Raw genomic sequence first — 57,289 nt, forward strand, 5'->3', positions numbered from 1 at the left:
AAGGTTGATTGATGTGATGTTATTATCGCCGTTCAGCGCATCAATACTCGCGGCCACATTTGCTGCGGTATCGGAAATGCTGAAACCACCAGGCAAGGCATCGAGGCTTGCTTGATCCGTCAAGAACGTCGCGACAGAAACCGTAGTAGTCATGGCGCCCTCCCGGGAATGCTCTTATGAAGAAGGAGGTCGAGACCTTTTAGGGGGGACCTCTTCATTATCGCGTTTGGAAAGCCCCACACCTCTCGCTGCCCCCCGGGGGGCGCTCGTTGATCGGCGTATATGGTTCCGTCCAGTTCGGGTGACTACTGTCTAGAGAGCCCTGAGGCGGAATACTCGCCTTGTCGACTAGCAGCACTTGGACGCGGGGGACCAAAGCCCACAACTACGAAGTTGATACGCATGTTGGACAGCAGTCAAATAACTTTGCCGTGCGTGAACCCGAAAAGGCGGACTCAGAGTCACATACTTAAGAGCATATCGCAAAAAAAACTGTGGAATAAACTTAAGTTTAAAACACAATATATATATTATATTCGCAAGCATACCTGAATCATACAGTAAAAGTAAAGACTCCTTAAATTACACTACCTAAATATAGCTTAAGCATTGCGCCGCCTATTCGTAAAGATAGATTTCAATACTTCTGCCTTTCGGGGATTACACCGCACACCCCTCCCCGCGGATCATTCATATCCCCGTCTCGCCGCGGGATGAGGTGGATGACCGCGCCGCCATCGTCAAGGCGACCGGCGGCGTCGATCTGCCGGGCCTCGCCGCAAGACTGCTCGACGCCGTAGATCCCGACGCCCTTGCCGCCCGCATCCCGCCCGAGGCGCCGGACAAGGACAGGGACGCCGCGCGCGAGACCCTCAAGGACGAAGCCGCCAGAGCCTTCGACGATCCGGCCCTGCGGCGGCTGCTCAAGGACATCAAGGCCGCCGCCGACATCCGCATCGACACCATTTCGACCGACGCGGTGGTCTCCTCCGGCTGGGATGAGAAAAAGGCGCAGGACGCCGTCGCCAAATTCCAGCGCTTCCTCGATGAGCGCCGTGATGTGCTCGTCGCGCTGCAAATCCTCTATTCCCGGCCTTACGCCGGCCGCCATCCGACCCATGCGGCGGTCGAGGACCTGCGCGACGCCCTCAAGCGCCCGCCGTGGCTGCTGGAGCCGGTCGACCTCTGGCGCGCCTACAAGCGTCTCGCCAGCGACAAGGTGCGCGCCAATACGGCCGGAACCCTGGCTGACATCGGCATGCTGGTGCGCTACGCCCTGCGGCAGTCGGAGACGCTGGAGCCGTTGTCGTCACTGGCCGCCGGCCGCTTCAATCTCTGGCTCTGCCGCGCGGAAAAGGCCGGCCGGGCCTATTCGGACGAGCAAAGGGCCTGGCTCGCCGCCATTCGCGATCATCTCGCCGTCAATGTCGAAATTACGACCCGGGACCTGATAGACGCGCCGGAATTCGCCGCCAAGGGCGGGATTCTCAAGGCCCGCACGCTGTTCGGCGACAGGCTGCCGAACATGCTGGACGATTTGACCGAGGCTTTGGTTGCGTGAACCGCACCAGCCAGCCGGGGCGCGCCGGAGCGCGCCATTTCTTGATGAATCATGATATTTCATGATAGCATGCGCAATCAAAGGATATCGCCATGGCCGCTCAAAACCACGAGAAATTCGCCACGCAGGTTGATTCCGAAATCCTTCGCTCCGTGCGCGAGATCGCCCGCAGCGAAGGCCGCCAGATTCAGACCCTGGTGAACGAAGCTCTGTCCGACCTGATCGAGAAGAGAAGGCAGGCGCATCCGCGCGCCCATGTCATGGCGGCCTATCAGGCCAGCCATGACAAATTTGCGCCGCTGTACAAGAAACTCGCCGAATGACGGACTTCTTGACCGTTCTCGAAGTCCTGGCGATTCATGACGATCAGATTGCGCGTTATGGCGGCGCGCCGGGCCTGCGCGATCCCGGCCTGCTGGAAGCCGCTCTGTTCCGTCCGCAAACCGGCTATTACGCCGATCTGGTCGAGCAGGCCGCGGCGCTCTGGGAGAGCCTGTCGCAAAACCATCCCTTCATCGACGGCAACAAGCGCACCGCCTTCGCCGTCATGTACACCTTTGTCGTCATCAATGGCGCGCGGCTGACGGCGGGCGCGGGCGAGACCGAGGATTTCGTGCTGGACTTGTACCGGTCGGGAAATTTCGCCTTCGCGCCCCTGACATCATGGCTGCGCGACAATCTGGAATTTTCAGAAGCGCCGTTCGAGCAAGGCGACGGGATATTGTGATCGGGATCGATTGGGCCGCGTCATGAGGGATCTTGCGAAAAATCAGGACGCAGCGCGTGCGCCGGAGCCGAGTCTTCGATCGGACAGAGTGAGTCGCGACTACTTCAACTGGTTCGCGAGATAACGTATGGCACCGTCGAGAGTGAAGAGTTCGGGATAATCGAGCTCCGGAATATTGACGCCGACGCGACGGTGAATGGCCGTCATGAGATTGAGAAAATCCATTGAATCGAGATCGAGGGCCTCGCGCAAATCAGCGGCAGGGTCGAGTTTCCGAGAGTCCGATTCAGGCGCAATATTTCCGATTTCCTCCAGAAAGATCGTGCGAATTTCAGTATCGTTCATAAGCTTTCGGGCTCCTGCAGAAGTTTGCCGATCTCCGCGAGAAACAAAGCGCCAGCATGGCCGTCGCTGACGCGGTGATCGGCCGCCAGCGTGACAGTGAGGACGGATCGCGCCTGGACATCCTCCCCGACCAGCCACGGCCTCCGCAAAATCGTCCCGAACCCGACCAATGCGACCTGTGGAGGATAGATGATCCCGAACAAGGCCTCGACGCCTCGCTCGCCGAGGCTCGATACGGTGATAGTCGCATAGGCGATTTCAGAGCTGCGGATCCGCCCGGCCCGCATCCGCTGCACGAGGTCGCGCAATCGGGCCATCAGCTCGTCGAGGGAAAGCCGATCGACGTCGTGAAGCGCAGGGGCCGCCAATCCGCCGCCGCGAATGGCGATCGCGGTCCCGACGTGGATGGCGGCGGAAGGCTCGAACCGTCCCTCCCGCCAGAAGCCGTTGAATTGCGGAAATCGTTTCACGGCGAGCGCGACCGCCTTGATCGCCAAGGCGGCGAACAACAGACGTTCGGCGGGCGGACGGTCGCCATTCGTGCGCGCGAGCCAGGTTTCAATCGCGGTGACGTCGAATTGGTGCTGCAAGTAATAGTGCGGAATTTCCCGTTTGGATCGCGCCATGGCGGCCGCGATCGCCTCGCGCATGACGCCGAGGTCAAGGCCGAGCGGTTTCTTCACTTCGCTCGTGGCGCGGCTTCGCAAGACATCCTCGCGGACGATCGCGCCGTCGGGACCGCTGCCGACGACCGCGGCAAGATCTACGCCGACGGAACGCGCGAGTTCCCGCGCGGCTGGCGACGCAAGCACGCGGCCGCCTTCACGACGGGGAACGCCCGCCGGCGCAGCCGATAGCGACTGCGGCCGGGATAACGCGCCCGGCGGTGCGGCGACAATTTCGGGCGACGCGCGCGGCCTTTCGCCCGCGGCCTCGGCCATAGTGGACGTACGAATGCGCGCCAGCGGCGTTCCCACTGGAACACGCGCTCCCGGCTCTACCAGGATTTCCGCTACCTCGCCGGCTTCGAAAACTTCAACTTCAATGGCGCCCTTCTGCGTTTCGACAACAGCGACAATGTCGCCGCGCTTGACCTTGTCGGCGGGTTTCACCAGCCACTCGACAAGCGTTCCAGCCTCCATGTCGGCGCCGAGCGACGGCATCCGGAAATCGACGACGTCGGCGCTCATTACGACCTGCCGAAAACAGTTTTTACCGCCGCAACGATCTTCGACGTCTGCGGGATCGCCGCCTCTTCGAGATGCCGGGCGTAGGGAATGGGGACTTCCTCGCTGCAGACGCGGCGAACCGGAGCGTCCAGTTCGAAAAAGGCTCCCTCGACGATCCTTGCGCAGATCTCCGCCGCAAGGCTACCCGAGCGCCAGCCTTCATCGACAATCAACGCGCGGCGCGTCTTGCGCACCGACCGCAAGATCGTGTCGTCGTCGAGCGGCCTAAGGCTGCGCAGGTCGATGACTTCGGCGCGAATGTTCTCGCTCTCCAGCGCTGTGGCGGCGGCGAGCGTCTTCCACAAAGATCCGCCATAGGTAATGAGGGTAATATCCTCGCCGGCGCGCCGCACCGCCGCCTTGTCTATGTCAACGGCGCCCGCCGCCGCAGAGAGTTGTCCCGTCATGTTGTACAGCATGACATTTTCGAAAATCAGCACGGGATCGGGATCGAGCAACGCCGTCCAGAGCATGCCGCGCGCGTCTTCAAGCGTCGCGGGCGCCAGAACCTTGATGCCCGGAATATGCGCATACCACCCTTCAAGGCTGTGCGAATGCTGGGCCGCGAGCTGCCGGCCGGCGCCGGTGGCCATGCGGATCACCAGCGGAACGCCGAACTGGTTGCCCGACATGTGGCGGATGGTCGCCGCCGTGTTGAGGATCTGATCGAGGGCGAGCAGGCTGAAATTGACCGTCATCAATTCGACGATCGGCCGCAGGCCCGCCATGGCCGCGCCTATTCCGGCGCCGGTGAAGCCCGATTCCGAAAGCGGCGTATCGCGGATGCGGTCTGGACCGAATTCGGCCAAAAGGCCTTTGCTGACGGCGTAGCAGCCTCCGTAACGGCCGACATCCTCGCCCATCATGAAGACGCGCTCGTCCCGGAGCATGGCCTCGCGGATCGCCTCCCGCACGGCCTCGCGATAGGTCGTCTCGATGAGGCCACCGCCACCAGCCGGGGCCTTGAGAGCGTCAGGTGCCAGGTTCATGCCCCACCTCCGCGCAGACGAAACGCTTCAGATTCTCGACCGGCTCCCATTGTCCCGCCTCGGCAAAGGCGACCGCCTGTTCGATTTCGGCAGCGACCGCGCTCTCGATGCGTGCGATGTCTTCGGGGTGGACAATGTTATTGGATTGCAGCCATTCGCTGAAACGCAAAATCGGCTCCCTATGCCGCCAGGACTCGACTTCGGCCTTGTCGCGATAGAGCTGCGCGTCGAACATGGAATGAGCCCGCAGCCGGTAGGTTCGGCATTCAAGAAAATAGGGCTTTCCTGTTTCGCGCACCGCGCGCACGGCGCGTCGGGCCGCCGCTTCGACGGCGACGACGTCCATCCCATCCAGCGCTTCGGATTGAATGCGATAACAGGTCGACTTGCGCTGAATGTCCGTTTCCGATTCCGTGAGCGCCAGCGCGGTGCCCATCGCATAGAGATTGTTCTCGCAGACGAACAGGATCGGTAGAGACCACAGCGCGGCGAGATTGAGGCTCTCGTGAAATTCGCCCTCGGCGACCGCCCCGTCGCCGAAAAAACAGGCGGTGACATTGCTTTCGCGTCGCATGTGGTCCGCGAGGCCGAGCCCCACCGCGAGCGGCAGGCCGCCGCCTACAATGGCATTGCCGCCGTAAAAATTCCTGGCGCTGTCGAACAGGTGCATCGAGCCGCCGCGTCCCAGGCAACAGCCTTCCTGCTTGCCATACATTTCCGCAAGCGCTGCGCCCATCGGCACCCCACGCACCAATGCGTGGCCGTGCTCGCGATAGGTCGAAACGACGCGGTCGCGCTCCTCCAGCACGGAAATGACGCCGACGGCGATGGCCTCCTCACCGTCGTAAAGATGCAGGAAGCCGCGGATTTTTTCCTGCGTGTAAAGCTCCGCGCATTTATCCTCGAAGCGCCGGATGCGGACCATCTGCCCAAGCAGATCCAACGCATGCGCGCGCGTCAGGTGCGGCTTGTCCTTCGTCTCGGTCATCGTTCCTCGCTTTCTAGCGTCGAAAGATCGCCTTCCGGCAAGCCCAATTCGCGCGCCTTGAGCAGGCGGCGCATGATCTTGCCACTTCGCGTCTTGGGCAGGTTTTGGCGGAACGCGATGTCCTTCGGGGCAACGGCCGGCCCAAGGCGCTGGCGCGCATGGCCCAGCAATTCCTTGCGCAGCGCCTCGCTCGGCTCGAAGCCGTTCCTCAAGGCCACGAAGGCTTTCACGACTTCGCCCATCGTCGGCTCGGGCACGCCGATCACGCCTGCCTCGGCGACCGCCGGATGCTCCATGAGCGCGCTCTCGACCTCGAAGGGACCGATGAGATGGCCCGCGCTCTTGATGACGTCGTCCGCCCGCCCGACGAACCAGTAATAGCCTTCGTCATCCCGCATTGCGAGATCGCCAGTGAGGTACCAGCCGCCGGCAAAGCATTTCCGGTAGCGCTCCTCCTCGTGGAGATAGCCGCGCATCATGGAGGGCCAGCCCGGACGCAAGGCCAGTTCACCCTTGGTCATCGGCGTTTCAATTTCGCGCACGGAACCGTCTCCGTGGCGCTCGACGATTCCGGCCGCGACGCCGGGCAGCGGGCGGCCCATCGATCCCGGCTTGACGTCCATCGAACGGAAATTGGAGATCATGATGCCGCCGGTCTCGGTTTGCCACCAATTGTCGTGGATCGGCTTGCCGAAGGCCTCGACGCCCCAGGCGACGGCCTCGGGGTTGAGAGGCTCGCCGACGCTCGCGATAAGGCGCAGACGCGACAGGTCGAACCGTCGTGCGATCTCGACTCCCGCCTTCATCAACATGCGGATTGCCGTCGGGGCCGTGTACCACACGGTCACCCTCTCCCTCTCGAGGATGCGATACCAGCGCTCCACGTCGAACTCCGCCTGATCGACGATCAGGGAGCATCCATTGGTGAGCGGTGAAATGACGCCATAGGAGACGCCCGTCACCCAGCCGGGGTCCGCCGTACACCAGAAGGTGTCGTCCGGCTTCAGGTCGAGGGCGAGTCGGCCGGTGACATGGTGGGACACGACCGCCTCATGAACATGGACGGCGCCCTTGGGCCGGCCTGTCGTGCCGCTGGTGAAATGCACCAGCGCGATGTCCTCTGGCGCCGTCCAGACCGTTTCGAACATCGCCGGGCTCGACTCCATGGCCGCAGCCAGGTCGATCGTTCCCTCCGGGGGACTGCCGGAACATTCGGTCAGGAAAACATGCTCCAGCGCCGCGAGCTCCTTGCGCCAAGGCTCAACCTTGCGGCGATAGAAGGCCTCGGACGTGACAAGAACGCGTGCCTCTCCAATGGTCATGCGGGCCTTGATCGGCTCCGGCCCGAAGGCGGAAAACAGCGGCGAGAAAACACCTCCGCTTTTGAGCGTCCCCAGTAAAACCGCATAGAGCTCCGGCGCGCGTCCAAGCAGCGTGAAGACATGATCGCCCTTTGATACGCCCCGACTGGCCAAAACATAGGCGAACCGGTTTGCGGCGGCGCCAAGCGCGGCATAGGTCCAGTCCCGGAACTGATCGTCGCGCCCGATCCAGCGCAAGGCGCGGCGCTCGCCGCGGCCGCCGGCGATATGCCGGTCGATGGCCTCATGCGTGATGTTCAGACCGCCGCCCGGAAGCCCATCGAGCAGCGCGTGCGCCTCGGCCCAAGAAAACTTGTGAACGCCTTCCTCGTAGTCAACGAGATTGGCATCCTGGCATTCCCCCGGAGGCTTGCGTATTCGCCGCCCGTGCATCGAGGTCCACCATCATTTTATAAGCCATGATCTGCGCGGAGCGATCAGAAAGCAATGACGTTCGTCAATTTGCGCGCCGCGCTTGGATGCTGCCGCGCGAACCCATCGACCGTTTCGAGTTCATCCGTCGTGGAAAAGGCAAGCCGCGAAAGGTTGGAATGGCGATAAAGCTGGCCGGCGCGAAGCGCCTCGGCCCTGAGCGATCCGTTTCGTCCAAATGCTTTTTTGTGCGAGGCTGAGCGCAATACAGCGCCGAAACGCACCGTGGTCGAAAGACCTTGAAAAAATCATACGGGATCGGCGTTTAATAACAAACCCTCGAAGCTTTCGACGCTACCGCGCCGGCGACTTGGATCCGAGAGCCATGATGACGAGCAACGCTTCCCCGGCGCTCGGCTTTGCTTCATGCTTTGAGGGAACCGGGAACGTCGAACGGCTTGCCGGCGAGCGCGAGCCGATGGTTTGTTTTGGAGAGAAGCGACATGCGGATCGGCGTGCCAAAGGAGACCAAGGACAATGAATATCGCGTGGGGCTCACGCCGTCGTCGGTCTCCGAACTCATCCGGAGCGGGCACGAACTAGTGGTGGAACGAGGCGCGGGACTCGGCGCCGGCTTCACCGACAGCGCCTATGAGGCGGCAGGCGCCGCCATCGTCGATGGGCCGGACGCAATATTTGAAAACGCCGAACTCATTGTCAAGGTCAAGGAGCCTCTCCCTGTCGAGAGGTGGAAACTCAGACCAGATCAAATCCTTTTCACCTATTTGCACCTCGCTCCCGATCCGGAGTTGACCCACGATCTCGTTGGCAGCGGAGCCATTTGCATCGCCTATGAAACCGTGACCTCGCCAAGCGGCGGACTTCCGCTCCTGACGCCGATGTCCGAAGTCGCTGGACGGCTTGCTCCCCAGATCGGCGCGCATTTTCTTGAAAAGCAGACAGGAGGCCGCGGGGTTCTTCTCGCGGGCGTTCCCGGCGTCCCCGCAGCGGAGGTCGTCATTCTGGGAGCGGGCGTGGTTGGAAGCCATGCGGCGGCCATTGCGCTCGGGATGGGAGCCAATGTCGTCGTCGCAGATCGCAACCCGGAAGCGCTTCGCAGGCTGGATTCCAAATTCGGCGGCGCCGTACGGACGGTCTTTTCCACCGAAACGGTGATCCGGGAAATCGTGAAGCGAGCCGATCTTCTGATCGGCGCCGTCCTCCTGGCGGGGGCGCGGACGCCGACCATCGTAAGCATGGACATGGTGCCGACGATGAAGCCGGGCGCCGTGATCGTGGATGTCGCCATCGACCAGGGCGGCTGCTGCGAAAGCTCGCGTCCCACGTCGCACTCGGATCCCGTCTATGTCCGCGAAGGGATCATCCATTATTGCGTAACCAACATGCCGGGCGCGGTCCCCCGCACCTCAACCTTTGCGCTGAACAACGCCACGCTGCCCTTCGTCCAAGCGATCGCGGACAAGGGCTGGCGTCGGGCTCTGCGCGAGGACGAGCATCTGCGCGCCGGGCTCCAGATTTTTCGAGGAAAGGTGACCTCCGCACCGGTCGCGAAGGCGCAGCGGATCGCCCACCTGCCCGTTGAGTCTGCGCTGGGGCCGTTGAGCTGAAAATCCGGCGAGACGAGGTCAGCTCTTCACGGCAATGTCAGCTCACCGCCGAAGGCTTTGACGGGACGTCAATCGTCCCGAACAGTCGGTCTTAGCGCAATTTCAGAATTGGCATGGATCCATCGCATCGCGCGGCGACGCCGGCGGGCCGAGATTAAAGCGCTGGGCCTGCAAACCGCGCGAGGCCGTTGCTCGGATGCCGGCGCTCATCCAGCGGCGCAGAGCGTCGCTACCGTCTGCGACCGTATCCATGAATCCGTAAACCGTGATCCGGGAATTGATGCGGAAAAACCGGCGCACGCGGTTTTCGCGCTTCTGGCGGCGCGCAATCCGCCCAGCGAGATCGAGGATGCGATCGCCGCAACGCCAAAACCGCTTCACGTCCTCTGGCCGTCCTGACCGCCAGCGTTTCGGGGGGGGGGGGGCCGACCATGAAGGTCTTTCTTTGCGGCGACGTGTGACGGGACGGGGTGTCGACCAGATCCCGCCCTATCCGTGCCCGCCTCGCTTGCATGAAGCCTTTATGGACTCCTCCTGGGGTTACGTCATACTCGCCGAGGATGAGCACGGCCCGATCCCTCGGCCCGTGGGTTCCGACTACATCGGGGGGGCGGCGATGGGCGAATGGGATCGCGCGCAGCCCCACGCCTGCAACGTCAATCTCAAAACGAGCATCACCTGCAGTGATGATTATCTGCCGAAAGGCGTCAACTGCCGCACGGGCCCGAGAACGCTGCTTGTCTGAAGCGGGCAGCGATCGATTGCTGCGCTTTCGCAAACAACCACGTGCTCGACTGGGGGCGCGGCCGGGCTCCTCGACACCCTTGGCGCCTTGGGCCGCATGGGCGTCAAGACCCTGGGAGCCGGCCGCAATTTGTCCGAGGCCATGACGCCCGCCGTGCTGGACATCCCAGGCCGTGGCCGTCTGCCCGTCCTTTCAATAGCGGCCGCCACCAGCGGCGTCCCCGAGGACTCGGCCGCGAAGGTCGACGCCCCCGGCGTCAATCTCCTGCCATCGCTGAGCGAGGCCGTCGCCAAGGCGATGGGGCAACAACTCGCCCGGATCTGGCGCCCCGGGCGACCTCGTCGTCGCCTCGATCCATTGCGGACCAAATTGGGGCTACGAAGTCGCAAAGGAAGAAAGACGTTTCGCACATGCGCTGATCGAGCGTGTGGGCGTCTCCATCGTCCACGGCCACTCTTCTCATTATCCCAAACCGATCGAAAGCCTTCAATTACCGGTTCGCCCTCTATGGCTGCGGCAACTTCCTGAATGATTACGAAGGCATCAGCGGCGAAGATGCCTATCGAGGCGACCTTGCGCTGATGTGTTTCGTCGACCTGAACACAAAGAGCGGTGCGCTTCGAGCGTTGGACATGGCTCCGCTTGCGATCCGACGATTGCAGCTGGCGGGGCCGTCCGACGCGGACGTCGATTGGCTTCAGGCGACCCTCGATCGGGCGAGCGCACCCTATGGCGCCCGCGTCGCCCGGGCGCAAAGCGGGCGCCTCGTCGCGTCTTGGCCGGGGAAGGAACGCCAAACAACCGCCATTCACAAGGAGTAGGCCCGTGCGAACCGCACTGCGCGACCACGCGGAAATCGCCCCCCCGAAAGCCGAAGCGCCGCCATTCGTATGACGAGAACCTGGACGAGCCGGTGAAGCTGATCGAGAGCGAGCCCGTGGACGCCGAGACCGAAGCACCCGAGGAAGAAAATATCCCGATCGAGAACGTCGAGAGCGACGAAGACGATGGCCCGCCGGCCTTCGAGGAAGACGATCCCGGAAGCCCTTGAACTGCCGATCAGGCGGCGTCAAACGGAGGGGCGGCGAGACCTAATTTATGCTCAGCGGGCGGAATTCTCTTTTCCCGCCCCGGCTGACGATGGGAAATGCGCCAGCGTCTCGATGACTTCCTCATCGGCGATTTGGCGGAAATCGGAATAGTAAAGGCCGATCGCACCCAGAAAATCGTAATCCTCGAGGCAGACGACCTCGTCCGCATCTTCCTCCATCTCGCTCAGCGTCTCCATGGCAGCGACAGGAACGGCGAGAACGAGTTGCTTCGGCTCGCGCATCCGGATTGCGCGCAGAGCCGCCCTTGTGGTCGCGCCCGTGGCGATCCCATCGTCGATGACGATTGCAACGCGGTTCTTCACGTCGGCGCGCCAGCGATCGCCAAGATAGGGGCGACGACGGCGGGCGATCTCCGCGAGTTCCAGATCGAGGAAATTTGATCAGGATCATCGAGAATTCACATCCATGAGTTAGCTTCAGGGCGTGGAGCCAAGCGCCAACAAAGACGTCCTGCAAGCGGTGCCGGACGATCGCGGATCGTCCGAGAGGGCGCTTATTGCGGTCGTAAGCGAACTCGTCCGCGAACTTCACCCTCAGCGCGCGAAATCCTGCGCCTACGCCTCGTCGAGCCGACTTGAGCAGGATCTCGGCATCGACAGTCTCGGCCGGACGGAGCTGATCTTACGCATCGAACGCGCCTTTCGCCTTCGCCTGCCTGTCAACACCGTAGCTGCAGCCGAGACGATCGGCGATCTTCTTCGCGAGCTCGAGCAGGCCGCGCAAGGAGCGCCGCCCGGCGCGGGCGCGGCGGTTTCTTCTGCGCCTCCCGCCCTGCCGCAAGTTTCCGCCGCGCAGGACGCGAAAACATTGGTCGACGTCCTCGACTGGCATGTGGCGCAGCATCCGGATAGACCGCACCTGACCTTGTTACAGGACGACGTCACCGTGCTCGCCGCCTTGACCTATGGCGAGTTGGCCGCCTCGGCAAAGCGCTTAGCCTTTGGTCTGATCGAACGGGACATCGGCGTCGGCGACCGCGTCGGCATCATGCTGCCGACCAGCATCGAGTTCTTCAGCGTTTTCTTCGGCATTCTCTATGCCGGGGCGGTTCCCGTCCCGATTTATCCGCCGATGCGGCTTTCGCAGATCGAAGATCACTTGTGCCGACAGGCCGCCATTTTGCGCAACGCCGGTGCCTGTATTCTGGTGACCGTTCCTGAGGCGCAGAATCTGGGCGTCTTTTTGCAATCGCTGGTCGATGGCCTCACGTCGATCGAAAGCTTTGCCAGCCTGACCGCCGATGCAGCCGAAGCCTCGCCACCGTCGCTCCGCGACGACGCGTCGACGGCTTTGCTTCAGTACACCTCAGGGAGCACGGGAGATCCCAAGGGCGTCGTGCTCAGCCACGCCAACCTCCTCGCCAACATTCGCGCGCTGGGACTCGCCATGGAGGCGAGCTCAGCCGATATTTTCGTGAGCTGGCTACCGCTTTACCACGATATGGGATTGATCGGCGCCTGGCTCGGCTGTCTCTATTTTGCGGCCCCGCTTTATGTCATGTCGCCCATGAGCTTCCTCGCGCGGCCGCAATGCTGGCTGTGGGCGATTCACCGCTTTCGCGCCACCTTGTCGGCTTCGCCCAATTTCGGCTTTGAACTCTGTCTCGACAAGATCGAAGAATCCGATCTGCGCGGACTCGATCTCGGCTCGCTACGCATGGTCGCGAACGGCGCCGAACCTGTCAGCGCCGCGACGGTGCGACGCTTCATCGACACGTTTTCTCATTACGGATTTCGGCCTGGCGCCATGGCACCCGTCTATGGGCTTGCCGAAAATGCCGTAGGCCTCGCTTTCCCGCCTCCCGGGCGAACGCCGATCATCGATCGCGTGGATCGCGAATCGCTCGGCCGGCGCGGAATCGCCGAGCCGGCGCTACCGGACGATCCCCATCCCCTGGAGATCGTCGCCTGCGGCCGCCCCCTGCCCGGTCATGAAATTCGCGTCGTCGACGACCTCGGTCTCGAACTCGCCGATAGATGCGAGGGTCGCATCGAGTTCTGCGGTCCATCCGCGACTTCGGGCTATTTTCGCAATGAGGCGAAGACGCGCGATCTCATACGCGGCGACTGGCTCGACACCGGCGACCACGGTTACATGGCCAACGGCGACATTTACGTCACCGGCCGCATCAAGGACATCATCATCCGCGCCGGCCGCCATATCTTCCCGCAGGAAATCGAGGAAGCCATCGCCGGGATCGCAGGAATCCGCAAGGGCTGCGTTGCAGCGTTCGGCGTCGCCGATCCCGCATCGGGCACGGAACGGGTCGTCGTTCTGGCCGAGACGCGCGAAACGGATTCCTCAGCGCGCGCGGCCCTCGAGGCTCGCGCGCAGCAAGTCGTCGCCACCATCGCGGGCGCGCCGGCCGATGAGATCGTTCTCGCTCCAACGCATACGACGCCGAAGACGTCGAGCGGCAAAATCCGACGCATCGCCGCCAAGGAGTTCTATCTGGCAGGGCGCATCGGCGCTCACCCGCGCGCTGTATGGCTTCAGATCCTGCGCCTTTCATTCGCAGGCGCATGGCCATCGATGCGAAGATCCGCCAGGATGCTCCGGGAATTCCTCTATGCGGCCTGGTGGTGGGTCGTCATTGCGGTCTGCTATGTACTCGCCTGGTTCGCCGTCATGGCGCTGCCTCGCCTCGCATGGCGATGGAGCGCGGTGCGCGCCATCGCGCGCAGCGCTCTACGGGCGCTTGCGACGCCTGTCTCCGTCATCGGCGTCGAGCGCATTCCGAAAAACAATGCGATGCTCGTCTTCAACCATTCGAGCTATACGGATGTGGTCCTTCTCGCGGCCGTACTGCCTGCGGAGCCGGCCTTCGTCGCCAAGAAAGAGCTGGCCGCGCAGCTCTTCGCAGGCCCGTTCACGCGCCGGCTGGGCACCCTCTTCGTTGAACGGCACAATATAGGCGAGAGCTTGGCCGACGCAAAGGCCGTGACCGTCGCAGCGCGACAAGGCCACAACGTCGTCTTCTTTCCGGAAGGGGGGTTTACCCGCAGAGCAGCGCTTTCCGAGTTCCATCTAGGCGCCTTCAAGGTTGCGGCGGAGGCCGGCATGCCGATCCTACCGGGAGTTTTGCGCGGAACGCGGTCCATGCTGCGCGGCGAGCACTGGTTTCCGCGACGGTCGTCGCTCAGCGTCGAAATTGGGGAGCCGATCCAACCGGCGGGCGCCGATTTCGCCGCCGTGGTCGCATTGCGCGACAGAGTGCGGCAAGTGATTCTGGCGAAATGCGGAGAGCCCAACCTCGGCGAACTCGAGAGAACTTCCTGACCGCTGAAACGTCGCGTCCGGATCAACCCTTGATGTAGATCACTGTCCTGAGACGCGCCACACGCCGCGCAAGGCCGGCCTGCTCCGCCGCCGCCAGGAAGAAGTTGGCGGCGAAGGGGAGCGGAGTCGCGAAGCAAGAAATGGCGTCATGAAGGTCATGATGTGTCGATCCTGATCCGACAGGGCGACGCCGGGCGCGTGGGGCGCACGCCTTCGAAGATCTCGATGATGATCATCCGGCCGCCGCAACAGGGGTATTTATGCGCGCCGTCAACAGGATCGGCGCCGCCATCCGGCTTGGGCCGTTGCTTCGGCGAGGCCTCGGCGACCGGCAGCAACGCACGGACGCGCTCGATGTTGCAGGCGCGCACCGCGCTGGCGAACAGGCCGTAATGGCGGATGCGGTGGAACCCGGTTGGCAGCACGTGCATGAGGAACCGGCGGATAAACTCGGCGGCGTCGAGCGTTGACGTGCCCCCGAAAATTCGACCAGTCATGACTGGAATTTTCGGGGGCACGTCATCAACTGTCAGAGCGAACTCCGAACCGGATAAAAGTTGGGGGCAACGTCACCGACCTTAAAAACGTTTTCCATGCGATTGAATCGGGAGTGGTTTCCGACTCAAACACGATTTGCGGACGCTGCGGTGACCGGGCCCCCGTGGAGCCGCGTCACACCGTCAGCAGTCCCCAGCGTCCAGCTTCCGACAACATGTTGGACAGGCCGGAACTGACGTGCGAACCGGCGCCGTCGGCAAGGAGGATGTTTGATGTAATCAGATAGGGCGTGTTGGGATCGGTGGACGCCGAACTGACTTGTAATTCGAGCCGATCGATCCCGGAGACGGTTAGGCCGTCGACTTGGAAACTCCCGGGGTGATTGGTCTTGGCGGCCTGATCAAATGCGCTTTCGATTTTTAGGAACTCGGCGATGAAGCCTTTTTCGTCGACCGGATTTTGGTCGTTGATGACGATCCTGAGCGTGTCGTCTCCAATTCCGCCACTAATATGCTGCTGGCCGAACGAAAAGGTTCCATCCGCGTTCACCAGACCATCGCCTTCTTTCAGGATAAACAGATCGCTGCCGGCGCCCCCGCGCAAACTGTTCGTACCGCCGCGGTTGACGATCAACGCGTCATCGCCGATTCCCGCGGTCAAGGCATTGACGCCCAGCGAATTGGTGGCGATCACGTCAGTGCCCAGGCCGCCATGCAAAGCGGCGTTTCCCGAACCGGCGGCGATCAAATCGTTGCCGACGCCGCCCCAGACGGTCACATTTCCCGAACCGGCGATGATGGTGTCATCGCCTACTCCGCCATAAATTGTATCATTGCCATTCAGCGTCGTGTTGCCGGGATCAAGCGCCTTGGCGAATATAAACGTCGAACCGCTTTGGGCATGGACGACTCTCTGCGTCCCATCGAGAAAATCGACGTGATCCGAGGCAATCACGGCGTCAGCGAAAGCCGCAATAATCCCGTGCGCCACATAGGTCGGGTGCAAGGCGTCAAAGAACGCGATTTCGTTCGAAGCAAATTGTTGCGAACCGGAGGCCAGTTGGCCGGACCATGTTGTCGTGATCGGCGCGGTGAAGCCGAAACTGGTGGGGTCGGCCGCCAGCGCATCGCTGAGGGCAAAAAGGTCGACCAGCTTGACGTTCGGCGAGGCGGCGGCGATCTGCGCCAGCGCAGTATTGTTCGCAACGTCGATCGCGTGAACGAGCGCCTGGAACGCCGGGCTGTTCGCCATTACGCCGGCAGGCGTAATGGCGATATCGGGTAATGCGAATAGCAGGATTTTCTTGGCGCCAGCCTGCGTAAGTTCTGCCACCGCCTGCCCGACAGCGCCAACGACATCCGACACCATCGCCTGAACAGCGGCCGGGGTTTGAGGCGGGTTCGTTTCCAAATAGCCGAGATAGTCATCACTTCCAATATTGATCATTACGGTTGCGTTGCTTGGAATTTGTCCGCCGGAAAGCGATGATAAATAGCTCTTGATCTGGTTCGAAAGATCGATTGGCAGTCGCGCCCCCGTCACAGGGTTGGCGATCACAGGTGGGGAGTTGTCGCTGGCCTGCCCGCCGTAATAGGCGAAATCATTAAGGCTCAAACCAAGAAGCGGCGCGAGCTGTTCGGCGTAGGTTGGCCCATTCGAGCCGCGCCCTTGCCATGCTGGCGGCGGAGGATAGCCGCCGTTGGTCAGCGAAAATAGATTTCCATTGTCGGAAAGACTGTCGCCGAAAACCACGAGCGACCCGGATTTGGTCTGGATTGACATGGGTGTCCTCCCTGACGAACTCGTCCCATTTATCGACAAGAGCTGCGGAAAAATCCGTCTTAGGATTATCTGAGCCATTTGCGAGCGTCGGCTCGAGGCTGAGATCCAGACTACTGCTCGCTCACTTACCGATAGCCAACGGATTCGCGGTCGCTAAATTTTCAGCGCAGGAGTCCGCTGTGGAGATCGCTGGTGGAAACGGGAGTTTCGGAAATAAAAAACGAGTTTCTCGTGGCCTGGACTTATCTTGTGGCCTGGGTCTCAGTCGCCTTAAGAAACTTTTCGCGCAAATATTTCCGCCGGGGGGCGGCCCACGGCAAATCCTCGTCGTCGGCGAGAAAATCGCCAGCGTAAAGCGCAAGCGTTCCGGCAACGTCCGCGTGCGTCGCGCCCCGCGCGGAAAGGCCCGCTTCGAAGGCCCATGTGTCGAGCCAGCATCGCGCGGGATCGAACCCGACGCGCCCACCTTTCACGACGATAGTATGGTTGTCGCCAATCAACTTGCGCAGCCGATGGACGGCAACGTCGAAGGACTGGCGAGCACAGTCGCCGTCCTCGTCCGGCCAAACCGCATCAATGATTTTTTCCTGCGTAATGTCCTTCCCGCCGAAAGCAGCGATCGCTTTGAGCACATTGAACAGCCGACGTGGCGTCTTTCGCGACACCGGTAAGGGATTTCCATCTTTGAACAACTGCAAACCGCCGAACGTGACGATCTTAAGCGGCCAGGGCCACTCTGGTCCGCAGTCCTCCGGCGGCTGCAGGTCCATCACGCTGATCAGCCTTCGCACCAGCTCAGGCGAAAAGCCGTGCTTAAGCGCTCGGGCGAAAATCCGCGCGGCGATGGGGCGATGAAGGTGGATAATCCTCTCGTCCTTACTTTCGCCGAAAGCCAGCCCCGCGCGGAGGATTTCGAGTCCCTGCGCTTCGTGGCCGGTAAGTTGCAAAATTTCAGCGTGAAGCAATTCGCGGCGGTATCGCATGCTGTCGATTGCGGCATTGTCGCCGGCGATCTTCATCGCGTCCAGCTCACGCTCGGCGTCTCGCAGTTCGCCCGCGGCGGTCAGCGCCTGCGCGAGAACGAAGCGAGCGAGCGCCTCGTTATACAAATAATTGTCGCCGGCCGCTATCTCGACCGCCCGCCGCGCCGCGGCGACGGCGGCCCCCAAATGACCGCTGGCAAGTTCGATCCGGGCCACGCAACAAAAATAAGTCGAGGGGCGACGCTGATAGAAGCGATCCATATATTCGCCACAGCGTTGAAGCCAGATCCGCGCCGAATCAACATCGCCCCGGATGATGCAGTCGGAAATGGCAAATGAGCAGTGACTGTGCGAATAGGCGTAGACCCCAGCGCGATCATTGTCAGCAAGGGCGCGGGTTGCGGTCTCGACGCAGGAGCCGGGTGTCTGGCTCCAAATCTGGGCAAAACCGGTGGCGAAAGAAACCATGGCGCGCTCGTATGGCGCTTCGCCCAGCGATTCCGGCGTCGGCAAGCGTGCAATTTGTTCGCGAACGCGGGCATGCTCGCCGTCGATCAACGCAAGGGCGATGTCGACGAAACGGAAATAGGCCAATAATTTGGGCTTGCCGGAGCGTTCCGCCGCGTCGAAGGCGGTCTGCCTCCAGCGCGCGATTTCAACGCGATCGGCAGTGCGCCGGGCGAGAGCCCCAAACATGACGGTCGCGACATAGGCTTCGACTTCCGCAGAAGGGTATTGCCGATAGCGCTTTTTCAAATCGTGCAAGATGGAAATCAGCTCGTCCAATTGGGTCTGATCGGCGATTTCGTCATGCAGAATCGACATGCCGAGGCGTGACCAGGCAAGGAAAGCGCCGGCGGCATCACCCGCTTCCATGAAAATAGGTAAGGATTGGCGAAACAGGGGACGCCCTTCCCTTGGCGCAAACGGCTGCCGTGCAACGCCCGACCAATAAAGTAGCCATGGGCTGGCCTCGATGCGGCCGGCCGGCATATTGTCAATCCAGGACGCCAGCACCATTTGGCGGCCGGTCGCTTCCAATTCATCAGCCCGGGACAAGATCAACCGGGTCATTTCCTCCCAAGCCGAAGCATCGCGCAATAGGGCAGCGGCGGCTTCCAGTTGGCCGGAGCCTTCGAGCGCTTGCGCTGCCGCGAGATTCAGGCGGCGCCGTTCTACGCTGTCGAACGCCTTTCGCGCGTTGTCGGCGAGGAAGCTTTGGAAAAGGGGATGGAATCGGTAGTTTGGATGAGCTTGGGCGTCGCGCGTAGTAAAATAGCCGCGCCGAGCAAGTCTTTCCAGCAGTTCTCCAGCGTCCGGGTCATCAGCAAGCGCAGCGGCCGCCTCAGCGGTCATGCTCGGCATGGTTGCCAAGCGCATGAGCGTCCGTCGTTCCTTTTCGTCCAACAGGCCAAGCACTTCGCCGGCGAAATAGTCGAACAGAAGCTCCGGCGGCTTGTCGACGCCGTTTGCCCGAATGGCGACGCCACCGCGCGCCGCTTCCAACATCAGGATCAGCCCGGCGATCCAGCCCTGCGCCAGATTCAGCGCCTGTTCGAACTGGCCGGCGTCGAAGCTCGCGCCGTCGCGCGCTCGGGCGATCGCCGCAGCCTCCTCGGCGCGCAGGACCAAATTTTCGGGCGCAATAACCTCCATTAGGCCGTTCACCCTAAGTCGCGCAAATTCTTTCGGCGGCGGAAAACGGCTGAGGACAATGAGACGGGCCCCTCTTGGGATTTCCTGCAGGCCGCTCGCGAGAAGCTCATGAACCGGCGAGGATGGGCCCAGCTCATGGTAATCGTCAAAAACCACGATCGGCGGCTTAGCCCCCTCGAATAATTTTCGGAAAAAATTGCGGCTGAAGGCAGCCGTTCCGAACTGATATTCCGGCGTCAGCAGGGGCAGTCGCCGTGCGTCTGCGCCGCGCACGCGCATATCCGCCATGCCGAGATAATAGAAAAAAGTCGAAGGGTCAGAATCCTCGGCGTCGAGCCTTTGCCAGACCGCTTCGGCCGGCCTTGCGGCGAGCCAATCAGCGATCAATGTGGTCTTGCCGGCGCCCGGCGGGCCTTGCAGCCAGACGATCGGGCTCGTCATCGCGGCGTCGATCAACGCGAACAGGCGCGCGTTCGGCGACACTGCGGCCAGACTCGGCGGCGTGATCTTGCCCAGACTCCAGGCGACGGTCGCTGCCGGAGGCTGCTTCCGTCGTCCTTCCGCAATATTGGCGACTTCTGCGCTCAAGCGGCGGTCCCGACCGTTCGGTCTATTGTCGAGACGATCGTAACCCAGGCCGGTCTGGCGCAAAAGACCGTTTCGGGGCGCGTTCATCTACGCCGTTTGGGCGGTTTGGCGAAAAACCCGGCTCTGCGCAATCGGTTGCCTATCGGTAAGCGCCTCGGCGCCATTCTCCTTCCAATGCAGGAATGGTCCTGCATCATTCGGGAGGCAAAAATGCGCAATTGGATTTACTTGGCGGCCGGCGCCGCAGTTCTGCCTCTTTGCCTTGCAGGCGCGGCGAAGGCCGCTGGCGGTTCCGACTATGGTGGCAAATTGTCACTGACGATCGTCCATCAGGAAGCGAAGCCGCTCGACGACAAGGGGCATGTCGTGATGGCGACGACCTACAAAGGAAAGAATGTCAGCACCGGCCGGCAGTCATGGCAAGACGGTGCGGAGGTTGTCATGGTCGACTATGCCGACCTCGTCCAGGGCAATGGCGCCTCGCGCGGCTTCGGCGTCGACATGAAAGACGGCGTGGCGAAGCCCTGGAGTTACGTCAATAAGGTCAAAACCGTTATGGTCAACGGACTCCCGCGCACCACGACCGAGGGCGAGGTCACGAAACTCATACCGGCGCCGATGAGGGGCATCCGTTCGCATTGCGTCTTTACCTCGCAAACCACGTTGGAGTGCGAGTGGTCGGCCCAGGCGATCAAGGCCGCGGCGCGTTGATCGCCTGTCGAACTTGCCGGATGGCGCTCTGCATATAGCGCAGCACTCGCCGAAGCGTCCCCACGCGAACTGGATGGAGGTTCCCATGCCAAAACGTCATCTCAGTCTTTTCTTCGCGGCGTCCAGCCTGGTTTTCGGGCTCACCATCGCGGCGCCTGCCTTGCAGGCCAACCGACCCCACGGTTTCGGCCCGAATATCGTCAGCGACCGGACACTAAACAAAAATATCGGTGTTCTTTCCGAGCAGATCGCCTGGCTCAACACGCCCGAAAGCGACGCTTATCAATTGGCTCAAGCCAAGAAGAGCAACCCCGATTTCGGGGAACTGGCGCAAGCGTCGACTGGCAGCGCGGCACAGGGCTATTTCCCGGGCGTCTCTGACGATGCCACCCTCAATGGGGGCGTGAGCGTCATCTCACGCTTGGTCGCCTGGCAGAATTCCTTGCAAGGCGACGCCTTTATGATCGCGCAGGCGGAGCCGTCGATCACCGGGGAAGATTTCCGGCGCGTTGCTCTGGCTTCGCTTCGCTAGAACGGCGATCGAAATGGCAGCGTGGTCACAATCGACCGCCGCCGGTGGACGACAATGGAGCCGGCGGCCCATCAAAAACTTGTGAAAATACGACGGCTCGAGCTCTGTTAAGCTGAGTCCATTTTCCTCGTTCCGAAACTTTTCGGCTGGGACGTTTGTAACGTCATGGAGAGGGCGATGACCGATCAATTTTCTTATGATGTAGCCATTGTCGGCGCCTCGATCGCGGGGAGTGCGGCGGCGATCCTGTTTGCCCGCAAGGGGGCAAAAGTGGCGCTGATCGAGCGCGACGCCGATCCCGCCGCTTATAAGAAGGTATGCACCCACTACATCCAAGCCAGCGCCACGCCAACTCTCGAGCGACTTGGCCTCGCCGAAAAGATTGAAGCGGCGGGCGGCGTCCGGAACGAATTGGATTTTTATACGCGTTGGGGACGTATTCGCGCTCCCAGCCAGCAAACCATCAAGCGCCCGGCCTTTGGTTACAACATCCGACGCGAGAAACTCGACCCGATGCTGCGCCAAATGGCGGCCGAGACGCCGGGAGTCGATTTCATCTCCGGCTTTTCCGCGCACGAATTGCTTCTGGTCAAAAATCGCATCTGCGGCGTCATCATTCACGGTTGTGGCGGCGTGACGCGCCGGATAGAGGCGCGACTGACCGTCGGCGCCGACGGGCGCAATTCGCGGGTGGCGGAGTTGGCGGGCTTCTTCGCCAAAGAGAAGCCCCAGGGGCGCATCGGCTATTTCGCCCATTACCGCGATATTCCCCTGAAAAGCGGCAATCGCTCCCAGATGTGGTTCCTGGAGCCGGACATCGCCTATACCTTTCCCAATGACGACGGCGTAACGCTGGTCGCCGCCCAGCCGACGCGCGCCAAGCTCGAGCAGTGGAAAAGAGATCCGGAAGCGGCAATGAAAGGGCTTTTCGCTCAATTGCCCGATGGGCCCAACCTGGAAAGGGCCACGCGACTTACGCCGTTTTTCGGCACGATCGAATATCCCAACTTGATCCGCAAAACCTCGCGGCCTGGCTTGGCGCTGATAGGCGATGCGGCCATGAGCATCGATCCCCTATGGGGCGTCGGCTGCGGATGGGCCTTTCAATCGGCGGAATGGCTGGCGGATATCGCCGGCGCCTCCTGTCAGGCCGTCGATGAGGCGCGTCTTGATCGAGACCTCTCGACTTACGCACGGACGCATCGATCAAAGCTCGCCGCCCACGAATTTCTGATCTGCGATTATTCGACGGGCCGTGATTATAATTTTGTCGAGCGACTGATGTATTCCGCTGCGGCGCGCGATTCCGTTTGTGCCGATCAACTTCTGGCTTTCGGCGCGCGTTGCATAACCGTCGGCCAATTCCTCAGTCCCAAGGCTTTGGCGCGTGCGGCGTGGGTCAATATTCGTCACGCCGTTGGTTCAACGGGACCGAACACAATGCCGTCGCCGGCGGAATAGCCGGCTTCTCAAATTGTTCGGAGCAAACCATGTTGCGGTTGTCCCAAGTCATGGTCGCAAATGTGCGCACGTCCGTTTGCGAGAGCGGGCCAGCGGAGAATTCGGAAGCGGTGGTCTTCGTTCACGGCAATCCGGGCTTTTCCGCGGACTGGCAGGATCTGATGAAGCGCATTGCGCCTTTCTGCCGCTGTGTCGCGCCGGACATGCCGGGTTTCGGCCGTTCTGCGCGGCCCGCCGATTTCGATTACACCGTCGCGGGCTACGCCAACCATCTCAATGCCGTGCTGAAAAAACTCGGCGTCGCCAGGGCGCATCTAGTGCTGCATGATTTCGGCGGACCATGGGGCCTCGCCTGGGCGCTGGCCAATTCGCGGTCTTTGGCGAGCCTGACGCTGATCAATATCGGCCTGCTGCCGGATTATCACTGGCACTATCTGGCCAAAATCTGGCGTACGCCAGTCGTAGGCGAGATCTTCATGGCCACAACGACGCGTTTCGGCTTCCACATGTTGCTGAAGCACGGCAATCCGCGCGGCCTGCCGAAAGAATTCATCGACGGCATGTACGATCATTTTGACGCCGGAACGAGAAAAGCAGTGTTGAGACTCTATCGCGCCACCGACAAGCCGGGAGAAATGGCAGTAAAATTCGGCGACGCCTTCCGCTCTTGGACTTGTCCCGTGCTCGTTGTCTGGGGGCGGCGCGATCCTTATCTTCCCGTTCGCTATGCGGAACGCCAGCGCGAATTCTTCCGGCAAGCCCAAGTTCACGTTCTCGACGACAGCGGCCATTGGCCGCACGCCGACGATCCGGATCGGGTTGCGCAACTCGTCGTCCCATTCCTACAACACGCAACCTCCGGACGGGCAGCGAGCATGGGACGATCTGAAGTGGTGTGACAATGCCGTATCATGTTGTGGGATTTGCAACTTGGCGCACTTAAAAACATCGATAATTAAACCGGTTGGGATCCAGCGATCGACCTACTTTCTTGGGAGCGCGGTGAGGTCCTCGGCACCCTTGGTTCCAGTGCGGGTGATGGAAACCTTGCCGGCGGCTTTCTGGTGATTGGTCGCACGGCTGCTGCCTCTGTCGCAGGCCCCATTGGCGAGCGGATTCGGCCAAATCGGGGAAGCTGCACCGATGGCCAAGCCTCATGGCCAGCGTCGCCGGACCTCGCCGGTTCGCGGATTACGGGTTCAAATCTTGAACCCGTGAACCGCGCCGATGAAAAACGTCACTTCGAAATGCACCTTTACGTCGCAGACGACGCTAGAGTGCGAATGGCGCGCCGACGCCATCAAGAGCGCCGCCAGGTGACTCGATTTGAGTCTCATTACCAAAGTCGGATCGCCCGCGGCTGGCGGTGCGTCACCGCCTGAACTGGCAGGAATGCCAAGATGCGTTCAACGGGGACGACTGGCCTCGACGAAGGCCGAGGCCATCTTTCATCCAACAGCGCCATTGCCAAGGTCGCCGGTCGCCAAGCCGTCGGTAATTGGAGGCGCCGATACCGTGAGAGTTGGTGTGATGAACGATATTGCTGAGAGCCCGCGCAATGGATGCAAGCTGACCACAAACCGGACCATGCTCGAAAGAGCGACGACGACGATCTTGGATCTGCTCGACCCTGTCGTGGAGCCGCGGAGCATGACCGACGCAATCACTCTGTTGAGCGACATCGACCGGGCGGTTGCGACCGTGCGCCTATGGCCCGAGTTTTCCGGCTTGACCGTCGAGGACCTTTTGTCAGTCGAGGACGAAGTCCTGAGACGAATTCATCAGCGAGCTCCGCTATTTCGATGCTCGCGAATTTCCTGGACCTCGGTCGCTGACGATGACTTCGGATCCCCTTGACTTGAGACCCAAACTTTGACCCATTGTCGGAAATCAGGCTAAAAAATCGCTGTAAAATCAACAGTTACGAGGCAAATTCGGAGAATCCCTCCCTCTCCGCCAACTATTTTCATAACTAATTGAAAATTTGTCGTTTTATCGGCTGATTGATTTTCAGCCCCGCTGTCGGCCCGACTTTTGGCGCGAGATCGGGTGCGATGGCATGGGGGAGCGACACTTCGTCTGTGGGCCGTCGTTTTTCGTCCCGCCCAGCCCCTTCAGTCCATTCCCCTCGGCACATGAAAAGAAGATTCGGCTGTTGTCGCAGGCGCCTTTGGCTCGCGCCACTGGATCCGCGCCCGCGGGATTTCGTCGAGCCCTACCTGCGTCAAATCCTCGGCTTCATCGGCGTCACGGATGTGCAGACCGTTCGCGTCGAGGGGATGAACATCCCTGAACTGGCGATCGGCGCCGCGCCGAAGGCGAACAAGGCCGTCGCGGAGCTTGCTTTGTAAGGACCGCGCTCAACCGGACAGCGCGGCCTGGGCGGCTTCGCGCCACTTTGCAAACCTTGGCCGCCGAGCTATGTTCAGTCTATGTTCTGGATAGGCAATCTATCTCCGAGCGGCCAGTGGCGTCTCGTTCTGACCGGACCGCCTTCATGAGCGCGACCCATTCGGAGAATTACGAAATCGCGCGGGAGCAGGCCGTCGAACCGGCGGCCGCCCCCGAGCGGGTGCGCAAAATCATCCATATCGACATGGACGCCTTTTTCGCCTCGGTCGAGCAGCGCGACGACCCGGCCTTGCGCGGCAGGCCCGTGGCGGTCGGCTTTGGCCGCGAACGCGGCGTGGTGGCGGCCGCCAGCTATGAGGCGCGCCAGTTTGGCGTTCGTTCCGCCATGCCCTCCGTGACCGCCTTGCGCAAATGCCCGGATCTCATTTTCACGCCGCCGCGCTTCGAGATCTATAAATCGGTCTCGATGCAGATCCGCGCCATTTTCGCCCGCTTCACGCCCTTGATCGAACCGCTGTCGCTCGACGAAGCCTATCTTGATGTCTCGGACCATTTGCCAGCAGGCGCGACAGCCACCGGAACCGCCGAGGCGATAAGAGCGCAAATCCGCGCCGAAACCGGGCTCACCGCCTCAGCCGGCGTGTCCTACAACAAATTCCTCGCCAAGCTGGCGTCCGATCAAAACAAGCCCGACGGCCTGTTTGTGATCACGCCGAAACAAGGGCCAGCCTTTGTGGAGCGTTTGCCGGTCGCCAAATTCCACGGCGTCGGCCCGGCGACCGCCAGGAAAATGCGGAGCCTCGGCATAGAGAACGGCGGCGATCTGAAAGTCTGCGCGCAGGATTTCCTGCAGCAGCATTTCGGCAAGGCGGCCCGCTATTATTTCGACATCGCCCGCGGCGTCGACGACCGTCCGGTGCGCCCCGATCGGCAACGCAAGTCGATCGGCGCCGAAACGACCTTCCTGCAAGATCTCCATTCCTTTGGCGACGCTGCGGCGGCCATGCCTGCGATCATCGACAAGGTCTGGCGACACTGCGAAAAGACGCGGCTGCGCGGGCGCACCGTCACCCTGAAAGTGAAATTTGCCGACTTTCGGCAGATCACCCGCAGCCAGACCCTTGCGGCGCCCATCGTCGCCCGCGACGACTTCGAGCGGCGCGCGCTGGCGCTGCTCGCCGCAATCTTTCCGTCGCCCAGGGGCGTCCGGCTGCTCGGCCTCACCCTGTCGGGCTTCGACGCGCCTTCGGGGCAAGGCGACGAGCAGCTGAGCCTGGCGCTGCATGAACCGCGAGATCCTTGAACGCTTGCGCTCTTGAATTCCGTCAAGATTAACGTTCGATAGACCTTGAATTGATGTTCAGCCAACCCGTGCTTTCAGCACGCGCATCCAGCAGCTAGAACTTGGCCTGTAGCAGAGCGTCCCGAAAATTCTGGAAAGTCTCAAATGGAAATTATGAGGTCTGAAACCGATAGCCTAGGCGCGGTGGACGTTCCTGCGGACAAGCTCTGGGGCGCGCAAACGCAAAGGTCTCTCGAGCATTTTTCGATCGGCGCCGAGCTTATGCCGCGCGAGATGATCGGGGCCTACGCCTTCCTGAAAAAGGGCGCGGCGATTGCAAATCACAAAGATGGGCGTTTGCCCGATCAGCAATATGAATTGATCGTCGCCGTGTGCGACGAAATACTCGCGGGCCAGCATCATGACATGTTTCCCCTGCATGTCTGGATGACGGGCAGCGGCACCCAGTTCAACATGAACGTCAACGAGGTCATTTCGAACCGTTGTTGCCAACTCGCGGGCAAGCCTCTGGCCAGCAAGGCGCCGGTTCATCCCAATGATCACGTGAACATGGCGCAGTCGTCCAACGACTCCTTCCCCTCGGCCATGTATATCGCCGCGGCTCTCGCCGTCTCGAACAGCCTTTTGCCGGCCGTCACGGCGTTGCGCGACTCGATCGCCTCCAAGGCCGACGAATGGAAAGACATCGTCAAGATCGGCCGGACGCACATGCAGGACGCGACGCCGCTCACCCTCGGCCAGGAATGGTCGGGATATGCCGGAATGCTGTCCGACGATCTCGACAATATCGACGCCGCGTTGAAGGGCGTTTATCGCCTGGCGCTTGGCGGAACGGCGGTCGGCACCGGCTTGAATTCGGCCCCGGGCTTCGCGGAGGCGGCCGCGGCGGAAATCGCAGCCTTGACGGGCTTGCCCTTCGTCACCGCGCCGAACAAATTCACAGTCCAGGGCGCGCATAACGCCCTCGTCAATCTGTCCGGCGCCTTGAAGACGCTGGCGGTCTCGCTGTTCAAGATCGCGAATGATATCCGGCTGATGTCCTGCGGGCCGCGCGCCGGCTTTGCAGAGCTCATGATTCCCGAAAACGAGCCGGGCTCCTCGATCATGCCCGGCAAGGTCAATCCCACGCAATGCGAGGCGATCACAATGGTCGCCGCACAGGTCATGGCGAATGACGTCGCCATCAATTTCGGCGGCGCCAGCGGCTATCTCGAGATGAATGTCTACAAGCCGCTGATGATCCACAATCTGACGCAATCGATCCGCCTGCTGACGGATAGCTGCGTCAATTTCAATCGCTTCCTTGTCGCCGGGACGAGGCCCAACCTGCAGCGAATCAAGGCCTATGTCGATCAGTCGCTGATGCTGGTGACGGCGCTCGCGCCCGTGATCGGCTATGACCAGGCGTCCAAAATCGCGCATTTCGCGGCCGACAACGACCTCACCTTGAAAGCCGCGGCGCTTCAGCTCGGCATCGTCTCTGAAGCGGAATTCGATCGCATCGTCGATCCCGCGAAGATGGTGAGCCCTTATGTCGCCGCTGAATAGCGCCGTTATTTCACAGCCAAAGCGTGTGGTGAAGAATATGTCCAATCCGACTACGAAAAAACGTGGCGTCGAAGTTCTGCTGGACCCGGCCCTCAATAAATCGACGGCCTTCACGGAAGCGGAACGCGAGGCCCTGGGGATTGTCGGCCTCGTGCCCGACGTCACCGAGTCCGAAGATCTCCAGTTGCGCCGCGTCTTGCAGCAACTCGGTCACAAGTCGACCGATCTCGACCGCTACATCTACCTGGTCAATCTGCTCGATCACGACGAAACCCTGTTCTACCGGACGATCATGTCCGATCCAGCGCGGTTCCTGCCGATCGTCTACGATCCGACGATCGGCGAAGTCTGCCTCAAGTTCGGCCACATCTTCCGCGCGCCGCGCGGCATGTATCTTTCCATCGAGCGGCGCGGGCATGTCCGCGACGTCCTTCGCAACTGGCCGGTCGAGGACGTCAGGTTCATTTGCGTGACAGACGGCGGCCGCATTCTGGGGCTTGGAGACCTCGGCGCGAACGGAATGGGAATCCCGATCGGCAAGCTGCAATTATATACCGCGGCGGCTGGCGTTCCGCCGCGCGGACTGATGCCGATGTATCTCGACGCCGGCACGAACAACGAACAATATCTTCAGGATCCCCTGTATCTCGGCCTGCGTCGCAAGCGGCCTCCGACGGAAGAATTGTTTTCCTTCGTCGACGAATTCATGGAGGCCGTCCAAGAGGTCTTCCCGAAATGCTGCGTTCACTTCGAAGACTGGACCGGCGCTGACGCCGTGCATCTCCTGCAGCGTTATCGCGACAAATATTGCGTCTATAATGACGACGTGCAGGGAACCGCCGGCATCACGCTCGCCGGGATGATCAACGCCTGCAAGCTCAAGGGAACGCGACTGGCGGACGAGCGCTATCTGTTCCTCGGCGCGGGATCGGCGGGCGTCGGTCTGGCGAACCTCCTGTGCTCGGCGCTGGTGGAGCAAGGCCTGACCCTGGCTCAGGCTCAAGCCAACGTCCACATGTTCGACGTCAACGGCCTGCTGGAATCTACCAGGACGGATCTGTTCGATTTCCAGCGTCCCTATGCGCATCCACATGCGCCCACCCGGGATTTCCTCGCGGCGATCAAGAGCATCAAGCCGACGACGATCATCGGCGTCAGCACGATTGGCGGCGCGTTCTCCAGGGATGTGGTCGAGACGCTGAGCGCCATCGACGAGCGCCCGATCATCCTGGCCTTGTCCAACCCGACAGAGCACGCCGAATGCACGGCGGAGCAGGCCTATCGCTGGTCGAACGGCAAGGCCATTTTCGCGGCGGGCGTGCAGTTCCCGCCCGTCCAATACAACGGAACGACTTTTCTGCCGGGCCAGGCCAATAATTTCTACATCTTCCCGGCCATCGGCATGGCGGTCTATGCGACGGAGGCCAAGCGCGTCCCCGACGAACTATTCATCGAAGCGGCGAAAGCCGTCGCCGATCAGGTGCCCGAAAATCTATTGAAGCAGGGGATGCTCTACCCGCCGCAGTCGAACATTCTGGAGACCGAAATCAAGACCGCAACGCGAGTCGCGACTCGTATTTTCGATCTGGGACTGGCGGGCGTAGCGCGCCCACAGGACGTCGAGGCCCTGATTCGGAGCCATGTCTACAACCCGCAATACCAGTCCTTCGCTTAGGAAGCGGGGTTCGACCGCGGAGGCGGGAGCTATTTTCTTCAGTTCCCGCCGGCCGCGACCAGTCCCAGCGCATGGAGCGCGACGCCCGCCGCCGCCGAGGCGGCAAGAGTTTGCAACAGGCTCGCCCTGAAGCGGAATATGGCGACGACCGCGCCGACGGATAGAAGCAGGGCCCAAGGATCCATGCTGGCGATGACCGGAACGTCGAACGAGAAGCCGAATCCCTGCGCCGGAATGGTCTGGCGGAAGATCGTGTGGATCGCAAACCAGACGGCGAGATTGAGAATGACGCCGACGACGGCAGCGGTGATCGCCGACAGCGCGCCGGTCAGCGCCTTGTTGCCGCGCAATTGCTCGATATAGGGCGCGCCGAGGAAGATCCACAGGAAGCAGGGGGTGAAGGTCACCCAGACCGTCAGCAGGCCGCCGGCCGCGCCCGCGAGCAGCGGCGGCCATGCGCCCGGCGAGCGGTAAGCCGCCATGAAGCCCACGAATTGCAGCACCATGATCAGCGGGCCGGGCGTCGTCTCCGCCATGCCGAGGCCGTCGAGCATTTCGCCCGGCCTCAGCCAGTGAAAGTCGTCGACCGCCCGCTGCGCGACATAGGCCAGCGCCGCATAGGCGCCGCCAAAGGTCACCACCGCCATCTTGGAAAAGAACAAGGCGATCTGCGAAAAGATATTTGCCCCGCCGAGGAAAAACAGCAGCGCCGCAACCGGCGCGAGCCAGACGACGAGCCAGATCGCCGCGATCTTGAGTGAATGGCCGACGGCGATCTTCGCATGGTCGGGCGTCTCTTCGCCCAGCAGGCTCTCGCCAGCCGCCGCGCCGCCCGTTCCATGGCCGCCACCCACCGCGAAGGCCGCAAGGCCGGCCCTGCCGCCGAAAAAGCCGATCACGCCCGCCGCCAGGATGATGAGCGGGAAGGCCACGTCGAAGAAGAAAATGGCGACAAAGGCCGCCGCCGCGAGCCCCTGCATGACGCGGTTCTTCAGGGCCTTCTTGCCGATGCGCTGGACGGCCTGCGACACGATCGCGAGGACCGCCGCCTTGAGGCCGAAGAATAGCGCGGCGACGATTCCGACCTTGCCGAAGGCCGCATAGACGATGCTGAGAAACATGATGGCGACGGCGCCCGGCAGGACGAACAATCCCCCCGCCATGATCCCACCGGGGGTTCTGTGCATCAGCCAGCCGATATAGGTGGCGAGCTGCTGCGCCTCGGGGCCGGGCAGCAGCATGCAATAGTTGAGCGCGTGCAGAAACCGGCTGTCCGACACCCATTTCTTCTCGTCGACGAGAACGCGGTGCATCAAGGCGATCTGCCCTGCCGGTCCGCCGAAACTCAGGAGCGCGATGCGCGACCAGACCCGGAACGCCTCGCCGAGCGAGACGCCATGTCCGGATTTATGTCCAGCTTCGGCGGCCGCAATGCCTCTGGTCAATTCGGTCATTTCAATTTTCCGGGCTTGGCGGCGTGCCAGACGTGCGATTCGTCGACGGCGTCGCGACACCAGCGGTAGAAGGCATCGTAAAGCGCGAGCCCAGCCTCGAGCTGCTCCAGATCGTCCGCATAAAGCCGCGACAGGCCGAGCGAGGCCGCGAGCAGCCCCGCGGCCTCGGGCGCGATATCGAGACGGGCGGTGTCGGCGCCGCGCACGATGGCCGCCAGCCGCAGCAGCGGCTCAGTCTTGAGGCCGAGTTCCTCGACCATCGCGTCAAAGGCGCAATTGGCGCCGCGATGCGACCAGAACACGCCTTCGACATCGAAGGGCGTCGCCTGGAACGTCTCGCCGACACCCAATACGTCCGAGGCCGGCGCGAAGAGAAACACGGCGTTGGGATCGACAAAGCGGCGGATAAGCCAGGGACAGGCGATGCGGTCGACCTTGGGCCGCGCGCGCGTCACCCAGATGGTGCGGCCTTGCGCGTCGCGAGGGGGCAATTTGTCTTGGGGAACCAGCGGCAGACCCGCCGCCGCCCAGGCCGCATGCCCCCCTTCGAGCGTCTCGGCGCGCACGCCCTCGTGACGAAGCCAGGCCGCCACGCCGTGGCCAAAACGCCCCCCATTTTCGCAGATGACGATCGCTGACTGGCCGGCGAGAGCCAGCCCCCATTGTGCGACGGCGGCCCGGTCGCGGCGCACGGCGCCGGGAATCAGACGCGGATCGGCAGAAAAATCGGCTTCGGCGCGAATATCGACGAGGGCCGGCCCCTTTGGCGAACCCAGCAGGCGAACCAGTTTGTCGGAAGTTATCGACGTATAGGCAGACATCGAGCGTCCTCAGCTGACAGAGCGGGACGCGATTCTTTGGCATGTCGCCTCGTGGGGAGACCGCGATCCCCATGTCCGGAACTAGAACGCCAATGCCGGGCGATGTCAATATCGGCGCGGGTCTGAATCCGCGGCAAGCTTTGAACGCGCCGGAGACCCTCGGTGGATGACCGCGACGGGGCCTTTGAGAAATGGCCAATTGCCGATAAGGAGAAACCTGCGGCCTGTTCAACCGGGCTTTCAGGCGCGGCGCGGAAAATGGATCGGGAGCGGCTCCAATTGAGAGATGTCTTGAACCCATGAAAGATGTCTTGCAAGCGAGCCTCCGCCGGCCCGATGCGCCTTCGGGGAAAATCGCCGATATCGAGTTTCTGCGCGGACTGGCCATCGCCCTCACGCTGATCGCCCATTCGATCCTGGCTTTTCCGGATTGGGCCGGGCTGACCGCTTTCAACAGCCGCCACTGGCTCGGCTCCGGCGTGGATCTGTTTTTCGTGATCAGCGGCTTCGTCATTACGGCGTCGTTGCGGGACCAGATGGGCAAGGTCTGGAACGCGCTTTACGGCGGCGGGAAGCGCCTCGGCGCCATCCGGGATCGTTGCCGGCTTGCCGGCAGGGTATTGGCAGCCTTCTGGATTCGCCGGGCCTTTCGACTGCTGCCGGGGGCCTTTGCGACCATCGGCCTGACGCTTGTCTTCATCGCCCTGTTTTCGCCCAGGGCGATCGGAGCGACGCTCGGCGGCTTCTGGCTCCACGCAGAGGCGGCGGCGGCGGCCGTTCTTCAGCTCTTCAATGTCTGGGGCTGGCGGCAGCTGGTCCGTGGCGGCGACGTGACGCTTTTCGGCGCCTATTGGAGCCTCTCGCTCGAAGAACAATTCTATTTCCTGTTTCCCTTCATCATGATCGCCTGCGGCTCCATGCGCCGTCTCGGTCTGGTCGCCCTGGCCGTGGTGGCCGGCCTGTTCTTCGTGCGCAAGAGCCTGCCCAGCGACGCGATGTGGTGGTTTCGCGTCGACGGGCTGTTCTGGGGCGTCGCCATCGCCTGTTTCCGGCCAAATCTCGACTTTGTCACACGCTGGAAGACAGGCATGAAATGGGTCCTCGGCGCGCTCGTTCTCATTGTCTGCACCGGCGGCCTGACCGAGACGATCATCCTGATGTGGAACCATGATTCCGCCAATGGCGTGATGCTCCTGTTCGCCGCGGTCCTTGTCGCCGTCGCCAGCGTCAATGCCGATCTGTTTCAGATTCCGCTGCTGGGGCGGGCTTTCGTCTATCTGGGCGAGCGGTCCTACGCGATCTATCTGCTTCACATCCTGATCTTCGCGGCGATCCAGGCGTTCGGCGACGCGCTGCTCGAAGCGGGCGCCTCGCCGCTCTGGGCCAATCTCGGCAAGGTCCTGTTCGTTGTTTCCTCCCTTGCGCCCATCGACCTCTTTCATCGATCGGTCGAAATCAGGTTTCGCAATGTCGGGCGCCGGATTTCCATCAAATTGCTGGCGGGAAGCGGCGGCGTGGAAGCGCGCGACGGCCTCGCCGCGCAAGACCCGCTCCGTTGAATCCCGGCGTCAATCGGCCATCCCGATCCGATCGGCGAAGGATTAGACAAACGTCCTCCTATATGGGAAGACATTTTCGACGTAACGGCAGCTGGAGCGTTCCGCGCATTTCATTCTTTCGCGCAAGACAACGCTTGATCGTGAAACGTCATTACAGGCTTCGCGCCCGAATCAACATTGATGGCGACCTGTACGGCTTCGTTTGACTGGATTTGCGCCTCGCCCGAGGATTTTTTGCCCGCCCGACTTGGCGCACGAAAATGAGAAACGGAAATGCTTTTTCAGTCGCCGCAGTTCCTGTTTATTTTTCTGCCCGCGACGCTTTTCGCTTATTTCCTGGCGGGAAAATTCATTGGCAAGACTGCTGCGCATTTCGTGCTCGCAGCGGCCTCGATCCTGTTTTATGCGTCCTGGCGCCTGCCGGACACCGGCCTGTTGCTCGCCCTCGTCATTTTCAATTACTCCGTTTACAGATTTTTCCTCCGCAAATCCGCCGATCGCCCCGAGACTATGCGTTTCCGCGCCGTGGCGACGGGCGTCGCGGTCAATGTCGCGACCCTCGTCTATTTCAAATATACCGGCTTCATGGTCGCCAATATCGAGGCGCTGACCGGCGTTTCACTGGGAATCGTCGAGCCGCTGATGCCGCTCGCGATCTCGTTCTTCATCTTCCAGAAGATCGCCTATCTGGTCGACGCCTACCGTAACCAGCTCCAGGACCATTCCGCGGGACGGTTCACTCTCTTCGTCTTTTTTTTCCCGCAATTGATCGCCGGCCCGATCGTCCACTTCCGCGAGGTCAACCCTTCGTTTTCCGACGAGCGGACCATAAGTCCAATCGAAAGCAATATTCTGGCCGGGCTGATCATGTTCGGGCTCGGCCTGTTCAAGAAGGTAATCCTGGCCGATTCCTTCGCGACCTATGCCTCGCCCATATTCGATTTCGCCGACAAGGCCGCAGCAGTCGACGCCTACGCGGCCTGGCTCGGCGCCCTGTCCTATACGTTCCAGATCTATTTCGATTTTTCCGGCTATTCCGACATGGCGATCGGACTGGCGCTCCTGTTCAACGTGCGGCTGCCGGTCAATTTCGATTCGCCCTACCGGTCGACCTCGATCATCGGATTCTGGAAGGCCTGGCACATCACCCTTTCCCGTTTCCTGCTGGAATATCTCTATATTCCTCTGGGCGGAAACCGCCGCGGCGCACTGCGCCGCCATGTCAATCTCCTCGCGACAATGCTGATTGGCGGCATCTGGCACGGCGCGGGCTGGACCTTCCTGATCTGGGGCGGCCTGCACGGGATCTTCCTGATCGTGAACCACATGTGGCGGACTTATGCCGAAGGCGCCCCCGCCGCGCTCATCTGGCTGTTCAGCTCGTGGCGCGCGGGACTGCTGACCCTTGTCGCCGTCGTCATCGCCTGGGTTCCGTTCCGGGCGAACACCCTCCAGGGCTCCGTGACCATGCTGAAGGGCATGGCGGGCCTGTCGGGCGCAACGCCGCCCTTCTTCGATCCCTGGCCCATGCCCGCGGCCTTCCTGGTCGATGGCCGAATCCTGGCTTCGTGGTCGGGCCTGCTGTTCGGCGGCGCATGGATCATTCTTGGCGCGGCCATTGTTCTCGTGCTTCCCAATGTATGGCGCTCGCTGGATTACCAGCCGATGCACAGCCCCCTGCCGACGGCCGCGACGCCGACCGCGCTCGACAGAGCCATCCTGGATTTCTATCGCCGCCGCCCGTTGCTTTTTGCAGCGGGCGCGGGCTTTCTGTTCGCGCTCGGAATTGGCCAGGTTCTGAGCGGTTCGGCCTCTCCCTTCCTTTATTTCCAGTTCTGAAGAGGGCGGCATGATCAGGAGATCGCTTCTTGTCTTCGCTCTGGCGGCCTTGCTTGGAACGGGACTTCAGGCGCTTTGGTTCGGGTCTCTGCCCACCATGGCCGACGTCCGCTGGGTGCATGACATTCTGATGCGCAAAAAGGAGATCGCCGCGGCGACCCCGGCGCCAAAAGTCCTGCTGATCGGCAGCTCATCTGTTCATTTCGGTCTGGACGCGCGTCTGATGTCGTCCGAATCCTCCTGCCGCTTCGTCAATTTCGGGCTGCATGTCCTGCTCGGGATCGATCTTCCGCTGCGCGAAGCCGAGAAAGTGTTGGCGCCGGGCGACAGCGCGGTGATCTTTATCGAAGTGGGAATGCTGGGCTCGCCCTTCCCCGTCGGCGACGTCCTGCGTGAATATGTCCGCCAGCACGAACCCGAGCAGCGCACGACGCCGGATTATTACTTTTCCACCCGGATCTGGGAGGGGCTGAAAGCCCCGGCGCTGAAGCTGTCCGGCGCCCTGTTCGACGCACAGCCTCACGCGCCGCCCAACATGCCGAAAATATGGATCTACACCCTGGACCATGTCGATGCGTTCGGCGATCAGACCGGCAAGAATCCGGAAAATATTTCCCCCAATACGCTCGACGCCGTGGTTCTGCGCCACTTTCCCACATATAGGCCGCCGCGGACCGGCCCTGTGCTGGATCGCCTGCTGCGGTTCAAGGCCTGGGCGGATGCGCATGGCGTCCGCGTCTATGGCGGCTGGCCGCCGGAATACATCGGCCACGAGGCAGGCATGACGAAGGCCACGACCGGCATTGCTGAGGTCTTCGCCGAATTGGGCATACCGATGATCGGTTCGGCCCGGGACTCCTTCGCGCCCCTCAGCGATCTCTATGATGGGGCGAACCATCTGAACGACAAGGGCGCGGAGGCTTTTTCACGACGCTTCCTGGCGAATTTCCAGCGCCAGGCCGGTTGCGCGCCAGCCAGCGCCGATCCGGTCAGCGCCAAGCCGGTGACAAGATAGGGCGTCGCGCCGAAGATCGGGAGCGATCAGCTTTCGATCATTTCCATATGCGAGTCGGACGGCGAACACGCTTGCGCGGAGCCGGCCCCGGGCCGTTCGGCCAAGCATCCTGTTTCAGGCGGAACTTGATTCAAGCTCGTGCGTTGCCGCTGAAAGGTGGGAAGGCGAAGCTACCTCCTGATGGGGAAGACGTTTTGATCGGAGAGCCTGGCGGCAGGCTCGCCGGCGATGTTAACCGCGAGCGACTTAGACGCATTGGGCCTGGCGTTTTCGATGTATAGTGTGTGCGTGACGTAGCCGTCATTCAGGAACGCCGCGGGATTCCTGAAACGGGGGGGGCTTGCGATGACAACTGCGACTTGGCTGGGCGGAACGATCTGGGGCGGAGCGGGCGATGACTCGGTTTGGACGGGCGGATCAGGCCCGGGCGGCGCGCCTGCGGCCGGGGACGACGTCGTTCTGAACCGCGCCGGCAGCCTGACGCTGACCTTGGGCGCCAACACGCCCTCCCTCAATTCGCTGACGATATTCTCCGGCGATATTCTCGCGCTGGGCGCCTTCACGCTTTACGTGGACGCGCCGGGCTCCGCCGGAATCGCCTTGACGTCCGGGACGATCGCGCTCGCCGGCGGCTCCATCGTCGACGCGGCCGACATTACGCTCGGCGCGGGCGGCGCCATCAGCGGCTACGGCTCGATCCATGTCGCCACCGGGACCCTGACCGGCGCGGGCGTGGTCGAAGCGAGCGGCGGATTGCTGGATGTGTTCGCGAACGTCAGTTCGGGACTTCAGCTCGGGATCGACAGCGTCGCTGGCGGCGATCTCCGGATCCAACAAGTCGCGGCGACGAATTCCGCGATCTCCATGACCACCTCCGGCCAGCTCCTCGAGATCGGCTCCGCCGGTTCGCTGACCATAGGCGTTCAGGAGATCACCACGGGCGGGACCATCTACCTCAATGGCGGATCGGCGACGCTGACGGATGCGTTCGGACTGGTTCTCGGCGGCAATCTGACCGGCGGCGGAACTGTGAACGCAGAGTTGCAAGGCGGCGGCACGGCCAAGGCCTCGGCCGGCTTGACGCTCACTTTCACGCAAAACGTCGATCAGGCGGGCGCGGCTACGCAATTCGTCATCGGCGACGGCGGGACGATCGCCTTCGACGCCATGGTCGGCACATTCTCGATCAAGCCGCTCGTCACCTTCCAGGGCGCGACCGGCACGCTCAGCGACACTGCGGTCATCATGACCTCGGTGAACTTCGGAACCATCACCGGCTTTTCCGGCGGCGACCAAATCCAGCTGCAGGCGTTCGGGGCGGGCGACACCTACAGCATCTCAGGCGATACGCTCACCATCATGAACGCCGGCGGCACGCTGTCGCAAAGCTTCATCTTTGAATCGAGCGCGGTGGCGTCGCAGGTCGTTGTAACCGATAGCGCCGGAATCGATACGATCGCCATCTGCTTCATGGCGGGCGTGATGATCCGCACGCCGGACGGAGAATCCGCGGTCGAGAGCTTGAAGCGCGGCGATCTCGTGATGACGGCGGATGGCGCCGCCAGGCCGGTCGCATGGCTCGGCAGACAGACAATTTCCGCGCTGTTCGCCGATCCGGTTCGCAATTGGCCGGTCCGGGTCAAGGCTGGCGCGCTGGGCGACAACGTCCCGTCCCGCGATCTCTTGCTCTCGCCAGATCACGCCTTGCTCGTCGGCGGCGTCCTGCTGCACGCCGGCGCGCTGGTGAACGGAACGTCTATCGTGCGTGAGGGCCATGTTCCGTCGACATGGGTCTATTATCACGTCGAACTTGACGATCATTCGCTGATTCTGGCCGAAAACACCCCGGCTGAAACCTTCGTCGACAATGTCGAGCGGCGCAATTTCGACAATTGGGCCGAGCACGAAGCGCTCTATCCCGAGGGCAAACCCATGTCCGAACTGCCCTATCCGCGCGCCAAGGGGGGACGTCAGGTTCCGCCTCGCATCCGCGCCCTGCTGGCGGAACGCGCCGCCGTCATTGGCGCGCAGGCCGGAGCGGCGGCCGCCTGACCCGGATCGCCGTGGGCGCGAAAACTATTTCGCGCCCTTGAGGATCGTCACATGGCCCATCTTGCGGCCGGGCCGGGCTTCCGCCTTGCCATAGAGATGCAGGCAGGCGCCCGGCACTTCGAGAAATTCGCGCCAGCGATAGACATCGTCGCCGATGAGATTGTGCATCTCGACCGGACCGTGGGCGCGCGTCACGCCGAGCGGGAAGCCGCAGACGGCCCGGATGTGCTGCTCGAACTGAGAGGTGACCGAGCCGTCCAGCGTCCAATGGCCGGAATTATGGACGCGCGGCGCGATTTCATTGACCAGCAGCTTCAAACCGGCCGGCGTCTCGACGACGAACATCTCCACCGCCAGCACGCCGACATAATCCAGCGCCTCGGCGATGCGCTTCGCCTTGTCGCGCGCGCGCTGGCGAACATCCTCGCCAATATCGGCGGGGACGACCGTGGTGGCGAGAATATGATGTTCATGCTCGTTGCGACCGACGTCCCAGGCGACGAAATCGCCGTCAAGGCCGCGCGCGGCCACCACGGAGACCTCGCAGACGAAAGGCACGAAGCCTTCGAGGATCGAGGGCTGGCCGCCGAGCGAGCGGAAGGCCACGGCGAGGTCCGAGCCTTCGCGGACCAGGGCCTGGCCCTTGCCGTCATAGCCGAAGCGCCGGGTCTTGAGGATCGAGGGGCGGCCAATCTGGGCCACCGCCCGCGCCAGCGCGCCGGCGTCGTCCACCTGGGCGTAGGGCGCGACCTCGATGCCCAGCCCGGAAATGAAATTTTTCTCGATCAGCCGGTCCTGCGTCAGAGCCAGCACCGAGGGCGAGGGCCGCACCGGCTTCATGGCCGCGAGAAATTCCGCCGTCCGCGCCGGGATATTCTCGAATTCATAAGTGACGACATCGACCGCCGCGGCGAAAACGGCCAGGGCTTTCTCGTCGTCATAGCGCGCAACCGTTGCGTTGGCGGCGACTTCGATGGCCGGATCGTCTTCGCGGTCGGTGAAAATATGGCAGGACAGGCCGAGACGCGCGGCGGCGAGCGCGAGCATGCGCCCCAACTGGCCGCCGCCGATGATCCCGATGCGCGCGCCCGGCGCCAGTCTCGCCTCAGTCATCCTTTTTCGGACGCTCCGCGACCGCTCCGGTCTGTTTCGCGCGCCAGGCGTCAAGCCGCGCCGCGAGCTTTTCATCGTTCAGCGCGAGGATCGCGGCCGCGAGCAAGGCGGCGTTGACGGCCCCCGCCTTGCCGATCGCCAGAGTCCCGACCGGCACGCCGCCTGGCATCTGAACGATGGAATAAAGCGAATCCACGCCCGACAGCGCCTTGGACTCGACCGGGACGCCCAATACGGGCAGCGGCGTCATGGCGGCGGTCATGCCCGGCAGATGGGCGGCGCCCCCCGCCCCGGCGATGACGACCTTGAAGCCCGCCTCGCGCGCGCCCTGGGCGAAGGCGACCAGACGGTCCGGCGTGCGATGGGCCGAGACAATGCGCACGTCCGCTGCGACGCCAAGCGCATCCAGGGTTTCGCTGGCGTGGCGCATGGTCGCCCAATCTGACTGGCTTCCCATGATGATGGCGACAGGAGGCTTGCTGCTCGGCACTTGTTTCTGACCCGGACCAAAGGAAGGCGAAGTGTCTAAAGCGAAGCGCCCGAAAGGGAAAGGCGGATTCTGGCCAAAAGCGCCGTTTCAGTCAAAATTTACGGGAGAAGCCTGACGACGTTCAGGCGATGATGTCAGGGGTCATTGCGTCTTCCAGCGTGGTGATCCTGTCGCGAAGCAACAATTTTCGCTTCTTCAACCGCTGCAATTGCAACTGGTCGGCGGCGCCGACCGCCAGCAAGGCGTCTATGGCCGCGTCAAGATCGCGGTGTTCCTGCCGTAAACGCTCGACTTCAAAGACGAATTCGGCCCGCTCTTCTTCGTTCAGTTCTCTGGTCATCGAAAACCGCTGGGCATTTCATTGGGCGCCCCTCGCGCCGTGGGCCGGATTATGTCCGCGGCGGGTTCCAAGAGCAAGACCAAGATAAGGGCGCAATGCGCCGCCTTGAGGCAATCTGGCGCCGCCTTGAGGCAATCTGGGGCCCCATGCAGGCAAACCGGCTCGCCGCGCAGGCAATTCGTCACGCGCGCGGCAAACCGCGGCCCTGGTTGAGAAATCCGCCAGCGCGCGCCGGACCCGGCGGCGAGGGCCAATGCCCCGGAAACCATTCGGGAACCGGGGCGACCCGCCCGCCGCCAGCTAAGCTTCCCTTAAGTCACGACTTTTTGACAAAAATATTCCCCCTTGCGGGTTCCGTGGATCGTGTCACAATCCTGTCGTTCAAGCATCGATAGGAGTTGCGCATGTCCTTGCAAAGCCATCTCGCCGAACTCGAACGCCGTCACATGGCGCTTCAACGGGAAATCGAGAAGGAAGAGCTCCATCCCGCCCTCGACGAGCTCAAGGTACACGAACTCAAACGACGCAAGCTGCTGCTCAAGGACGAAATCTCGAAACTGCGCCAGGCCGCGGAAAAAGAATTAGTCCACTAAAAGATCGACGAGACCAATAAATCCGCCGGGCCAAAAGCCCGGCGTTTTCATTCTGAGGGGCGGCTGCGCCGGCATTCTCCCCTGCTCGCGCGCCGGCGCCGAAACGCCCGGGCCAGCGCATTGGCCGAAAGGTTGAGCGCCTCTTTCTGGACTTATCGGCCTTTCCAGCGCACTTTCCGCAAAATTTGCCGCGCGACGATGGCGCGGAAGAATAACGGGAGCGAGGGGAAACATGGCGAGCCGCTATCAAGAAGTCTATCAGTCCTGGCGCAATGATCCGCAGGCCTTCTGGGCCGAGGCCGCGAAGGACGTCGACTGGATCAAGCCGCCGACGATCGCTTTCGACCCCAACGCCGGGGTTTATGGCCGCTGGTTCCCCGACGGCACGCTCAACACCTGCTACAACGCCGTCGACCGGCATGTGAAGAACGGCCGCGCGCAGCAACCGGCGATCATTTATGACAGCCCCGTCGCCGGCATCAAGCGCACCTATACCTATGAGCAATTGCTCGCCGAAGTGAACGCCGTCGCGTCCGTCCTCAAGGATTTCGGCGTGACCAAGGGCGACCGCGTGCTGGTTTACATGCCGATGATCCCCGAAGCGGTGATCGGCGTTCTGGCCTGCGCCCGCATCGGCGCCATTCACTCGGTCGTATTCGGCGGTTTCGCCGCCAAGGAACTGGCGACCCGCATCAACGATTCCGAACCCAAGCTGATCCTCAGCGCCTCCTGCGGCATCGAGCCCAGCCGTGTCGTCAAATACAAGCCGCTGCTCGATGAGGCGATCTCGCTGGCCGCCGTCAAGCCGGAAAAGGTGCTGTTGCTGCAACGGCCGCAGGAAAAAGCCGAAATGATCGGCGGCCGCGATTTCGACTGGAACGATCTGGTCGTCGCGGCGCTGGCGGAGCGCCGGACGGTCGAGCCCGAGGAGATGAAGGCGACCGACCCGCTCTACATTCTCTACACCTCCGGCACCACTGGCATTCCCAAGGGCGTCGTGCGCGACAATGGCGGCCATGCCGTCGCCATGTGCTGGACCATGAAGAACCTCTACGGCATCAAGCCGGGCGAAGTGTTCTGGGCAGCCTCGGACGTCGGCTGGGTGGTGGGCCACTCCTACATCCTCTATGGCCAACTGCTCTATGGCGCGACCACGGTCGTCTATGAGGGCAAGCCGGTCGGCACGCCCGACCCGGGCGCCTTCTGGCGCATGATCGAGGAATATAAGATTTCCGCTCTGTTCACCGCACCGACCGCATTGCGCGCCGTGCGCAAGGAAGATCCGAACGCCGAACATCTCAAGCGCTACAATATCGGCACGATGCGCACTCTGTTCCTGGCCGGCGAACGCGCCGATCCGGACACCGTCGCCTGGGCGGAGCAGGTCCTTGGCATGCCGGTGATCGACCACTGGTGGCAGACGGAGACGGGCTGGGCCATCGCCGGCAATCCGGTCGGCCTCGGCGCCCTCCCCGTCAAGCACGGCTCGCCGACTGTCCCCATGCCCGGCTATGACGTGCAGATCGTGGACGAAGGCAGCCATCCGGTTCCGGCCGGCAAGATGGGCTCCATCGTCGTGAAGCTCCCGCTGCCTCCCGGCTGCCTGCCCACCTTGTGGAAGCAGGATGAGCGGATGAAGGAATCCTACCTCATCGACTTCCCCGGCTATTACAAGACCGCCGACGCCGGATTCATCGACGAGGACGGCTATCTCTACATCATGGGTCGCACCGACGACATCATCAACGTCGCCGGCCACCGCCTCTCGACTGGCGGGATGGAGGAAGTGCTGGCCTCCCATCCCGACGTCGCGGAATGCGCGGTCATCGGCGTCAAGGACGAGTTGAAGGGCGAGCAGCCCTGCGGCTTCGTGGTGCTGAAGTCCGGCGTGACGCGCTCGCCGATCGAGATCGAGAAGGACCTGGTCAAGCTGGTGCGCGACAAGATCGGCCCCGTGGCCGCGTTCAAGATCGCCATCACCGTGCAGCGCCTGCCCAAGACCCGCTCGGGCAAGATCCTGCGCGGCACGATGAAGAAGATCGCCGACGGCGACGCCTGGACCATGCCCGCCACGATCGACGATCCGGCGATCATGGACGAGATCATGGCCGCCCTGGAGCACAAGGGGTTCTGACGGCGACGCGTCTTCAATTATCCCGGCCCCGGCGGTTCTTACCGCCGGGGTTTTTCTTTCGCGAGGCCGAAAAGCGAAAAACCCGCTTCCATAGCGCGGGAAGCGGGGTTTCTTTTGATCAGTGCGTTCGTTCAGCCGCCCATTTTGGCGACGAGCGCGTCGGAAATCTCGAAATTGGCATAGACGTTCTGGACGTCGTCATTGTCTTCGAGCGAGCCGATCAGCCGCAAAATCTTTTCGCCGGCCTCGTCGTCCACCGCGATATTGTTCTGCGGCCGCCAGATCAGCTTGGATTTTTTGGCCTCGCCGAAGGCGGCCTCCAGAGCTTTCGACACCTCGGCCAGCCCTTCCAGCGAGGTGGTGATCTCATGGCCGTCCGGCGTGGTGACGACATCGTCGGCGCCGGCCTCGATCGCCGCCTCCATCATCGCGTCCTCGCTGGCGACCTTGGCGTCATATTCGATCTGGCCGATGTGATCGAACATGAAAGAGACCGCGCCGGTTTCCGCCAGCGCGCCGCCCGCCTTGGTGAAATAGGAGCGGATTTCGCCCGCCGTGCGGTTGCGGTTGTCGGTCAGCGCCTCGATGATGACCGCGACGCCGCCCGGGGCGTAGCCCTCGTAGCGCACCTCGTCATAGTTCTCGCTGTCGCCGCCGGAAGCCTTCTTGATCGCGCGCTCGATATTGTCCTTCGGCATGTTTTCCGCGCGGGCGGCGAGCACCGCCAGGCGCAGGCGCGGATTCATCGCCGGATCGGGCATGCCCATCTTGGCCGCCACGGTGATTTCGCGCGCCAGCTTGGAGAAGACTTTTGAACGGATCGCGTCCTGCTTCCCCTTCTTGTGCATGATGTTCTTGAACTGACTATGCCCGGCCATTTGCGTCCCTGTGCTGAAATGCGCTCGCGCCGCCCCCGGAGACTTCCGGGGGGCGAGCGGAAAAATTCGACGGCGCCTTATAGACGCGCGCCGCCCCGCTGAAAAGATGGGCTTTCCGCCGATAGCCGCGAGATTATAACAGCCGGGCCGGAAAATATGCGAGGATCGCAGCATGATCGTTCAAAAGCAGCTCAACATCCCGGCCATGCTGTTCGCTTTTCGCGGCACCGTCGTTCCGCTGATCTTGCCTCACATCCTGCTGGTGGCAACGGTCGCCCTCGCGATCACGGCGGTGGCGGAGCTGCGCCCCGGCCTCCTGCCGGAAATCTCGCTCGCGCCCTTCAGCCTGCTCGGCCTCGTGCTGTCCATCTTTCTCGGCTTCCGCAACAACGTCTGCTACGACCGCTGGTGGGAGGGGCGCAAGCAATGGGGCCAGGCCATCGGCCACGCCCGCGCCTTGGCCCGCGAAATCCCCGCCTTCCTGCCGGACGAAAGCACGCGCCGCAGCCGCGCGTTGCGGCGCGTCGCCGGCTTTGCGGCCTGTCTGGCGGCGCAACTGCGCGAGCGCGACGAGGTCGCTGCGCTCGCGCCCTGGCTGCCGGAGCCTGAAGCCGCCGCCCTGCCCGGCCTGCGCAACCGCCCGGCCGCGGCGCTCGCGGGACTGACGCGGGACCTCGCCGCCGCGCGGCGCGAGGGCGCGATCGGCGAAATCATGCTGCAAATGCTGGAAGCCCATGTCGAGGGCCTGAGCGCCGTGCAATCCGCCTGCGAGCGCATCAATTCGACGCCGACGCCCTTTTCCTATTCGCTGCTCCTGCACCGGACCAGCTGGATCTTCTGCCTGCTCGTCCCGTTCGGGCTGGTCGGCGCGCTGGGCTGGCTCACGCCCTTTTTCAGCATGCTGCTCGCCTATGCCTTTTTCGGCCTCGACGCCCTTGGCGACGAACTGGAGCTGCCGTTCGGCCTGGCGGCGAACCATTTGGCGTTGGATTCCTTCGTCCGCGCCATTGAAATCGAGATCATGCAAGCCATCGGCGAGGCGCCGCCGGAGCCGCTGCCGCCGGCAAACGGCCGGCTCACCTGATCGGAAGCGCCATGCCTTCGGGAACGGCCTGCCCCAGCCCGCCGCCAAGGCGCACGGGCGCGACGCGCTTGGCAAGGCCATCCGCGCCGGTTTCGACGAACAGGCCGCATAAGGTTGCGGGGCCATCGGCGGGTTCGAAACGCGCGCCCGGCGTCTTGCGGGTGAAGCGGCGGATCGGCTCTTCCTTGTCCATGCCGATGACGGAATCGTAATCGCCCGTCATGCCGGCGTCGGTCTGGTAGGCGGTGCCGTGTGGCAGGATGCGCCAGTCGGCGGTCGGAACATGGGTATGGGTGCCTATGGCCAGCGAAACCCGGCCGTCCGAGAAATGGGCCATGGCCTGTTTCTCGCTCGAAGCCTCAGCGTGAATGTCCAGGATCGCGGCGTCGCAGGCGAGGCCGAGCGGACAGGCGCCCAGCTCCTTCTCGACCGCCGCGAAAGGATCGTCCAGCGCGTCCATGAACACCCGGCCCATGACGCTCATCACCAGCACGCGCTCGCCCTTGGCGGTCTCGTAGAGCCAGGCGCCCCGCCCCGGCGTGCCAGCAGGGTAATTCATCGGCCGCAGCACATGCGGCGCGCGTTCGATGAAGACCAAGGCCTCGCGCTGGTCGAAGGAATGATTGCCAAGCGTGATGCAATCCACGCCGGCGCCGAGAAATTCCTGCGCGATGGTTTCCGTGATGCCCAAGCCGCCGGCGGCGTTTTCACCATTGGCGACGATGAAATCGAGGTCTAGCTGTCGGCGCAGGGCGGGAACATGTTCGGCGATGGCGGCGCGGCCGGCGCGGCCGACTACGTCGCCGATGAAGAGGAGGCGCATGAAAATTCCGTGAACTCGAAAACGTCCGTCTCCGTTACCACGAAATCCAGCCCTTCGTCGTGTTTTTCACGCGGGATCCATTCCGCCCGCTGGCAGGAGAAGGCGAGGCCCCCGGCCGCGATCAGGCCGCCTTCGCGCAAACGCGCCAGCGTTGCGTCGTAATAGCCGCCGCCGAAGCCGAGCCGCGTTCCCGCCCCGTCAAAGCCGAGCAAAGGGGCGAACAGGATTTTCGGAACCATTTCCGGCGCCGTCGCGGGCGGCTCGCGCAGGCCGTAACGGCCGGACGCCAGCGGGTCGCCCGGCTTCCAGAGGCGAAAGACCAAGGGCGTCGCCTTGACGCCCGCGACCGGCAGCAAAGTGGGAAAGCCTTTTTCCGCGAGCGCCCGCAGCAGGGGCTGCGAATCCAGTTCGCCAGACAGGGAGGCGTAAAGCGCAACAGGCGCGCGCGCGGGGTCGAGCGCGCCGAGCTTCTCAAGCAGAAAGGCCAGAGCGCGTCCGGCGACGCCTTGCGCCGCCGCTGCGGCCGCCTCGGGCGGAATGTTCGCGCGCGCCTCGCGCAATCGAGCGCGGAGTTGCGCCTTGTCCGTCATGGAACTCACGAAAACTGGGTGCGGGCCGCATAAGCCGTGGGACGCGATCCCGGGTACCTACTAGGTAGGTGGGCGCCATGTGCCTAAGTCCACGGACGAAGACAGGGACAGCTCCCGTTGGGATCGTAAGGCCCCGGGGAAATATCCACACGCACCCCGCAGCGCCGCTCCGCCAATTTAGGGCGGATGGGCGGCGGGCGCCAGTGGTTTCGGCAATTAATCGCCTGGGCGTCCTTGGCCGCCGTGGGCGGGAAGCCGCCGTCGCACCATCGGCAACTTCCGGCTCGTTGCGGACGTAGCCGCCATGGCGGCGAACGCCTCGTTTCCAAGCCAAACCCGACATTCGGCCTCCGTCATCACAATTCTGGGTGCCGCAACCAGCTGTCTCCGTTTAGGTAATACGGCTAATTCCACCTGCAATTTGTCGTCTGCGCGATGAACATGGAGCGGCCGCGGGTGCTGCTGCGGGCGGCGTGAGCCGTCCTCACGGGAGAATTGCGTCCAAATTTAAACGGGAGGTCGAATTCAACGGGTAAGGGACACAATCGCGGCCTAACGGACGCTGTCCGCGCTTCGACGAAACCCCGAAAACGCCGCACACGATGGAAAATCGAAACTTTCAAAGCGTTCCTTTGAAAAATCGCTTATGAGCAAAACAAAAACGCGATCAACAATCTCGCCAACTACATGAGGAGTTTTTATGCGTGTCGAAAATTCAAGCCGTTTCGCGGGGAAGCGATCACCACAAAAAAAAATAAAAACGGCTATTTCAATAATAGTGTTTTTCACGACCACTGCTCTCGCGCTTGCAGACTGTCCGCCAGGGACTTGGCCAAGGGACCAATATAACGGCCCCGGCGGCGGACTCTACAACGGGCCGGGAGGTGGACTCTACAATGGACCGGGTGGCGGCATGTACAATGGCCCAGGCGGAGGAATCTATAATGGCCCAGGAGGAGGTCTCTATGCCGGTCCGGGCGGCGGTCTCTACGACGGGCCCGGTGGCGGCCTCTATGACGGGCCAGGAGGCGGCCTCTATGACGGGCCAGGAGGCGGCCTTTATAACGGACCCGGTGGCGGCATGTACAATGGCCCTGGCGGAGGACTTTATAACGGACCAGGGTCCTACTGCACGAACAGGCCTCCATGGCCGATCGTCCTGCGATACCTCCAAAAAACGGGCAAAAGCTATTTAGCCGAGAAAATCCTGACAACGCTTCAAAACGCAGGAATTGCCTTTCAATAACCCATGAAAAAATTATCGGACGAACATCCGCACAAATAAAAGGATGTTCGTCCGTTACGCAGGGGCAATCTTTCAGATGTAAAGGCGGAAAGCCTTTTACTGTCGCTCACGCACGGTCTTCCGCGCCTCACTGATCGCCAAACGCAACACTTCAAAGCGATCATCAGGCAAAGAGCCCTCCACTGCGGCACGGCCTAACTCTTCATCGCCGAAATAAACACGAGCCAAAAGGCCCTTGGACATAAACCAACCATGACAAGCGCCACGCTGGTTACGCTGGTCGACAAAGCGACCCCATTCCTCCTGACAAATGACAGTGAAATTGGTCGTCTTGTAGGTTTTAATTGTCTCAAGCATCGCAGACTCCTTCGATTAGCGCCACCAAAACACAGAGACAGCGCGGCCACGATGCTATGAGCATTGCACAGCTGGAGTTTTTCTCTCTCCTAGACGTAATGGTGGAAGCAGCGCTACTTGAAGCGTGTTCAGCGACAGTCTCGTCAGCCAAAATGAAAAATGCAGGAGCGCCCAATTACTAGACTCGTCCCCCAATCTCATCGACCGCACGCCGCTGGTCGTGTTGGACCGGATTTACGACGGCCCTAGCCGGATTGTCGCCAAGACGGAATTCCTATCCGGAACGCTTTGAAAGTTTCGATTTTCCATCGTGTGCGGAAGGATTACGTTGACATGATACGAAATCCCCCAATGGCATCAAGTATGCGAGCCTGGATCGCCCGCTTTCAGGCAGTTACCTGCTCTTCCCGCTACGCCGGCTCCCCGCCGAATCCAGTCGCTTCGGCGTCAGCGACCTGCGACGGCTCAGGTTCGACAGCCGAAAAAAAAGCCCGCGAAACTCGCGGGCTTTTGCGTCAATTGTCCAGGAAGGACCGCAGCTTGCGGCTGCGCGAGGGGTGCTTCAGCTTGCGCAGGGCCTTGGCCTCGATCTGGCGGATGCGTTCGCGCGTCACCGAGAACTGCTGGCCGACTTCCTCCAGCGTGTGATCGGTGTTCATGCCAATGCCGAAGCGCATGCGCAGCACGCGTTCTTCACGCGGCGTCAAGGAAGCCAAAACGCGCGTGGTCGTCTCGCGCAGATTGCTCTGGATCGCGGCGTCGATCGGCAAGATCGCGTTCTTGTCCTCGATGAAATCGCCGAGATGCGAATCCTCCTCATCGCCGATCGGCGTTTCGAGCGAGATCGGCTCCTTGGCGATCTTCAGCACCTTGCGCACTTTTTCCAGCGGCATGGCGAGCTTTTCGGCCAGCTCCTCCGGGGTCGGCTCGCGGCCGATCTCGTGCAGCATCTGGCGCGACGTGCGCACGATCTTGTTGATCGTTTCGATCATGTGCACCGGGATTCGGATGGTGCGCGCCTGATCCGCGATGGAGCGGGTGATGGCCTGGCGAATCCACCAGGTGGCGTAGGTCGAGAACTTGTAGCCGCGGCGATATTCGAACTTATCGACCGCCTTCATCAGGCCGATATTGCCTTCCTGGATCAGGTCGAGGAATTGCAGGCCGCGATTGGTGTATTTCTTGGCGATGGAGATGACGAGACGCAGATTGGCCTCGACCATTTCCTTCTTCGCCTGACGGGCCTCGCGCTCGCCCTTCTGCACCATGTGGACGATCTTGCGGAATTCAAGGATCTCCAGGCCGGTTTCGGTCGCCAGCGCGTGGATGTCGCCGCGCAGGTCGTGAATGTCGTCCTTGGCGTTGGCGACAAAGTCCTTCCAGCCCCGCGCGCCGAGTTTCGACACCCGCAGCAGCCATTTCGGGTCGAGTTCGGAGCCGTGGTAGTTCTTGAGGAAATCCTCGCGCGACACGCCGAAGCTTTCCGACAGGCGCAGCAGCTTGGTCTCAAGCCCGATCAGGCGGCGATTGATGTCGTAGAGCTGCTCGACCAGCGCGTCGATGCGGTTCTGGTTGAGCGACAGCGACTTGACGTCGCCGACGATATCCTTCTTGAGCGCCTTGTACTTGCGCTCCTGCGCCGGGGTCAGGGCCTCGTTCTTGAGCTTGTTCTCGACATTCTGGTCCTGCAGCCGCCGCAGTTTCTTGTAGGCGTCGGCGACGCGGTCGAAGGTTTCCAGAACCTTGGGCTTCAGCTCCGTCTCCATGGCGGAGAGCGAAACGGAATTGTCGAGATCGTCGTCCTCCTCGAAGGCGTCCTCGGGAACGGGCGGCTCGTCGAGCCCGGCCGGAGGATTGCGCGGCGCGGTGGAGGGCGCCTCGCCCTCGGCCTCGGCTTCCGCTCCCGGGACATCAGCAGCGGCTTCGCCTTCCCCTTCGGCCGTCTCATCGGTCGCAGCGGTCGCCGGGCCGGAATAAGTGGCTTCGAGATCGATGATTTCGCGCAGCAGAACCTTGTTTTCGACCAGTTCGTCGCGCCAGATGATGATGGCCTGGAAGGTCAGCGGGCTTTCGCACAGGCCGGCGATCATCGCCTCGCGCCCGGCTTCGATGCGCTTGGCGATGGCGATTTCGCCCTCGCGCGACAGCAGTTCGACCGAACCCATTTCGCGCAGATACATCCGCACGGGATCGTCAGTGCGGTCGGCGGGCTCCGACGTGCGCGTCGCCACGGCCTTGGCCGCGACGGGCTCGACCAGGTCGCCGCCCTCGGCTTCCTCTTCTTCCGCGCCCGCCTCTTCCTCGGTCTCGTCGGCTTCCTCAGCCTCGATGACGTTGATGCCCATCTCGTTCAGAACGGCGTAGACGTCCTCGATCTGGTCCGAGGTGACTTCCTCGGACGGCAGAACGGCGTTCAATTCGGCATAGGTGACGAAGCCACGCTTTTTGGCGAGCTTCATCATGCGCTTGACGGCGGCGTCGGAGAGATCGAGCAAGGGGCTATCGGTCGCCTCGGCAACCCCGGCTTCGCCTTCCGGCTTCGCGTCGTCTTTCTTCGCCATGTTGACTCCAAACCGCAAAAACACGAGCGCATGCCCTAGCGAATCAGCCGCCGCAGGGCAAGGTGCGTGGAAAGTTTTAACGTCCGCTTAACCAAAGCGTGGCGTTTCTATCGAAACTCAATTCCCGCCGCGCCCCAAGGAACGTCCCAAGGAAAGGCGCGCGAAATATATCCTCAAACGGACTTTTCTTCCCGGCCCGAACGCGCTCCGAACCCTTCGATCGAGGCCTCGACGCCTTCCAGTGCCGACAATTGCGCCCTGATATCAGCGAGAAACGCGAGATTAGCCTCTGAAGGCTCTTGAGCAAGAACCATTTCGGCCTGCCGCAGTTCCCTATTTAGCGCCCGCTGTTTGTGATGCAAGGCCAGAGCCTGACGCAGAACCTCGTCCGCGTCATTTTCATGGGCCTCCGGCCTTACGCACCACAATGTCGAAATTGTGGCGTCGCGCGATAAAGCCTCGATTTGCGGGCCGAATCCGCGCGCGACCAGCATGTCGCGCAAATCATGCGGCGCGAGGTCCGGCTCGGCCATCCCGAGCAGGGCGTCGCGCAGCTTCTTGCCGGTCGCGCCGGCGAAATCGAGCCGCGCAATATCCTCGGCATGACGGGCGAGCAGGCCCGGATGATTGATGAGCAGCATGAGAATCAGATTTTCGCGCGGCGCGGCGGCTTCCCTCGGGGCCGAAAACAGACTCGTTTGCAACAGGGCCTGGCTGGCGGCGAGCGGCGCACGGCTCCCCGCCTCGCGGCCGAAAGAACGCCCGCGACGTGAAAAGCCGCCGTTGCTCACAGGCTGACGGGACCGGCCGAACAGATTGGCCAGCCTCTCGCGCAGATCGTCGAAATAATGGCGCCGCAGGTTTTCGTCGCGAATCTGGCTGGCCGCTTCGCGCAGGCGGCGCTCCAGCCCGGCGCGCCGCTCCGGCGTATCCAGCGCCTGGGCCTCAGCCTCGCGCAAAAAAAGCATTTCCACCAGCGGCTTGGCTGAAGCCAGCACGGCCTCCAGCGCCTCGCGCCCCCCGGCGCGGGCGAGATCGTCCGGGTCCTGGCCCTCGGGGAGCAAGGCGAAGCGCAGGCTGCGGCCCGCCGCGATCAGGGGCAGCGCGGTGTCCAAAGCGCGGAATGCCGCTTTGCGCCCGGCCTTGTCGCCATCGAAACAGAGAATCGGCTCCTCCGCCATCTTCCACAGCAACTCGCACTGGTCGGCGGTCAAAGCCGTTCCCAGCCCTGCGACGACATGGGGGCAGCCGGCGAGGCTCATGGAAATGACGTCCACATAGCCTTCGACCGCCACCACCGTGCCGCGCTCATGCGCCGCCTTGCGGGCGTTGTGCAGGTTGTAGAGGTTCGAGCCCTTGTGAAACAGCGGCGTCTCCGCCGAATTCTTGTATTTGGGCTGCACGTCCTTGGCGAGCGCGCGGCCACCGAAGGCAATCACGCGGCCCGAGCGGTCACAGATCGGAAACATCAGCCGGTCGCGGAAAAAGTCATAGGGAACCGCGATGTCCGGGCCATGGGTGAGCAGCCCGGCCTCGATCATGGTCTCGGCGGAACAGCCCTTGCCCGCGAGATAATCGCGCAGGGCGAAGCGCTCGGCGGACGCATAGCCGAGCCGGAATTTTTCGCGCGCCTCGACGTTGAGACCGCGTTCCGCCAGATAGGCGCGCGCCTTGGCCCCGGAGGCTCCGCGCAACTGGCGTTCGAAGAAGTCCGCCGCCATTTCCAGCGCTTCGAGCGTGGTGGCGCGCCTTCTTTCCGCCGCGGCGGCCTCGGGCGTGGCGACCGGCATGGCGAGGCCGGCCATGCCCGCGAGCCGCTCGACCGCTTCGGGAAAGCCGATGCCTTGGGTTTCCATCAGGAAATTGAAATGATCGCCATTCTTGCCGGCGGAAAAATCGTAATAGAAGCCCTTCTGGTCATTTACATAAAAGGAGGGCGTCTTTTCCGAATTGAAGGGCGAGAGGCCGCGAAATTCGCGTCCTTCCTTCTTGAGTTTCACGCTTTGCCCCACGACTTCCGACAAAGGAAGCCGCGCCCGGATCTCATCGAGGAAGGACGGCGGGAATTTCATGTTGTTCCGGGCATAGGAGCGCAGCCTCACAAATGGGGACGCCGCCCCCCGCGCGCAATCGACCCGGCGCAATTGTCGCCGCTATCCACAGGGCGGTCACGCAAAAGTCGCCTCGCCGCCATCTTGTGGACTCGCGAAATAGAGACAGATAGAGGGTGGCCGCCGGCAGCGCGGCCGGGGGAAACGAGAGAGTTTGCATGCGCTCCTTAGCCAGATTTGCCGAGATGAAGCGTCATGGCGAGAAAATCGCCATGCTGACCGCCTATGACGCGCCGCAGGCGCGTGCGCAGCAACAGGCGGAGATCGATGTCATCCTTGTCGGCGACAGCGTCGGCGTGAATATTCTGGGCTACGCCAGCGAGCGCGAGGTGACGCTGGCCGACATGGCGCATCATACCCGCGCGGTGCGCCGCGGCGCGCCAGACACATTCATCATCGCCGACCTGCCCTTCGCCACCTATGATTCGCCCGAACAGGCGGTCGCCAGCGCCAAATTCCTGCAGCAGGCGGGCGCGGACGCCGTGAAATTCGAGGGCGCCCATCCGGAACTGGTGCAGGTGCTGGCCACCTCCGGCATTCCGGTCTGCGGCCATCTCGGCTTCGAGCCGCAGCGCTGCGAGAAGCGCGTGCATGGCAAGACCTTCGAGGAGGCGTCACGGATTTTCGAGGACGCCAAGGCGCTCGACGAATCTGGCGTCTTCATGCTGGTGCTGGAACTGGTCCCCGCTGAGCTTGCCGCCGCGGTGTCGCGCGCGATCAAGGCGCCGACCATCGGCATCGGGGCCGGCGCGTCGACAGACGGCCAGGTTCTCGTCTTCCCGGACGTGCTGGGCTATGGCGATCGGAACTTCCGCCACAACCGCCGCTATGCCGAGGTCGGCGCCGCCATGCGCGAGGCCTCGGCCGCCTATCTGCTGGACGTGCGGGCGCGGGACTTCCCGACCATGGCCAATTGCTCATCCATGCCGTCGGAGGCGCTCGCGCAGTTCGAGGCCGAAATCCTCGAACGGCAAAGCTGAGCTCGCGGCCGGAGCCATTCTCTTTCCGGCGGCCCGAATTACCGCGCTTTGGAAAAATGGCTCCTTTCCTCCTTGATATCGTTGGACGGGTCGTCGTCTCTTGTCATGACACCGGGGGCGTCTAGTCTGGACGAGGCTGAAATAACGGCGTCACGCGGCCTTCTCGTGACGACCGGGGCGCCAGCCAAAAGGGCCGCCGCCGAAAGGGAGGAAAAGATGTGCCATTTTTTCGCCAGCCAACCTCCGGATTCTTACGCATTCGAAACGCGTTCGATCCGTCTGAACGGACAATCGACCAGTATCCGCCTGGAAAAGATGTTTTGGCGCATCCTCGAACAAATCGCCCGCGCGCAGGACATGAGCGTGCCCCGCTTCATTTCGACCTTGCATGGCGAGGTGCTTAACTTGTGGGGAGAGGTGGCGAATTTCACGTCCCATCTGCGCTGCATCTGCATTGTCGCATTGGAGAATGGGCCGGACGCGGCGCTCGATCAGCGGCGGGTCGCCTGACAAATTTCTCACGATTCGTAACATTGGAATACCACCCGCCGCATCAGCCTGCGGCTAGTCTTTCTTCAGGGCGCGCCTTGCGCGGCAGAGAAGGAAAGGCAGACGATGGCGAAGGCGATACACGCCATGATCCGCGTTCTCGACGAACAGCGGTCACTCGATTTTTATAACAAGGCCTTCGGACTGGCGGTGTCCAGCCGGCTGGATTTTCCCAGCTTCACTTTGATTTATCTGCGCAATCCTGAAGCCGATTTCGAGATCGAGCTCACGGTCAACAAGGACCGGACCGAGCCCTATACGCATGGCGAAGGCTATGGCCATGTCGCCTTCGTCGTGGACGACCTCGCCGCAGAACATGCGCGATTTCAGAGCCTCGGCCTGAACCCGCTCGACATCAAGGAATTCGCGCCGGACGGGAACCTTATCGCGCGCTTTTTCTTCATTCAGGACCCGGACGGCTACAAATACGAAGTGCTGCAGCGCCACGGCCATTACCGGTAAGCGCGTGGCATTGGGGGGCGCGGCTTCGTCGCGTCCGCCATTGACGTCGGAGAAGCCCGCGAACGGCCCGCGACGAAACAAACAAAAGAAAAATCACGAGGGAGGAAAACAAATGCTCGGACATCACGGCGCGCACGCGCCTCATTCGCCCGGTCGACGCCTGTTCCTGCGCCGGTCGTCGGAAGTGGCTTTCGCCGCCGCCGTCGCCGTCAGTTCCGGCGGCGCCCTGATCAGCGCCTCCGAAGCCTGGGGGCTGGAGGTCAAGAGTCTTCAGCCCGAGACGATGAAGACGCTGATTCTGATGTCGCGCGACATTTATCCTCATGACCGGATCGCCGACCGCTATTACGCGATTGCGGCCAAGCCCTTCGACACGAAGGCCGCCGCGGATCCGGCGCAGAAGGAAATGTTCGAGAAGGGCGTCGCCGAACTGAACGCGCTGGCGGGCCCCGGCGGCTATGTCGCGGTTCCCTGGGAGGCCGACCGCGTCGCCCTTCTCAACAAGATCTCTGGCGCGCCGATGTTCGAGGCCGTGCGCTCGACGCTGGTCGTGTCGCTTTATAATCAGCAGGAGATCTGGCCGATCTTCGGCTACGAGGGCGAGTCCTATTCCAAGGGCGGCTACATCCATCGCGGCTTCGACGACCTCGACTGGTTGTGAACGACGGGATTTTGGGAGAGGACCATGGCTGCGCAATTCAATCTCAACGACGACAATGTGGTCGTCATCATCGGCTCAGGCGCCGGCGGCGGAACGCTTGGCAATGAACTGGCCCAGAAGGGCGTGAATGTCGTCGTGCTCGAAGCGGGCGCCCGGCATACGATCGAGGATTTCGTCAATGACGAATGGGCGAGCTTCGCCCAGCTCGCCTGGACCGACGCGCGCACGACCTCGGGGACCTGGCGGGTGGCGAAGAACTTCCCCAACCTGCCGGCCTGGATCGTCAAGGCTGTGGGCGGCACGACGACCCATTGGGCGGGCGCGTCGCTGCGCTTTCAGCCGCATGAATTCAAGGCCTTGACGACTTATGGCAAGGTCGAGGGCGCCAATCTGCTGGACTGGCCGCTGACGCTCGAGGAGATGGAGCCTTATTACACCCGCGCCGAGGACAAGATGGGCGTGACCCGGACCGGCGACCGGCCCGGCTTGCCCGGCAACAATAATTTCAAGGTGTTCAAGGCTGGCGCCGACAAGCTCGGCTACAAGGAATGCAACACCGGCCATATGGCGATCAATTCGGTCGAGCGCGACAACCGCAATTCCTGCCAGCAGACCGGCTTCTGCTTCCAGGGCTGCAAATGGGGCGCGAAATGGTCCACGCTCTACACGGAGATCCCGAAGGGCGAAGCGACCGGCAAGATGGAAGTGCGCCCGGAGTCGCGGGTGCTGCGGATCGAGCATGACGACGGCGGCAAGGTCGGCGCCGTGGTTTATGTCGACAAGGACGGAAAGCAGCAGCGCCAGAAGGCGCGGGTTGTCTGCGTCGCCGGCAATTCGATCGAGAGCCCCCGGCTGCTGCTCAATTCCGCCTCGTCGAAATTCCCGGATGGTCTTGCAAATTCTTCGGGCCAGGTCGGGCGCAATTACATGCGTCACGTCACCGGCTCGGTCTATGGCGTGTTCGAAAAGCCCGTCCACATGTTCCGGGGCACGACCATGGCCGGCGTGATCCGCGACGAGGGCCGCAACGATCCATCGCGCGGCTTCGTCGGCGGCTACGAATTTGAGACCTTGTCTCTGGGCATTCCCTTCATGGCGGCCTTCCTCGATCCCGGCGCCTGGGGCCGCTCCTTCACCAGCGCCATGGACGATTATCCGAACATGGCCGGCCTGTGGATCGTCGGCGAGGACATGCCGCAGGAACGCAATCGCGTCACCCTCAGCCCGACGGTCAAGGACAAGTTCGCCCTGCCCGTCGCCGACGTGCATTTCGACGATCATCCCAATGACGTCGCCATGCGCAACCACGCCTATGGGCAAGGGAAAAAGCTCTACGAATCGGTCGGGGCGATCCGGACGTTTCCAACGCCGCCTTATCCCTCGACCCATAATCTCGGCACCAACCGGATGAGCGAGAAGCCGCGCGACGGCGTCGTCAATAAATGGGGCCAGACCCACGACATCAAGAACCTGTTTGTCTCGGATGGCAGCCAGTTCACGACCGGAGGAGCGGAAAACCCGACCCTGACCATCGTCGCGCTGGCGATAAGGCAAGCCGAATATATCGCCGCACAGATGAACGCGCGCGCGATCTGAGGCCACCGAACAAAAGACTGGGCGCCTGACCGGGCGCCCAGAGCATCACATCGCCTGAAAATTCACGCGGCGCGGCGCTTCTCCATCATCTCGACGAAACGCGCGAAGAGATAATGGCTGTCCTGCGGGCCGGGCGAGGCCTCGGGATGGTGCTGCACCGAAAAGGCCGGGCGGTCGGTCAGCGCGATGCCGCAATTGGAGCCGTCGAACAGGGACTTGTGCGTCTCGACGGCGTTGGCCGGCAAAGTCTCGGGATCGACGGCGAAGCCGTGGTTCATCGAGACGATCTCGACCTTGTGGGTGGTGAAATCCTTGACCGGATGATTGGCGCCGTGGTGGCCCTGGTTCATCTTCACCGTCTTCGCGCCGACCGCGAGCGCCATCATCTGGTGGCCGAGGCAGATGCCGAAGGTCGGGATCTTCGCCTCAAGAATCTTGCGAATCGTCGGCACGGCGTATTTGCCGGTCTCGGCCGGATCGCCGGGGCCGTTCGACAGGAAGATCCCATCGGGCTTGAGCGCGAGAATGTCCTCGGCGCTCGTCGTCGCCGGGACCA

General features: G+C 62.3%; 50 protein-coding genes, 1 other RNA gene and 2 pseudogenes (1 of these 53 cut by a window edge). 31 read left to right on the plus strand and 22 right to left on the minus strand.

The features are described from left to right. Window positions 1-718: 718 nt before the first annotated feature. The 3 genes from QM467_RS10850 (at window position 719) to QM467_RS10860 (ending at window position 2,288) form a co-directional block, all read left to right on the plus strand. Window positions 719-1,561, plus strand: a complete 843-nt coding sequence (locus QM467_RS10850) for a type I restriction-modification enzyme R subunit C-terminal domain-containing protein (protein WP_283366341.1) — start codon at window positions 719-721, stop codon at window positions 1,559-1,561. A 92-nt stretch (window positions 1,562-1,653) separates the two neighbouring features. Beyond that, window positions 1,654-1,884, plus strand: coding sequence for a hypothetical protein (locus tag QM467_RS10855; RefSeq protein WP_283366342.1), 231 nt, complete (start codon window positions 1,654-1,656; stop codon window positions 1,882-1,884). Further along, window positions 1,881-2,288 (plus strand): type II toxin-antitoxin system death-on-curing family toxin, encoded by a 408-nt coding sequence (locus tag QM467_RS10860; protein ID WP_283366343.1) that lies wholly within the window; start codon window positions 1,881-1,883, stop codon window positions 2,286-2,288. The genes QM467_RS10855 and QM467_RS10860 overlap by 4 nt, the downstream gene beginning before the upstream one ends. Window positions 2,289-2,387: 99 nt before the next feature. Here the strand turns inward: QM467_RS10860 and QM467_RS10865 are convergent, their stop codons facing one another. The 5 genes from QM467_RS10865 to acsA are packed head-to-tail and all read right to left on the minus strand — an operon-like array spanning window position 2,388 to window position 7,593. Continuing rightward, window positions 2,388-2,633 (minus strand): acyl carrier protein, encoded by a 246-nt coding sequence (locus QM467_RS10865; protein ID WP_283366344.1) that lies wholly within the window; start codon window positions 2,631-2,633, stop codon window positions 2,388-2,390. Further along, entirely contained in the window at window positions 2,630-3,823 is a 1,194-nt protein-coding gene (locus QM467_RS10870; protein ID WP_283366345.1) for a dihydrolipoamide acetyltransferase family protein, read from the minus strand. Before QM467_RS10870 ends, QM467_RS10865 begins: the two co-directional genes overlap by 4 nt. Further along, window positions 3,823-4,851, minus strand: a complete 1,029-nt coding sequence (locus tag QM467_RS10875; RefSeq protein WP_283366346.1) for an alpha-ketoacid dehydrogenase subunit beta — start codon at window positions 4,849-4,851, stop codon at window positions 3,823-3,825. Before QM467_RS10875 ends, QM467_RS10870 begins: the two co-directional genes overlap by 1 nt. Then, window positions 4,835-5,839 carry a pyruvate dehydrogenase (acetyl-transferring) E1 component subunit alpha gene (gene pdhA, locus QM467_RS10880; protein WP_283366347.1) on the minus strand — a complete coding sequence of 335 codons (1,005 nt, stop codon included), beginning with the start codon at window positions 5,837-5,839 and terminating at the stop codon, window positions 4,835-4,837. Before pdhA ends, QM467_RS10875 begins: the two co-directional genes overlap by 17 nt. Continuing rightward, on the minus strand, window positions 5,836-7,593 hold the full coding sequence (gene acsA / locus QM467_RS10885) for an acetate--CoA ligase (RefSeq protein WP_283366348.1): 1,758 nt from the start codon (window positions 7,591-7,593) through the stop codon (window positions 5,836-5,838). The genes pdhA and acsA overlap by 4 nt, the downstream gene beginning before the upstream one ends. A gap of 482 nt (window positions 7,594-8,075) precedes the next feature. Between acsA and ald the strand changes: the two genes are divergently transcribed. The 6 genes and pseudogenes from ald to QM467_RS10915 all read left to right on the plus strand — a co-directional run bounded on the left by ald (window position 8,076) and on the right by QM467_RS10915 (window position 10,996). Continuing rightward, the gene (ald, locus tag QM467_RS10890; protein WP_283366349.1) at window positions 8,076-9,200 is read left to right on the plus strand and encodes an alanine dehydrogenase; all 1,125 of its coding nucleotides are present in this window, start codon (window positions 8,076-8,078) and stop codon (window positions 9,198-9,200) included. Between the two features lie 108 nt (window positions 9,201-9,308). Next, the gene (locus QM467_RS10895; protein ID WP_283366350.1) at window positions 9,309-9,599 is read left to right on the plus strand and encodes a hypothetical protein; all 291 of its coding nucleotides are present in this window, start codon (window positions 9,309-9,311) and stop codon (window positions 9,597-9,599) included. 124 nt (window positions 9,600-9,723) lie between these two features. Beyond that, window positions 9,724-9,945 (plus strand): hypothetical protein, encoded by a 222-nt coding sequence (locus QM467_RS10900; protein WP_283366351.1) that lies wholly within the window; start codon window positions 9,724-9,726, stop codon window positions 9,943-9,945. Window positions 9,946-10,041: 96 nt separating this feature from the next. After that, a pseudogene (locus QM467_RS10905) lies at window positions 10,042-10,170 on the plus strand (CapA family protein); the annotation flags it as partial. 127 nt (window positions 10,171-10,297) lie between these two features. Then, window positions 10,298-10,477 (plus strand): CapA family protein, encoded by a 180-nt coding sequence (locus QM467_RS10910; RefSeq protein ID WP_283366461.1) that lies wholly within the window; start codon window positions 10,298-10,300, stop codon window positions 10,475-10,477. A 381-nt stretch (window positions 10,478-10,858) separates the two neighbouring features. Further along, window positions 10,859-10,996, plus strand: a complete 138-nt coding sequence (locus QM467_RS10915) for a hypothetical protein (protein WP_283366352.1) — start codon at window positions 10,859-10,861, stop codon at window positions 10,994-10,996. A gap of 51 nt (window positions 10,997-11,047) precedes the next feature. Here QM467_RS10915 and QM467_RS10920 read toward each other — a convergent pair whose 3' ends face one another. Further along, on the minus strand, window positions 11,048-11,359 hold the full coding sequence (locus tag QM467_RS10920) for a phosphoribosyltransferase family protein (protein ID WP_283366353.1): 312 nt from the start codon (window positions 11,357-11,359) through the stop codon (window positions 11,048-11,050). Between the two features lie 157 nt (window positions 11,360-11,516). On the opposite strand from QM467_RS10920, the gene QM467_RS10925 reads away from it, so the two are divergent. After that, the gene (locus QM467_RS10925; protein ID WP_283366354.1) at window positions 11,517-14,336 is read left to right on the plus strand and encodes an AMP-binding protein; all 2,820 of its coding nucleotides are present in this window, start codon (window positions 11,517-11,519) and stop codon (window positions 14,334-14,336) included. Between the two features lie 155 nt (window positions 14,337-14,491). On the opposite strand, the pseudogene QM467_RS10930 reads toward QM467_RS10925, so the two are convergent. The 3 genes and pseudogenes from QM467_RS10930 to QM467_RS10940 form a co-directional block, all read right to left on the minus strand. Then, window positions 14,492-14,803, minus strand: a pseudogene (locus QM467_RS10930) (transposase); the annotation flags it as partial. A 205-nt stretch (window positions 14,804-15,008) separates the two neighbouring features. Continuing rightward, on the minus strand, window positions 15,009-16,616 hold the full coding sequence (locus tag QM467_RS10935; protein WP_283366355.1) for an SGNH/GDSL hydrolase family protein: 1,608 nt from the start codon (window positions 16,614-16,616) through the stop codon (window positions 15,009-15,011). Window positions 16,617-16,858: 242 nt separating this feature from the next. After that, window positions 16,859-19,528 carry a hypothetical protein gene (locus QM467_RS10940; RefSeq protein WP_283366356.1) on the minus strand — a complete coding sequence of 890 codons (2,670 nt, stop codon included), beginning with the start codon at window positions 19,526-19,528 and terminating at the stop codon, window positions 16,859-16,861. A gap of 525 nt (window positions 19,529-20,053) precedes the next feature. On the opposite strand from QM467_RS10940, the gene QM467_RS10945 reads away from it, so the two are divergent. The 9 genes from QM467_RS10945 to QM467_RS10985 all read left to right on the plus strand — a co-directional run bounded on the left by QM467_RS10945 (window position 20,054) and on the right by QM467_RS10985 (window position 29,425). Next, on the plus strand, window positions 20,054-20,554 hold the full coding sequence (locus tag QM467_RS10945) for a hypothetical protein (protein WP_283366357.1): 501 nt from the start codon (window positions 20,054-20,056) through the stop codon (window positions 20,552-20,554). Between the two features lie 85 nt (window positions 20,555-20,639). After that, window positions 20,640-21,086 carry a hypothetical protein gene (locus tag QM467_RS10950; RefSeq protein ID WP_283366358.1) on the plus strand — a complete coding sequence of 149 codons (447 nt, stop codon included), beginning with the start codon at window positions 20,640-20,642 and terminating at the stop codon, window positions 21,084-21,086. A gap of 177 nt (window positions 21,087-21,263) precedes the next feature. Next, window positions 21,264-22,547, plus strand: coding sequence for an NAD(P)/FAD-dependent oxidoreductase (locus tag QM467_RS10955; RefSeq protein WP_283366359.1), 1,284 nt, complete (start codon window positions 21,264-21,266; stop codon window positions 22,545-22,547). A gap of 29 nt (window positions 22,548-22,576) precedes the next feature. Beyond that, the gene (locus QM467_RS10960) at window positions 22,577-23,446 is read left to right on the plus strand and encodes an alpha/beta fold hydrolase (RefSeq protein ID WP_283366360.1); all 870 of its coding nucleotides are present in this window, start codon (window positions 22,577-22,579) and stop codon (window positions 23,444-23,446) included. 631 nt (window positions 23,447-24,077) lie between these two features. Continuing rightward, window positions 24,078-24,404, plus strand: coding sequence for a hypothetical protein (locus tag QM467_RS10965; protein WP_283366361.1), 327 nt, complete (start codon window positions 24,078-24,080; stop codon window positions 24,402-24,404). Between the two features lie 278 nt (window positions 24,405-24,682). After that, window positions 24,683-24,898 (plus strand): NAD(P)H-dependent oxidoreductase, encoded by a 216-nt coding sequence (locus QM467_RS10970; RefSeq protein WP_283366362.1) that lies wholly within the window; start codon window positions 24,683-24,685, stop codon window positions 24,896-24,898. A gap of 146 nt (window positions 24,899-25,044) precedes the next feature. Next, window positions 25,045-26,202, plus strand: coding sequence for a DNA polymerase IV (dinB, locus tag QM467_RS10975; protein WP_446737763.1), 1,158 nt, complete (start codon window positions 25,045-25,047; stop codon window positions 26,200-26,202). 144 nt (window positions 26,203-26,346) lie between these two features. Beyond that, on the plus strand, window positions 26,347-27,750 hold the full coding sequence (gene fumC / locus QM467_RS10980) for a class II fumarate hydratase (protein ID WP_283366363.1): 1,404 nt from the start codon (window positions 26,347-26,349) through the stop codon (window positions 27,748-27,750). A gap of 37 nt (window positions 27,751-27,787) precedes the next feature. After that, window positions 27,788-29,425: an NAD-dependent malic enzyme gene (locus QM467_RS10985; RefSeq protein WP_283366364.1), complete on the plus strand. Its 1,638-nt coding sequence runs from the start codon at window positions 27,788-27,790 to the stop codon at window positions 29,423-29,425. Between the two features lie 38 nt (window positions 29,426-29,463). Here QM467_RS10985 and chrA read toward each other — a convergent pair whose 3' ends face one another. Beyond that, complete coding sequence (gene chrA / locus QM467_RS10990) at window positions 29,464-30,879, minus strand: chromate efflux transporter (protein ID WP_283366365.1); 1,416 nt, start codon at window positions 30,877-30,879, stop codon at window positions 29,464-29,466. Further along, window positions 30,876-31,700 (minus strand): sulfurtransferase/chromate resistance protein, encoded by an 825-nt coding sequence (locus QM467_RS10995; RefSeq protein ID WP_283366366.1) that lies wholly within the window; start codon window positions 31,698-31,700, stop codon window positions 30,876-30,878. Before QM467_RS10995 ends, chrA begins: the two co-directional genes overlap by 4 nt. 299 nt (window positions 31,701-31,999) lie before the next feature. Here QM467_RS10995 and QM467_RS11000 point away from each other — a divergent pair, with 299 nt between their 5' ends. The 4 genes from QM467_RS11000 to QM467_RS11015 all read left to right on the plus strand — a co-directional run bounded on the left by QM467_RS11000 (window position 32,000) and on the right by QM467_RS11015 (window position 38,165). Then, window positions 32,000-33,259 (plus strand): acyltransferase family protein, encoded by a 1,260-nt coding sequence (locus QM467_RS11000; protein ID WP_283366367.1) that lies wholly within the window; start codon window positions 32,000-32,002, stop codon window positions 33,257-33,259. A gap of 273 nt (window positions 33,260-33,532) precedes the next feature. After that, on the plus strand, window positions 33,533-35,098 hold the full coding sequence (locus QM467_RS11005) for an MBOAT family O-acyltransferase (RefSeq protein ID WP_283366368.1): 1,566 nt from the start codon (window positions 33,533-33,535) through the stop codon (window positions 35,096-35,098). A 10-nt stretch (window positions 35,099-35,108) separates the two neighbouring features. Then, the gene (locus QM467_RS11010) at window positions 35,109-36,113 is read left to right on the plus strand and encodes a hypothetical protein (RefSeq protein ID WP_283366369.1); all 1,005 of its coding nucleotides are present in this window, start codon (window positions 35,109-35,111) and stop codon (window positions 36,111-36,113) included. Between the two features lie 345 nt (window positions 36,114-36,458). Next, entirely contained in the window at window positions 36,459-38,165 is a 1,707-nt protein-coding gene (locus tag QM467_RS11015; RefSeq protein WP_283366370.1) for a Hint domain-containing protein, read from the plus strand. Between the two features lie 24 nt (window positions 38,166-38,189). Here QM467_RS11015 and QM467_RS11020 read toward each other — a convergent pair whose 3' ends face one another. The 3 genes from QM467_RS11020 to QM467_RS11030 form a co-directional block, all read right to left on the minus strand. Further along, window positions 38,190-39,278 (minus strand): 5-(carboxyamino)imidazole ribonucleotide synthase, encoded by a 1,089-nt coding sequence (locus QM467_RS11020; protein WP_283366371.1) that lies wholly within the window; start codon window positions 39,276-39,278, stop codon window positions 38,190-38,192. Further along, window positions 39,271-39,735, minus strand: a complete 465-nt coding sequence (gene purE / locus QM467_RS11025; RefSeq protein ID WP_283366463.1) for a 5-(carboxyamino)imidazole ribonucleotide mutase — start codon at window positions 39,733-39,735, stop codon at window positions 39,271-39,273. Before purE ends, QM467_RS11020 begins: the two co-directional genes overlap by 8 nt. A 154-nt stretch (window positions 39,736-39,889) precedes the next feature. Beyond that, window positions 39,890-40,108, minus strand: a complete 219-nt coding sequence (locus tag QM467_RS11030) for a YdcH family protein (protein ID WP_283366372.1) — start codon at window positions 40,106-40,108, stop codon at window positions 39,890-39,892. A 404-nt stretch (window positions 40,109-40,512) separates the two neighbouring features. On the opposite strand from QM467_RS11030, the gene QM467_RS11035 reads away from it, so the two are divergent. Next, complete coding sequence (locus QM467_RS11035; protein ID WP_283366373.1) at window positions 40,513-40,701, plus strand: YdcH family protein; 189 nt, start codon at window positions 40,513-40,515, stop codon at window positions 40,699-40,701. A 232-nt stretch (window positions 40,702-40,933) separates the two neighbouring features. Then, window positions 40,934-42,835, plus strand: coding sequence for a propionyl-CoA synthetase (locus QM467_RS11040; protein ID WP_283366374.1), 1,902 nt, complete (start codon window positions 40,934-40,936; stop codon window positions 42,833-42,835). Between the two features lie 131 nt (window positions 42,836-42,966). Here the strand turns inward: QM467_RS11040 and QM467_RS11045 are convergent, their stop codons facing one another. Further along, window positions 42,967-43,713: a YebC/PmpR family DNA-binding transcriptional regulator gene (locus tag QM467_RS11045; RefSeq protein ID WP_283366375.1), complete on the minus strand. Its 747-nt coding sequence runs from the start codon at window positions 43,711-43,713 to the stop codon at window positions 42,967-42,969. A 172-nt stretch (window positions 43,714-43,885) separates the two neighbouring features. On the opposite strand from QM467_RS11045, the gene QM467_RS11050 reads away from it, so the two are divergent. After that, window positions 43,886-44,797 carry a bestrophin family protein gene (locus QM467_RS11050; RefSeq protein ID WP_283366376.1) on the plus strand — a complete coding sequence of 304 codons (912 nt, stop codon included), beginning with the start codon at window positions 43,886-43,888 and terminating at the stop codon, window positions 44,795-44,797. On the opposite strand, the gene QM467_RS11055 is transcribed toward QM467_RS11050, so the two are convergent. The 6 genes from QM467_RS11055 to dnaG form a co-directional block, all read right to left on the minus strand. Continuing rightward, the gene (locus QM467_RS11055; RefSeq protein ID WP_283366377.1) at window positions 44,790-45,620 is read right to left on the minus strand and encodes a TIGR00282 family metallophosphoesterase; all 831 of its coding nucleotides are present in this window, start codon (window positions 45,618-45,620) and stop codon (window positions 44,790-44,792) included. The two genes, QM467_RS11050 and QM467_RS11055, sit on opposite strands and share 8 nt — an antisense overlap. After that, on the minus strand, window positions 45,593-46,210 hold the full coding sequence (locus QM467_RS11060) for a 5-formyltetrahydrofolate cyclo-ligase (protein ID WP_283366378.1): 618 nt from the start codon (window positions 46,208-46,210) through the stop codon (window positions 45,593-45,595). The genes QM467_RS11055 and QM467_RS11060 overlap by 28 nt, the downstream gene beginning before the upstream one ends. A 19-nt stretch (window positions 46,211-46,229) precedes the next feature. Further along, window positions 46,230-46,378: non-coding RNA, 6S RNA (gene ssrS, locus QM467_RS11065), on the minus strand. A gap of 1,174 nt (window positions 46,379-47,552) precedes the next feature. Then, complete coding sequence (locus tag QM467_RS11070; RefSeq protein ID WP_283366379.1) at window positions 47,553-47,813, minus strand: hypothetical protein; 261 nt, start codon at window positions 47,811-47,813, stop codon at window positions 47,553-47,555. Between the two features lie 515 nt (window positions 47,814-48,328). Further along, entirely contained in the window at window positions 48,329-50,374 is a 2,046-nt protein-coding gene (gene rpoD / locus QM467_RS11075) for an RNA polymerase sigma factor RpoD (RefSeq protein ID WP_283366380.1), read from the minus strand. A gap of 173 nt (window positions 50,375-50,547) precedes the next feature. Continuing rightward, window positions 50,548-52,446, minus strand: coding sequence for a DNA primase (dnaG, locus tag QM467_RS11080; protein WP_283366381.1), 1,899 nt, complete (start codon window positions 52,444-52,446; stop codon window positions 50,548-50,550). Window positions 52,447-52,643: 197 nt separating this feature from the next. On the opposite strand from dnaG, the gene panB reads away from it, so the two are divergent. The 5 genes from panB (at window position 52,644) to QM467_RS11105 (ending at window position 56,733) form a co-directional block, all read left to right on the plus strand. Then, window positions 52,644-53,465 (plus strand): 3-methyl-2-oxobutanoate hydroxymethyltransferase, encoded by an 822-nt coding sequence (panB, locus tag QM467_RS11085; protein WP_283366382.1) that lies wholly within the window; start codon window positions 52,644-52,646, stop codon window positions 53,463-53,465. A gap of 216 nt (window positions 53,466-53,681) precedes the next feature. Further along, a complete protein-coding gene (locus tag QM467_RS11090) occupies window positions 53,682-53,975 on the plus strand; it encodes a ribbon-helix-helix domain-containing protein (RefSeq protein ID WP_446737764.1) in 294 nt (97 codons plus the stop codon). Between the two features lie 105 nt (window positions 53,976-54,080). Next, on the plus strand, window positions 54,081-54,476 hold the full coding sequence (locus tag QM467_RS11095) for a VOC family protein (protein ID WP_283366384.1): 396 nt from the start codon (window positions 54,081-54,083) through the stop codon (window positions 54,474-54,476). A gap of 112 nt (window positions 54,477-54,588) precedes the next feature. Next, window positions 54,589-55,137, plus strand: coding sequence for a gluconate 2-dehydrogenase subunit 3 family protein (locus tag QM467_RS11100; RefSeq protein ID WP_283366385.1), 549 nt, complete (start codon window positions 54,589-54,591; stop codon window positions 55,135-55,137). 24 nt (window positions 55,138-55,161) lie between these two features. After that, on the plus strand, window positions 55,162-56,733 hold the full coding sequence (locus tag QM467_RS11105; RefSeq protein ID WP_283366386.1) for a GMC family oxidoreductase: 1,572 nt from the start codon (window positions 55,162-55,164) through the stop codon (window positions 56,731-56,733). 62 nt (window positions 56,734-56,795) lie between these two features. On the opposite strand, the gene carA is transcribed toward QM467_RS11105, so the two are convergent. Beyond that, window positions 56,796-57,289, minus strand: partial view of a glutamine-hydrolyzing carbamoyl-phosphate synthase small subunit gene (gene carA, locus QM467_RS11110; RefSeq protein ID WP_283366387.1) — the 3' portion only. Its footprint extends 697 nt past the window's final position; 494 of the gene's 1,191 nt are visible here — the last part of the coding sequence; the start codon falls outside the window, past its right edge; it ends in the stop codon at window positions 56,796-56,798.

This window comes from Rhodoblastus sp. 17X3, from assembly GCF_030056575.1.
Classification (GTDB): Bacteria; Pseudomonadota; Alphaproteobacteria; order Rhizobiales; family Beijerinckiaceae; genus Rhodoblastus.

Coding starts and splice junctions, on each gene's coding strand:
- QM467_RS10855 (WP_283366342.1), top strand. CDS start 1,654: ATGGCCGCTCAAAACCACGAGAAATTCGCCACGCAGGTTGATTCCGAA.
- QM467_RS10860 (WP_283366343.1), top strand. CDS start 1,881: ATGACGGACTTCTTGACCGTTCTCGAAGTCCTGGCGATTCATGACGAT.
- QM467_RS10865 (WP_283366344.1), bottom strand. CDS start 2,633: ATGAACGATACTGAAATTCGCACGATCTTTCTGGAGGAAATCGGAAAT.
- QM467_RS10870 (WP_283366345.1), bottom strand. CDS start 3,823: ATGAGCGCCGACGTCGTCGATTTCCGGATGCCGTCGCTCGGCGCCGAC.
- QM467_RS10875 (WP_283366346.1), bottom strand. CDS start 4,851: ATGAACCTGGCACCTGACGCTCTCAAGGCCCCGGCTGGTGGCGGTGGC.
- pdhA (WP_283366347.1), bottom strand. CDS start 5,839: ATGACCGAGACGAAGGACAAGCCGCACCTGACGCGCGCGCATGCGTTG.
- acsA (WP_283366348.1), bottom strand. CDS start 7,593: ATGCACGGGCGGCGAATACGCAAGCCTCCGGGGGAATGCCAGGATGCC.
- ald (WP_283366349.1), top strand. CDS start 8,076: ATGCGGATCGGCGTGCCAAAGGAGACCAAGGACAATGAATATCGCGTG.
- QM467_RS10900 (WP_283366351.1), top strand. CDS start 9,724: ATGGACTCCTCCTGGGGTTACGTCATACTCGCCGAGGATGAGCACGGC.
- QM467_RS10935 (WP_283366355.1), bottom strand. CDS start 16,616: ATGTCAATCCAGACCAAATCCGGGTCGCTCGTGGTTTTCGGCGACAGT.
- QM467_RS10945 (WP_283366357.1), top strand. CDS start 20,054: ATGCGCAATTGGATTTACTTGGCGGCCGGCGCCGCAGTTCTGCCTCTT.
- QM467_RS10950 (WP_283366358.1), top strand. CDS start 20,640: ATGCCAAAACGTCATCTCAGTCTTTTCTTCGCGGCGTCCAGCCTGGTT.
- QM467_RS10955 (WP_283366359.1), top strand. CDS start 21,264: ATGACCGATCAATTTTCTTATGATGTAGCCATTGTCGGCGCCTCGATC.
- QM467_RS10960 (WP_283366360.1), top strand. CDS start 22,577: ATGTTGCGGTTGTCCCAAGTCATGGTCGCAAATGTGCGCACGTCCGTT.
- QM467_RS10965 (WP_283366361.1), top strand. CDS start 24,078: ATGAACGATATTGCTGAGAGCCCGCGCAATGGATGCAAGCTGACCACA.
- QM467_RS10970 (WP_283366362.1), top strand. CDS start 24,683: ATGAAAAGAAGATTCGGCTGTTGTCGCAGGCGCCTTTGGCTCGCGCCA.
- dinB (WP_446737763.1), top strand. CDS start 25,045: ATGAGCGCGACCCATTCGGAGAATTACGAAATCGCGCGGGAGCAGGCC.
- fumC (WP_283366363.1), top strand. CDS start 26,347: ATGGAAATTATGAGGTCTGAAACCGATAGCCTAGGCGCGGTGGACGTT.
- QM467_RS10985 (WP_283366364.1), top strand. CDS start 27,788: ATGTCCAATCCGACTACGAAAAAACGTGGCGTCGAAGTTCTGCTGGAC.
- chrA (WP_283366365.1), bottom strand. CDS start 30,879: ATGACCGAATTGACCAGAGGCATTGCGGCCGCCGAAGCTGGACATAAA.
- QM467_RS10995 (WP_283366366.1), bottom strand. CDS start 31,700: ATGTCTGCCTATACGTCGATAACTTCCGACAAACTGGTTCGCCTGCTG.
- QM467_RS11000 (WP_283366367.1), top strand. CDS start 32,000: ATGAAAGATGTCTTGCAAGCGAGCCTCCGCCGGCCCGATGCGCCTTCG.
- QM467_RS11005 (WP_283366368.1), top strand. CDS start 33,533: ATGCTTTTTCAGTCGCCGCAGTTCCTGTTTATTTTTCTGCCCGCGACG.
- QM467_RS11010 (WP_283366369.1), top strand. CDS start 35,109: ATGATCAGGAGATCGCTTCTTGTCTTCGCTCTGGCGGCCTTGCTTGGA.
- QM467_RS11015 (WP_283366370.1), top strand. CDS start 36,459: ATGACAACTGCGACTTGGCTGGGCGGAACGATCTGGGGCGGAGCGGGC.
- QM467_RS11020 (WP_283366371.1), bottom strand. CDS start 39,278: ATGACTGAGGCGAGACTGGCGCCGGGCGCGCGCATCGGGATCATCGGC.
- purE (WP_283366463.1), bottom strand. CDS start 39,735: ATGGGAAGCCAGTCAGATTGGGCGACCATGCGCCACGCCAGCGAAACC.
- QM467_RS11030 (WP_283366372.1), bottom strand. CDS start 40,108: ATGACCAGAGAACTGAACGAAGAAGAGCGGGCCGAATTCGTCTTTGAA.
- QM467_RS11035 (WP_283366373.1), top strand. CDS start 40,513: ATGTCCTTGCAAAGCCATCTCGCCGAACTCGAACGCCGTCACATGGCG.
- QM467_RS11040 (WP_283366374.1), top strand. CDS start 40,934: ATGGCGAGCCGCTATCAAGAAGTCTATCAGTCCTGGCGCAATGATCCG.
- QM467_RS11045 (WP_283366375.1), bottom strand. CDS start 43,713: ATGGCCGGGCATAGTCAGTTCAAGAACATCATGCACAAGAAGGGGAAG.
- QM467_RS11050 (WP_283366376.1), top strand. CDS start 43,886: ATGATCGTTCAAAAGCAGCTCAACATCCCGGCCATGCTGTTCGCTTTT.
- QM467_RS11055 (WP_283366377.1), bottom strand. CDS start 45,620: ATGCGCCTCCTCTTCATCGGCGACGTAGTCGGCCGCGCCGGCCGCGCC.
- QM467_RS11060 (WP_283366378.1), bottom strand. CDS start 46,210: ATGACGGACAAGGCGCAACTCCGCGCTCGATTGCGCGAGGCGCGCGCG.
- QM467_RS11070 (WP_283366379.1), bottom strand. CDS start 47,813: ATGCTTGAGACAATTAAAACCTACAAGACGACCAATTTCACTGTCATT.
- rpoD (WP_283366380.1), bottom strand. CDS start 50,374: ATGGCGAAGAAAGACGACGCGAAGCCGGAAGGCGAAGCCGGGGTTGCC.
- dnaG (WP_283366381.1), bottom strand. CDS start 52,446: ATGAAATTCCCGCCGTCCTTCCTCGATGAGATCCGGGCGCGGCTTCCT.
- panB (WP_283366382.1), top strand. CDS start 52,644: ATGCGCTCCTTAGCCAGATTTGCCGAGATGAAGCGTCATGGCGAGAAA.
- QM467_RS11090 (WP_446737764.1), top strand. CDS start 53,682: ATGTGCCATTTTTTCGCCAGCCAACCTCCGGATTCTTACGCATTCGAA.
- QM467_RS11095 (WP_283366384.1), top strand. CDS start 54,081: ATGGCGAAGGCGATACACGCCATGATCCGCGTTCTCGACGAACAGCGG.
- QM467_RS11100 (WP_283366385.1), top strand. CDS start 54,589: ATGCTCGGACATCACGGCGCGCACGCGCCTCATTCGCCCGGTCGACGC.
- QM467_RS11105 (WP_283366386.1), top strand. CDS start 55,162: ATGGCTGCGCAATTCAATCTCAACGACGACAATGTGGTCGTCATCATC.